The 57671-nt window shown below is 59.5% G+C and carries 50 protein-coding genes and 4 pseudogenes (2 of these 54 cut by a window edge); 31 read left to right on the top strand and 23 right to left on the bottom strand.

Going from position 1 to position 57671, the window contains the following annotated elements:
• A protein-coding gene (locus DDF70_RS13260; protein WP_114945328.1) for an AI-2E family transporter crosses the window boundary here: on the bottom strand, nucleotides 1-833 show its 5' portion. Its footprint begins 277 nt before the window's first position; the window shows 833 of its 1110 coding nt (coding positions 1-833); it begins with the start codon at nucleotides 831-833; the stop codon falls past the left edge of the window.
• 916 nt (nucleotides 834-1749) lie between these two features.
• On the opposite strand from DDF70_RS13260, the pseudogene DDF70_RS13250 reads away from it, so the two are divergent.
• From DDF70_RS13250 to DDF70_RS13240, 3 genes and pseudogenes are all read left to right on the top strand, one after another.
• Nucleotides 1750-1860 (top strand): annotated as a pseudogene (locus tag DDF70_RS13250) (lytic murein transglycosylase); the annotation flags it as partial.
• Between the two features lie 895 nt (nucleotides 1861-2755).
• Nucleotides 2756-3544 (top strand): outer membrane protein, encoded by a 789-nt coding sequence (locus tag DDF70_RS13245; RefSeq protein WP_114945326.1) that lies wholly within the window; start codon nucleotides 2756-2758, stop codon nucleotides 3542-3544.
• Between the two features lie 542 nt (nucleotides 3545-4086).
• A complete protein-coding gene (locus DDF70_RS13240; RefSeq protein ID WP_114945325.1) occupies nucleotides 4087-5673 on the top strand; it encodes a DUF6351 family protein in 1587 nt (528 codons plus the stop codon).
• Between the two features lie 530 nt (nucleotides 5674-6203).
• On the opposite strand, the gene DDF70_RS13235 is transcribed toward DDF70_RS13240, so the two are convergent.
• The 11 genes from DDF70_RS13235 to DDF70_RS13175 form a co-directional block, all read right to left on the bottom strand.
• A complete protein-coding gene (locus tag DDF70_RS13235) occupies nucleotides 6204-7223 on the bottom strand; it encodes a hypothetical protein (RefSeq protein ID WP_114945324.1) in 1020 nt (339 codons plus the stop codon).
• A gap of 157 nt (nucleotides 7224-7380) precedes the next feature.
• Nucleotides 7381-8730, bottom strand: coding sequence for a hypothetical protein (locus DDF70_RS13230; RefSeq protein ID WP_162820386.1), 1350 nt, complete (start codon nucleotides 8728-8730; stop codon nucleotides 7381-7383).
• A complete protein-coding gene (locus DDF70_RS13225) occupies nucleotides 8693-9745 on the bottom strand; it encodes a nucleoid-associated protein (RefSeq protein WP_162820385.1) in 1053 nt (350 codons plus the stop codon). Before DDF70_RS13225 ends, DDF70_RS13230 begins: the two co-directional genes overlap by 38 nt.
• 1873 nt (nucleotides 9746-11618) lie before the next feature.
• Nucleotides 11619-11822, bottom strand: coding sequence for a hypothetical protein (locus DDF70_RS13210; RefSeq protein WP_162820384.1), 204 nt, complete (start codon nucleotides 11820-11822; stop codon nucleotides 11619-11621).
• A 61-nt stretch (nucleotides 11823-11883) separates the two neighbouring features.
• Nucleotides 11884-13221 (bottom strand): gluzincin family metallopeptidase, encoded by a 1338-nt coding sequence (locus DDF70_RS13205; protein WP_205772425.1) that lies wholly within the window; start codon nucleotides 13219-13221, stop codon nucleotides 11884-11886.
• 278 nt (nucleotides 13222-13499) lie between these two features.
• Nucleotides 13500-14846 (bottom strand): adenylate/guanylate cyclase domain-containing protein, encoded by a 1347-nt coding sequence (locus tag DDF70_RS13200; protein WP_114945320.1) that lies wholly within the window; start codon nucleotides 14844-14846, stop codon nucleotides 13500-13502.
• Nucleotides 14847-14914: 68 nt separating this feature from the next.
• Complete coding sequence (locus DDF70_RS13195; RefSeq protein WP_162820383.1) at nucleotides 14915-15124, bottom strand: VENN motif pre-toxin domain-containing protein; 210 nt, start codon at nucleotides 15122-15124, stop codon at nucleotides 14915-14917.
• 119 nt (nucleotides 15125-15243) lie between these two features.
• Entirely contained in the window at nucleotides 15244-15603 is a 360-nt protein-coding gene (locus tag DDF70_RS13190) for a helix-turn-helix domain-containing protein (RefSeq protein WP_114945345.1), read from the bottom strand.
• Nucleotides 15590-17011: an IS4 family transposase gene (locus DDF70_RS13185; protein ID WP_114945318.1), complete on the bottom strand. Its 1422-nt coding sequence runs from the start codon at nucleotides 17009-17011 to the stop codon at nucleotides 15590-15592. The genes DDF70_RS13190 and DDF70_RS13185 overlap by 14 nt, the downstream gene beginning before the upstream one ends.
• A gap of 169 nt (nucleotides 17012-17180) precedes the next feature.
• Entirely contained in the window at nucleotides 17181-17369 is a 189-nt protein-coding gene (locus DDF70_RS13180; RefSeq protein ID WP_114945317.1) for a hypothetical protein, read from the bottom strand.
• A gap of 73 nt (nucleotides 17370-17442) precedes the next feature.
• Nucleotides 17443-19053 carry an IS66 family transposase gene (locus tag DDF70_RS13175; protein WP_114945316.1) on the bottom strand — a complete coding sequence of 537 codons (1611 nt, stop codon included), beginning with the start codon at nucleotides 19051-19053 and terminating at the stop codon, nucleotides 17443-17445.
• 465 nt (nucleotides 19054-19518) lie between these two features.
• Between DDF70_RS13175 and DDF70_RS13170 the strand changes: the two genes are divergently transcribed.
• Genes DDF70_RS13170 through DDF70_RS13160 form a run of 3 tightly spaced genes read left to right on the top strand, consistent with a single transcriptional unit; the run spans nucleotide 19519 to nucleotide 21143 of the window.
• A complete protein-coding gene (locus DDF70_RS13170; RefSeq protein WP_162820382.1) occupies nucleotides 19519-19731 on the top strand; it encodes a hypothetical protein in 213 nt (70 codons plus the stop codon).
• Nucleotides 19728-20159, top strand: a complete 432-nt coding sequence (locus DDF70_RS13165) for a PIN domain-containing protein (protein WP_114945314.1) — start codon at nucleotides 19728-19730, stop codon at nucleotides 20157-20159. The genes DDF70_RS13170 and DDF70_RS13165 overlap by 4 nt, the downstream gene beginning before the upstream one ends.
• 60 nt (nucleotides 20160-20219) lie before the next feature.
• Nucleotides 20220-21143 (top strand): recombinase family protein, encoded by a 924-nt coding sequence (locus DDF70_RS13160; RefSeq protein WP_114945313.1) that lies wholly within the window; start codon nucleotides 20220-20222, stop codon nucleotides 21141-21143.
• Nucleotides 21144-22144: 1001 nt separating this feature from the next.
• Here DDF70_RS13160 and DDF70_RS13150 read toward each other — a convergent pair.
• Nucleotides 22145-22952 (bottom strand): annotated as a pseudogene (locus tag DDF70_RS13150) (aminoglycoside phosphotransferase family protein).
• 998 nt (nucleotides 22953-23950) lie between these two features.
• On the opposite strand from DDF70_RS13150, the gene repA reads away from it, so the two are divergent.
• Both repA and repB read left to right on the top strand, forming a co-directional pair.
• The gene (repA, locus tag DDF70_RS13145; RefSeq protein WP_114945311.1) at nucleotides 23951-25162 is read left to right on the top strand and encodes a plasmid partitioning protein RepA; all 1212 of its coding nucleotides are present in this window, start codon (nucleotides 23951-23953) and stop codon (nucleotides 25160-25162) included.
• Complete coding sequence (repB, locus tag DDF70_RS13140; RefSeq protein ID WP_114945310.1) at nucleotides 25162-26283, top strand: plasmid partitioning protein RepB; 1122 nt, start codon at nucleotides 25162-25164, stop codon at nucleotides 26281-26283. The genes repA and repB overlap by 1 nt, the downstream gene beginning before the upstream one ends.
• Before the next feature lie 608 nt (nucleotides 26284-26891).
• On the opposite strand, the pseudogene DDF70_RS13135 reads toward repB, so the two are convergent.
• A pseudogene (locus DDF70_RS13135) lies at nucleotides 26892-27254 on the bottom strand (IS66 family transposase); the annotation flags it as partial.
• Nucleotides 27255-27390: 136 nt separating this feature from the next.
• On the opposite strand from DDF70_RS13135, the gene DDF70_RS13130 reads away from it, so the two are divergent.
• Complete coding sequence (locus tag DDF70_RS13130) at nucleotides 27391-29010, top strand: hypothetical protein (protein ID WP_162820381.1); 1620 nt, start codon at nucleotides 27391-27393, stop codon at nucleotides 29008-29010.
• Between the two features lie 559 nt (nucleotides 29011-29569).
• Here the strand turns inward: DDF70_RS13130 and DDF70_RS13125 are convergent.
• From DDF70_RS13125 to DDF70_RS13105, 5 genes are all read right to left on the bottom strand, one after another.
• Nucleotides 29570-30403, bottom strand: coding sequence for a shikimate dehydrogenase family protein (locus DDF70_RS13125; protein ID WP_114945308.1), 834 nt, complete (start codon nucleotides 30401-30403; stop codon nucleotides 29570-29572).
• Between the two features lie 95 nt (nucleotides 30404-30498).
• A complete protein-coding gene (locus DDF70_RS13120; protein WP_114945307.1) occupies nucleotides 30499-31230 on the bottom strand; it encodes an ABC transporter substrate-binding protein in 732 nt (243 codons plus the stop codon).
• Between the two features lie 31 nt (nucleotides 31231-31261).
• Nucleotides 31262-32029, bottom strand: a complete 768-nt coding sequence (gene hpaI / locus DDF70_RS13115; protein WP_114945306.1) for a 4-hydroxy-2-oxoheptanedioate aldolase — start codon at nucleotides 32027-32029, stop codon at nucleotides 31262-31264.
• A gap of 7 nt (nucleotides 32030-32036) precedes the next feature.
• Nucleotides 32037-32819 (bottom strand): 2-oxo-hept-4-ene-1,7-dioate hydratase, encoded by a 783-nt coding sequence (gene hpaH / locus DDF70_RS13110; RefSeq protein ID WP_114945305.1) that lies wholly within the window; start codon nucleotides 32817-32819, stop codon nucleotides 32037-32039.
• A 61-nt stretch (nucleotides 32820-32880) separates the two neighbouring features.
• Complete coding sequence (locus DDF70_RS13105; protein WP_114945304.1) at nucleotides 32881-33774, bottom strand: dioxygenase family protein; 894 nt, start codon at nucleotides 33772-33774, stop codon at nucleotides 32881-32883.
• 328 nt (nucleotides 33775-34102) lie between these two features.
• Here DDF70_RS13105 and DDF70_RS13100 point away from each other — a divergent pair, with 328 nt between their 5' ends.
• From DDF70_RS13100 to DDF70_RS13050, 10 genes and pseudogenes are all read left to right on the top strand, one after another.
• Entirely contained in the window at nucleotides 34103-34819 is a 717-nt protein-coding gene (locus DDF70_RS13100) for a GntR family transcriptional regulator (RefSeq protein ID WP_170316071.1), read from the top strand.
• Nucleotides 34820-34846: 27 nt separating this feature from the next.
• Nucleotides 34847-35665: a sugar phosphate isomerase/epimerase family protein gene (locus DDF70_RS13095; protein WP_114945303.1), complete on the top strand. Its 819-nt coding sequence runs from the start codon at nucleotides 34847-34849 to the stop codon at nucleotides 35663-35665.
• 71 nt (nucleotides 35666-35736) lie between these two features.
• Entirely contained in the window at nucleotides 35737-36405 is a 669-nt protein-coding gene (locus tag DDF70_RS13090) for an amino acid ABC transporter permease (RefSeq protein WP_114945302.1), read from the top strand.
• Nucleotides 36406-36417: 12 nt separating this feature from the next.
• Nucleotides 36418-37059, top strand: coding sequence for an amino acid ABC transporter permease (locus tag DDF70_RS13085; RefSeq protein ID WP_114945301.1), 642 nt, complete (start codon nucleotides 36418-36420; stop codon nucleotides 37057-37059).
• A gap of 64 nt (nucleotides 37060-37123) precedes the next feature.
• On the top strand, nucleotides 37124-37957 hold the full coding sequence (locus DDF70_RS13080) for a transporter substrate-binding domain-containing protein (RefSeq protein ID WP_425374073.1): 834 nt from the start codon (nucleotides 37124-37126) through the stop codon (nucleotides 37955-37957).
• A 48-nt stretch (nucleotides 37958-38005) separates the two neighbouring features.
• Nucleotides 38006-38767, top strand: coding sequence for an amino acid ABC transporter ATP-binding protein (locus DDF70_RS13075; RefSeq protein WP_114945299.1), 762 nt, complete (start codon nucleotides 38006-38008; stop codon nucleotides 38765-38767).
• A gap of 42 nt (nucleotides 38768-38809) precedes the next feature.
• On the top strand, nucleotides 38810-39259 hold the full coding sequence (gene aroQ, locus DDF70_RS13070; RefSeq protein ID WP_114945298.1) for a type II 3-dehydroquinate dehydratase: 450 nt from the start codon (nucleotides 38810-38812) through the stop codon (nucleotides 39257-39259).
• Between the two features lie 14 nt (nucleotides 39260-39273).
• Nucleotides 39274-40311 (top strand): Gfo/Idh/MocA family protein, encoded by a 1038-nt coding sequence (locus DDF70_RS13065; RefSeq protein ID WP_114945343.1) that lies wholly within the window; start codon nucleotides 39274-39276, stop codon nucleotides 40309-40311.
• A 541-nt stretch (nucleotides 40312-40852) separates the two neighbouring features.
• Nucleotides 40853-42745 carry a bifunctional sugar phosphate isomerase/epimerase/4-hydroxyphenylpyruvate dioxygenase family protein gene (locus tag DDF70_RS13055; RefSeq protein ID WP_114945297.1) on the top strand — a complete coding sequence of 631 codons (1893 nt, stop codon included), beginning with the start codon at nucleotides 40853-40855 and terminating at the stop codon, nucleotides 42743-42745.
• Between the two features lie 487 nt (nucleotides 42746-43232).
• A pseudogene (locus DDF70_RS13050) lies at nucleotides 43233-43568 on the top strand (PhzF family phenazine biosynthesis protein); the annotation flags it as partial.
• A gap of 54 nt (nucleotides 43569-43622) precedes the next feature.
• Here the strand turns inward: DDF70_RS13050 and DDF70_RS13045 are convergent.
• Nucleotides 43623-44324 (bottom strand): IS6 family transposase, encoded by a 702-nt coding sequence (locus DDF70_RS13045; RefSeq protein WP_114945296.1) that lies wholly within the window; start codon nucleotides 44322-44324, stop codon nucleotides 43623-43625.
• A 69-nt stretch (nucleotides 44325-44393) separates the two neighbouring features.
• Between DDF70_RS13045 and DDF70_RS13040 the strand changes: the two genes are divergently transcribed.
• From DDF70_RS13040 to DDF70_RS13025, 5 genes are all read left to right on the top strand, one after another.
• The gene (locus DDF70_RS13040) at nucleotides 44394-44729 is read left to right on the top strand and encodes a transposase (protein WP_425374072.1); all 336 of its coding nucleotides are present in this window, start codon (nucleotides 44394-44396) and stop codon (nucleotides 44727-44729) included.
• Between the two features lie 305 nt (nucleotides 44730-45034).
• A complete protein-coding gene (locus DDF70_RS36555) occupies nucleotides 45035-45247 on the top strand; it encodes a hypothetical protein (RefSeq protein ID WP_162820371.1) in 213 nt (70 codons plus the stop codon).
• Nucleotides 45248-45419: 172 nt separating this feature from the next.
• Nucleotides 45420-46574: a plasmid replication protein RepC gene (repC, locus tag DDF70_RS13035; protein ID WP_114945342.1), complete on the top strand. Its 1155-nt coding sequence runs from the start codon at nucleotides 45420-45422 to the stop codon at nucleotides 46572-46574.
• 88 nt (nucleotides 46575-46662) lie between these two features.
• Nucleotides 46663-46932, top strand: a complete 270-nt coding sequence (locus DDF70_RS13030) for a hypothetical protein (RefSeq protein WP_114945295.1) — start codon at nucleotides 46663-46665, stop codon at nucleotides 46930-46932.
• A gap of 151 nt (nucleotides 46933-47083) precedes the next feature.
• Nucleotides 47084-47335, top strand: coding sequence for a WGR domain-containing protein (locus DDF70_RS13025; protein WP_114945294.1), 252 nt, complete (start codon nucleotides 47084-47086; stop codon nucleotides 47333-47335).
• 78 nt (nucleotides 47336-47413) lie between these two features.
• On the opposite strand, the gene DDF70_RS13020 is transcribed toward DDF70_RS13025, so the two are convergent.
• Both DDF70_RS13020 and DDF70_RS13015 read right to left on the bottom strand, forming a co-directional pair.
• The gene (locus tag DDF70_RS13020; protein ID WP_114945293.1) at nucleotides 47414-47671 is read right to left on the bottom strand and encodes a hypothetical protein; all 258 of its coding nucleotides are present in this window, start codon (nucleotides 47669-47671) and stop codon (nucleotides 47414-47416) included.
• Nucleotides 47668-48567, bottom strand: coding sequence for a DNA/RNA non-specific endonuclease (locus DDF70_RS13015; protein WP_245435472.1), 900 nt, complete (start codon nucleotides 48565-48567; stop codon nucleotides 47668-47670). Before DDF70_RS13015 ends, DDF70_RS13020 begins: the two co-directional genes overlap by 4 nt.
• Nucleotides 48568-49111: 544 nt before the next feature.
• On the opposite strand from DDF70_RS13015, the gene DDF70_RS13010 reads away from it, so the two are divergent.
• The 5 genes from DDF70_RS13010 (at nucleotide 49112) to dapF (ending at nucleotide 53754) form a co-directional block, all read left to right on the top strand.
• Complete coding sequence (locus DDF70_RS13010; RefSeq protein WP_114945292.1) at nucleotides 49112-50569, top strand: serine protease; 1458 nt, start codon at nucleotides 49112-49114, stop codon at nucleotides 50567-50569.
• A gap of 61 nt (nucleotides 50570-50630) precedes the next feature.
• Nucleotides 50631-51305, top strand: a complete 675-nt coding sequence (locus DDF70_RS13005) for a thermonuclease family protein (RefSeq protein ID WP_245435471.1) — start codon at nucleotides 50631-50633, stop codon at nucleotides 51303-51305.
• A 452-nt stretch (nucleotides 51306-51757) separates the two neighbouring features.
• A complete protein-coding gene (locus DDF70_RS12995; protein ID WP_114945289.1) occupies nucleotides 51758-52339 on the top strand; it encodes a winged helix-turn-helix domain-containing protein in 582 nt (193 codons plus the stop codon).
• Nucleotides 52225-52791: a transposase gene (locus DDF70_RS12990; RefSeq protein WP_245435477.1), complete on the top strand. Its 567-nt coding sequence runs from the start codon at nucleotides 52225-52227 to the stop codon at nucleotides 52789-52791. Before DDF70_RS12995 ends, DDF70_RS12990 begins: the two co-directional genes overlap by 115 nt.
• A 108-nt stretch (nucleotides 52792-52899) precedes the next feature.
• Nucleotides 52900-53754, top strand: coding sequence for a diaminopimelate epimerase (gene dapF / locus DDF70_RS12985; protein WP_162820380.1), 855 nt, complete (start codon nucleotides 52900-52902; stop codon nucleotides 53752-53754).
• 191 nt (nucleotides 53755-53945) lie between these two features.
• Here dapF and DDF70_RS12980 read toward each other — a convergent pair whose 3' ends face one another.
• Nucleotides 53946-54923, bottom strand: a complete 978-nt coding sequence (locus DDF70_RS12980) for a LysR family transcriptional regulator (protein ID WP_114945287.1) — start codon at nucleotides 54921-54923, stop codon at nucleotides 53946-53948.
• Between the two features lie 178 nt (nucleotides 54924-55101).
• Between DDF70_RS12980 and DDF70_RS12975 the strand changes: the two genes are divergently transcribed.
• Both DDF70_RS12975 and DDF70_RS12970 read left to right on the top strand, forming a co-directional pair.
• Complete coding sequence (locus tag DDF70_RS12975) at nucleotides 55102-56568, top strand: M81 family metallopeptidase (protein ID WP_162820378.1); 1467 nt, start codon at nucleotides 55102-55104, stop codon at nucleotides 56566-56568.
• A gap of 120 nt (nucleotides 56569-56688) precedes the next feature.
• Nucleotides 56689-57671: the 5' portion of an amidohydrolase gene (locus tag DDF70_RS12970; RefSeq protein WP_114945339.1), read on the top strand. It continues 661 nt past the right edge of the window; only the first 983 of its 1644 coding nucleotides appear in the window; it begins with the start codon at nucleotides 56689-56691; its stop codon lies beyond the right edge, outside the window.

Here is a 57671-nt window from a genome sequence, read left to right as displayed (position 1 = left end):
GCGAAGACGTAGATGACGACGGGGAGTACCAGCAAGATCAAAGGGACCTGCATGATCCCCAGCAAGAGCGCAACGAGCGTCAAAGGACCGGCGGCCTGAAGCCCGATGACGAAGAAGCCAAGCCCTAAGAGCAGCGACTGGATCAGCGCCACGCCGACCACGCCGAGACCCACGCCGCGGATCGTCGCCGTCGTCAACGTGACCAACTGCACCGCGCGCGCCGTGCTGCCGGTAACACGGGCCAGCAGGCGCCGGGCGAAGTCGGCGGCCCCCTTGCCATAGGCGATGAGCATAGCGGCGATCGCAAAGGACAGGACGAACGACAGTTCGCCAATGGCCAGACCACCGGCGAACGATGCCAGCCACGCCAAGGGCCCGCTCAGCAAGTGGCCATATTGCTTGAGCGCCGCAGGCAGGTTGGTGGCGACGAGGGTCCAGATCTCCGTCAGCTTCTTGCCGACCAGCGGGGTCCCATCGAGCCACAGTGGCGGCGGTGGCACCGTCACATCATGGCTCTGCAAGCTCGGGATCAGCGAATACAGTGATGTTGCGAGCGATGTCACCACGATGACCATCGGCCCCAGCATCACCGCGATGCCAATCAGCCCGATGAGCACGGCCGACCAGCGTTCCCCAAGGTAGGCGGCCAGGCGGCGATGCAGAGGATACAGCATCACAGCCAAGATCGCAGACCACATCAGAATGAAGGCAAACGGCAGCACGATCCGGGCGCAGGCATAAACCAGCAGAGCCACCAACCCGATCCGAAGCGTGGTGTCGAACATGGTCGAGGGCTCAGGCTCGGTTCCAAGGTTCGGCGTGTTCTGGTCCATCGATTTTCCCCCTTGCACCTCCCAGCACGGTCTCGCGTATCCAAGGAGTCGGCCGGACCGCCACGGTTCATGGGTATTCCAGGCCGCATGCCGACGCCCGGGCCTGCCACGGCATTTGCCGAGAGCGGTTTGAGACTCGGTCTCGGTAATCGAACCGAGAGCTACAACTCCTATTGTTTGGTCTTGGTATGACCAGACCTAAAAATGCAGCGCACGGCGTGGAACCGGGCGCTGCTGACACCGAGATGAATGTTGGAACTATTAACTGTAGGTTTCAGGCGCCGGTTTGGGGCGTTTCACTGGTATTGAGCGCAAACGCTCCCATTCCATCGCACGCATCTGCGTTCTTCTCGACGGTTGTGGCGTTTCTCGATTCTGGACTCGCAAACACCATTCACCCTCGTCCTGCCCGGCCCACAACCGGCGACGACTGGCGTGACCATGCTCTCCGACTGAATTGGCGATAGTGGCATTGCCTGCGTCGGTGAAGCGATGGCTAAGGCAAAACCCAAAACAGCGATTATCCTGATCATTGGACGCCTCCCTTTCTAGGGCCTCATTCCAAGTCGAGAACGTCAGCCAACTTTCGAAGCCAGGCACCCATCGACCGTCCCGCAAGGTAGGCTGGCCGACCCGCTCTTGGTCTCTCATTTTGCAAGACCTGTTCGAAACGGTGAAAGCATGACAAAACTTGCGCCTCCAACGGCTCTTTTGGAGCGTTCGCCGACAGATGCACAGCACGAAGCAGGCGGTCATAGGCAGGTCCACTGTAATGCCGCTTGCAGAACATGCTTGATCGTTTAGGCCGAAGACTTGCCATTTTGGGACGACGGGCCCGAGCGCGGACCTTGCATCATCCCCTGCGGCGAAGAATACAGTCATGAGCCCGCGCATGCGGGAGGTCGTCGCAAGAGCCGACGTCGCGGCCAACGCACTCGCCTCGATGGCCAATTTCCTCAAGGCTCATGGCTGGCGTGCGGGCGCAGGCTACCAGCCCGGCGAGCCCAACTTCGGTGCGATCCAGGCTTGAAGCGCCGCATCGAGCCACCGCACTGAGCATTCGGCAGATCGAAAAAGACGAGTCCGCAAGACGTTGATGGTCGCGCCTCGGGGCTTCGGTTCCGCCCGATGAGGGCAGATAATGCATCACGCCGATCCCGTCACACAACGCCGGAAGCGATCCGTGGGGTCAATCGCGCAGGTCTCCGACGCTCCTCCCAGTGGGACCCCAGCCACTGATGCATTCTGGAGCCATGACGTGTCTTGTGGACGTAGTCTTCCTACGGAGCGTGCAACCGAATGAAACCGTCGGCGCTCATCCGACCGTCGGTGCCGAGCCAGGATTCCCGAACAGGTGGTGACCTCACCCCAAGGACACCCGATCAGCACAGGCTCGCTGGACCACATCCGCGGAAGGGCCGCTTTGGGTCAAACATTCACCTTCCGACCGCTGAACGAGCGTCAGCTCTCGAGCGTTGAAGCGGACCCAACGCGTACGCCTCGGGAGTGTCCTTTTGAGACCTTCCTGATGTGGAGACCGCTGCGTCCTATACCCGTCAATGACTTACGGCAAAATGACTTACAGCAAAAATTTCGCGGGAGGCCGTGTGTGGAACTGAACGGTCGTGACCAGTGTGCCATTAAAAACCCTGCCCCGGGGAGGGCAGGGTTTAGTGAGCTCCTCGCCTTCGGGGGTTACGCCGAAGTCAGCCCAGTAGGCCATGGCTCCCGCGGCGTGTCAAATCCGACAAAAGTATTCGCGGCGTATTAGGAGCATTCGCGGGCTATTAGGCGCATATTCATATCAACAATGCTGACGTAATCAGTAGAGTCCAAATACGTGTTGCATATTTGCTATAGATCTTGTTGGCAATTGAGCCATAGTCTGTCCTTGTGAAGCTTCATCCACAAGGGGATTGCTCATGAAGAACTGTATTCTTGGCCTGCTTGCTGCAACAGCTCTCTCAACGGCGGCTGTCTCGTCCGTGTCTGCTGCCGACCTTCGCCAGGCACCGCCTCCGGCTCCGGTCGTGGTGCCGATCTTCACCTGGACCGGGTTCTATATCGGCGGCAACCTCGGCTGGGGTTGGCGTAACAGCAACAATGACCCTGTGTTCCTCGGAGGACCCGGCATTCCTGCCGGCCTGGTCGGGGGCACGCTGATCTTCGACAACAACAACGACGGCGTCTTCAACGGCGGCGGCCAGATCGGCTACAACTACCAGATCGGCTCGTGGGTGATTGGTGCTGAGGCCGACATCCAGGGGATCGACAACAACAACAATAATAATGCGATCTTCATCCCGGGTCCGGGCTTTGCCGGCGGCACCTTTGTGCCGGGTCAGTTCGAGGACTCGGCGGATTGGTGGGGTTCGGTGCGCGTGCGCGCCGGTGTCGCCTTCGACCGCGTCCTGGTCTACGCCACCGGTGGTCTGGCCTACACCGACAACGACACCGGCTGGACCGTCGGCGGTGGCGTCGAGTGGGCCTTGCCGACGAACTTCAACTTGTTCGGCGGCACCAGCGCCGTCACCCTCGGCCTGGAAGGCCTGTGGGTCAGCATCGATCAGGGCAACAACAACAATGGTTCGATCGGGACCTTTACGCCGGTGGGCGGCGCGCCGGTCAATGTGTTCCTGCCGCAGACCAACAACGATCAGGAATTCTTCGTCGCCCGGGCCAAGCTGAACTTCAAGTTCGGCACGTACTGATCGGACGAAACAAACACGGAAAGGCCCGGGAAGCTCCCGGGCCTTTTCATTACCTGGGTGGCAAGAAACAAGGTGACCTCGCGAAATGGGACGTTCTTGAATGTAGAGCCGGACAGGAGAACTGATCCGGGAAGGTTGGAGCGGGTCATCCTCTGTCGATCCCTCGACCTCCAAGAACGTCCGATGTTCCTGGTGAGAGCAGACTCTAGGCCTACTTCCGAGAGGTGCCAGAGATCCCCTGCCCTTGGCCAATGTCTGGTGTTCCTCTCTTCAGCGGACGCTCCTCCTACTTCAGCTCCGTGCCAAGGAATCTCTGTTAGAGACCCCACTTGGATCGGCTTAAGGAAGATTTGAAACATCATTCGGATGATCAGTCCTCTCCGCTTCGCGAGGTAGCGGTGTGGGGTACCCAGCCAAATGTGCGGTTTGTCCAACGCAATGCTTGTTTGATCCATTGAGAAGCATACGCGGCCCTCTACCCTCTTTCCTCCTGAATACGGGCAAGCGGCGATGATGGCCGCAGCCAAGGGAGAGGAACGCTCATGAACGCCTTCGAACGCCCGCTTCTAGCGACCGCTGTCCTTTGGGCTGGCATCATCCCGGTTCACGCACAGAATGCCTCCAGCTTCACCACGGCACCGCCCGATGCCCCCTTTCGCTCGACGCCGGCGTCCCCGCAGATGGCCTGCGCGGCCATCGAGCGACTGGTGCTCCCGGAGGTGATCCACCTCAAAGCGAGACACGCCGAAGCGACTGACCAGCATCCTGCCCATTGCCAGATCACGGGTGTGATCCAACCGGAGATCCAGTTCGAAATCACCCTGCCGGATGGCTGGAACCGGCGGCTCTACATGTTCGGCAATGGCGGCTATGCCGGAGAGAACCTGGCGGAAGCCAGCCGGCAGGACACCCGCAACGCCGCTCTGCGGCAGGGCTTTGCCGTGGTCCAGCAGAACAGCGGACACGATGCGCGGGCCCAACCGCTCGGCAGCTTCGCCGAGAACAACCTCGGCAAGCTCGTGGACTATGCTTCGCGCGGGGTCCACGTCACCGTCACCAGGGCCAAGGACCTGATCCAGGCCTACTATGATCGTCCCCCCTCCTACTCCTACTGGGATGGCTGCTCCACGGGTGGGCGTCAGGGTCTCATGTCGGCTCAGCGCTACCCGGGCGACTTCGACGGCATCCTTGCCGGTGCCCCAGTGCTCGATTTCACCGAAACCCAGCTCTGGGGTGTGTGGAACGCTCAGGCATTGGCAAAGGCGCCGATCTCGATCCGGCAACTCCCTGCGATTGCCAAGGCCGTGCTGGACAAGTGCGATGCAGTCGATGAGGCCAAGGACGGTTTGTTGGCCGACGACCCACGCCAATGCTCCTTCAACCCAGCTCAGGACCTGCCGCAATGCACCGAAGGCCAACCTGGTGATCAGTGCTTCACCCAAGCCCAGGTCGAGACGCTCCAGACCATCTATGGTGGCGTGAAGAGCAAGGGCGAGGTCATCTTCCCGGGCCAGCTTCCGGGTGCGGAGCCGGCGGATGCCAGCGGCGCGAGTGGATGGAAGGAGTGGATCGTCACTGAAGGCGCCAAGAGCCGTCAGCTCGCCTATGGTGAAAGCTTCCTGAAGTACTTTGCCAATACCCCTGCCTCGCAACCCAACCTGGATTGGAAGCAATTCAACTTCGACAAGGATGTCGAGCCGATCACCCGGATCCGGGATATCCTCGATGCGAACAACCCGGATCTATCCGAGTTCGAAAAGCGCGGTGGGCGTCTCATCACCTACTTTGGATGGGCCGACCCTGCCCTGAACCCGATGATGGGTGTGAACTACTACGAGCGGGTCCGCCGAACCATGGGCGAAGAGCGGACAAGTAACTTCTATCGCCTGTTCATGGTGCCTGGCATGTTCCATTGCCGCGGCGGATTTGGGCCGGATCGGTTTGACGCCATGACGCCGCTCATCAACTGGGTCGAGACCGGCAAAGCCCCTGAGTCCATTCAGGCTCGTCAGATGTCAGGCACTGAGGTGCGACGGACCCGCCCGCTGTGCCCGTATCCGCAGGTGGCGAAGTACTCCGGTGCTGGGAATCTGGACGAGGCTACCAGTTTCAGCTGTGCTCAACCATAGGAGACCAAAGCGAGTCACGGAGATCCTGTTGAACCCTCTCGGATGTGAGCATGGTCCGCATCACTAAGCAGCAATGCCCGATAATCCCTACTTATCGGACATTGCCGTATTGCAGCCAAAGCCGTGTCCCGGCGTTCCTGAACTCGTCAGAGGACAACAGTGCTATTACTCTTGATGCTGGGGCGTAGCTGGAAAGGTGGGCTACCTCACCACGCCCGTGGGGAACCCTGCAATGGAGTACTGGGTGCAGCCGCGCTTCTATTGCTAAGAGCTCTGAGACAGAAGCACCAGCCTAGACTAGGGACTCTTCTTAAGGGAGGGCACCCAGCGTCTCCTATAACGGCGTGCTACAGCATCGGACCGTAAAACGGACGCATGGCCGGCATTCGGGCCTCCCTTGTGAGCACCGTATCCAAATTCTGGGATTAGGAGCGATCCCCTGCCCACTATACCAGGGAACTCACAGATAAGCCCAACCCAAAAGCCGGAGGATCCGATTTCCAGTCCGATGCTCTAAATGTACACTTGGATCAACCGGGCAACTCGCGCGCCTTGCTGTCGAAGTAGCTGAAAAGGTCGCTTCGTAAGCGCATGTATCTTTCTTGTACTATGCACACCTGCTTGTAGCGGATAGCATTCTTTTCTTGATCAACCAAGATGTGGGTCGGTGCTTTACGATCCTCACGCTCAAAATCGTAATGCTTAAGATCGAGAAGAGACTGATGCTTTTCCTTCCACCACTGAGTCATCACCCAATCTATCTTGCTGATGCTATGTCCCCAAAGATTGTGATCTTTCGACCATAACACCCCGCTTTCGTAGCTGTCTGCCGCCGTTAGCTTGGGGCCGAGAGTCATAATAAGGGTATCTGCTTCCCGCAATATCGCCTCAGCATCTCGCGCTCGCAACGATGTGACCAAAAGCCAATACTGCTGGTCGTACACGGCTTTCTGTTGGTCTAGCGTATCCTGAAGGCCATCCTTTACAGAACTCGTATAATTCCACGCGTCTTCAAGCTTGGCCTCAAGTTCTTCGAGACGACTTTCAGACTTCCGGTCCAAGCCGCCTGCTAAAATTCCTCCACCTTTGGGGCGAAGGCTAACTTCAATTTTCGTTAATCGGTCGCTCAGACCGACAATGTCGGATCGGATCCGCTCAAATCCTTCATCCCTCGCCCTGTCAGCCGTAATCCAAGCCTGAGCTAGGCCGCTCAATTTCTTCTCAAGATTTCCCAGTTGATCCGGGACTTCAGCGAGCCCTTCAGGCGCCGATGTCACATTGGACAGATTATGAGGAGCAGCCGGAGGGCGCATCAAACGGATGCCAACAGCGATAAGTGGGAGGGATAGTGCGAACAAGAGCCAGGCGGAAAGTCCAGCGGCGGCTACACCAACCCAGCCATAGCTATCCCAGTACCAGGACGTATACGCCGATGCCGCTGCGGTAATCCCGGCCCCTGTCAGACCGATTAACCAGAGAATCCAGCCCCCGAGAGAAAAAAGCGTTTCGACATGAGAGTACAGTTTGTAAAGACGCGCGAGGATCGACATGCTTCCCAACTAACACCATCGTACTCGTCCTATGAAGTCGTAATCCTAGACTCCACAGCTTTGGTCTACATGGTTTGTCAGCCACAGAGGTACTGTGCCACAGTATTGAGTGTCGACAGCTGGCCCGTAAGCCTCCAAAGCGACGCTGATGCAGTGCTCAGGGGGTTTTTTGGGTTTCAGTTGGGGTTGTCTGGTCCCGCGGCGTGCCTTGAAGCGGGCTGAAGAGTGCGGCGCTGAAAAGCGCTACCGTTATAGCTGCACTGATCCAGACCGCAGTCTTGAAACCTTTCTCGGCTCGGGCAATCGGATCCGTTACCATCGTCTGGTATTCAGTGTCGGTGAGAAACGTATAGGATCTATTCCGCCAATCGTTTCTCAAGCTTCTCTGGATCTTCATGAAGCTAAAGCCGCTCCAGGCTACTCCGAAAACATAAAGAGAAAGTATTACGCCAAGAATAATCAATATGTAGCCCGGCGTACTCGTGATCATTCGCGCTGCATACAGGCCAATTCCAGCAAATACAGCGCTCGAAAGCGCCGCTATCAACTGACGTGTACTGTCGAGTAACTTGCCGGTTTCATCCGAGACAGCTTTGCGAAGCTCAACAACTGCTTTCAGAGCATCTCGATTCAACTCGGCGAGGCCAAGCCTGTAGGCTATCTGAGCACTTTCAAGAGCAGCTCTTGTGGCACGCTTGAACACATCAGATGCGTTTCTGCGGCTTCCGGCGACGCGAGCGATCTCGGCAGCGAAAAGCCCATGTCGCATCTCTGTCTCTTTAGGATTCTCGAATACCCATCTGACCGCTCGTTGCACATCTCGGAATATATCGCGCTCAAACGATGAGAACTCAGATACAACTACTTCCATCCGCACCGAAGCAGGGCCTCGAAACAGCAATGAGCCATCTGTGCCGATCTCACTCGCAAGAGAACGTATGCAGACGACGTGGGCTCGTGTCGCCCATACCGTGAAAGATGCATCGTCGAAGGGCGCGGATAAGGGATCCCGTAGGATCAGAACACCGAGGTCTGACGGGATTGTCGGCACATTGCTCTCTCGCACGATCTCACGCGGACTCTTCGGCCTATCGAGTGGCTCGAAGGCCTCATCATCAGACCAATGAGTGTATCTCCGGGTGAGCGTGTCGAAACGCTCTCCCAAACGAGCGATCTTCCAGACAGTCTCTTGCCCATCCCCCTCCAGGTGCGTGCGAAAAGCCGTGTTGGTCAGGAGGCTGAGGGTGCCTTCCGCAACTGGCTTCCCGAAGGTGATTCTGTAGGGCTCGTAAACCTCCGAGATGTGAGCAGCCTCACAGAGGCTCTGCGAGGCATCCTCTATCTCAAGCTCCCACGAGAGTTCATTGGCAAAGGCAACGATCTCAAGCGCACGCGAGGCTGCAAGCTGCGACACGCTAACGTACGCTGCTGACTCAACAATGACCGCCTTTGAATCCGATGCCCAAGCATCAAGAGCTTGAGCGAAACTTCTCAGGGAGGAGTTCATCAGCCAATAGTTTCTGGTGTGTCGTTACGGTAATAGTCAGCCCACCATCAGGCCCATCTACGCGCTTAACTGAGCCATTCTCAAGCTCTCCGGGGTACTCGATCATGACGCCCTCAGCTGTCTTGAGCCGCTTCCGGTTTGACTTCCGAAGAATGGTCGGATCAGGTTTGTATTCAAGACCTTCAAGTTTCCTGGTCCTGAGTCTCCGGCCTGTAGCCTTCTCAAGCTTCGCCTTAACCTTCTCATCTTGGGGGCGTCCAGCGGCAACAAAAACTGCTTCCAATACCGCCTGATCATCAATGGTCTGGCGGTTACGCAGCATGTCCTTAGCCTTGGCCAATGCACCTGGAACGTCTTCGCCAGGAAGTTCGTCCTTGCAATCAGCGAACACCTCCCGAAGAGCTTCGTTCAGTGTCCTATTCAGTTCAGCGTCAGATCTATTCCTAACAACATCAAGGAACCGTCTGAAATAGTCTGTGATGTCAGGCGCCGATGCCATTCTGTCGCGAGCAGAGACGGAATTTTCAGCAACTCCACCTCTTGTGCGAACAAAACAAGATTTTTGAATTGCTTTTCTGTCTGCGATGAACGCTTGTATTATCTGCCGGAGGGCGCTCGTTCCTCCCTGGTCAACTCTCTCGATTGCCTGTCGATAGTCATACTTTACAAGAGCGAAGATTCTGACATCAGCTTCATGGGTCAGAAGCTCAAAGATGAAGAATGCTCCGTCCCGACTTGTACTCCCATGATACGTCCCGAAGTGCCGTGACACTTCTTGGGAAGTACCTTCAAACATCGTAGTTCCCGCCGCAATGCTTTCCAGCATACGCTTCACCAACGAGCCTCTGTCAAACTCGTGGACGCCAGCCGCAGCGGCGTCCATCAATCGAGCCAAAAAGAAGTCAGGGTGGTCAATCGATGTCATCTCCGATTGGGCTTGAAAGGGCTCGTCGCCGCCGACTACGTGGAGGATCATCTTATTGATCCGCAGCGATTGCCTTTCCTCATCCGTCAAGAAACTCACTAAATGCCCCCTAGGCCGATCATTCTTGCTGTCTATGCAGAACCGCGAGCTGAATAGCAGTGAGCATACCTACGGCTAGGCTTGGCACAAGTGGGGCCGTCCATTCTTAAATAGAACATAACAGGAACATATCAATAGAGCAACAAGTCAAGCGTCAGCTTGGCCTGATGCCTTAACCGAGGGGCGAACTGGGGCACAACAACTTGCCGGACGGATCGTGACGGTACACAAAATCAAAGACTTACTGGGAGGGCGAAGAGTCCTCTCCTAGGCACCTTTAGGCGCCAATAAGTACCCTTTCTGGTATCGCTGACCTACTCGATGAATCAGGGTGCCTCTGTTCATCCGTAGCCGGATAGATTTACCGCGAGAACAGATGCCCCGCCTCATCAGGTGTTGCGACTGCCAATCCTAGTGATCTGGCCGCGTCCACAACGCTACGGACCAGAGCAGCATTCCAGAACCCGCTGGATGAAGTCTAGCCTGACAAGTGTCAGAGTTCTCGAAAACTGCCACTGCAGTGGTTCTGAGAGTGAAAAGATGGGGCTGATTGACGCGCCGAATCGGGAGCAGACAGGAAGGATTGTTGTATCAGCGTTGTATCACCGGAATTTACTGACGCAGGTCCAGGTGATGCAATCCTTGTAACTCTTAGATCCCATAAAGGAAAATTGGAGCGGGCGATGGGAATCGAACCCACGACATTCAGCTTGGGAAGCTGATACCGTTTCTGCTTGAGACACCATAGACGAGGTCGCCCTATCTCGGTTGTTCTCGTGTCTTCCTCGTGCTCGTCATCCCTGTCCGACGTGCAACCTCAACGGCGACATCAGACCAGAACCGGCAGCCTGACTCACTCCCTTGGCTGAGACAGTACTCCGCCTGCTCTCGTGCTCGCTGGTAAGCAGCCCTCCCCTCATACGCAATCAGAGACACGGCCTCGTACTCGATTACTGTGAGATCGGCAGCAGGAGGCCGCCGGCGGAACAACTGTCGGATGCGATGAAGGAGTTTGAGCATGAGGAGATCCTCGGTTCAGGCGAGGGTTTTATCAAGCTACGGATTTACCGCCTTGAGTTCGAGCGCCCCCCTGCCCTCCGTCTCGCGAGAATTTCCTAAACCAAATACCTGCTCCAGCGATGGCCAGTGCAGACCTGACTTATGGGCGAGGCAGCTCGGAACCTAGGAGTGCATGGCGCCATAGCCCTGCGTGGGCATACACCTCCCCCGCAATCCTTGTGCTGAGATAGGTCCCTGAAACCGTGGAGAGGGATTAGATCCGAGTTTCTCGATCCCACGGCCCGAATTTAATCGAGATCGTCGACACACCGCGGGAAGATCGGTAAGGGGCCGTTAGACATCAACCCGGGAAGGCAGCGGGAGGTCGCCTCATGGATTAACAGCTTATTCCTTCTCGTCGGATTTCAGCTGCTATGGCCGTCCGAATCCCGTCCGAGCTGAACGAGCCGGCCGATCACGATCATCTAAGTCATTGAAAAGATTGGTAGCGGAGGAGGGATTTGAACCCCCGACACAAGGATTATGATTCCTCTGCTCTGTCTATCGCGTCGCCTAGTCGGTGTGCACGTGGTGAGCACGGGAAAGAACTACTCAAAGGGCAGATGCCGGTAACCCTTTGATAATGTTGGTGAGCGCGCTGGGACTCGAACCCAGGACCCTCTGATTAAAAGTCAGAGGCCCTCACTGCCGACCGCACGGCACTGAAGTCAACGCCGCTTCACGCTGATTGATGAGATGCCCGGGACGATACCTCTCACCGGAAGCACCTCATACCTGATCCAAGACGTCGCCGGGATTGGAACTGTGCTACCGCAATCTGATTCAAGCTCCGTCCGCAAAATCATCAAAACAGCTTCTTCCGGCGCTCGATGACGATCGGAAGACCACTCGGAGCGTGCCCGACGATCTCATGCGTCACTCCGGACGGAAGCTTGCCCTCCCTATCCGTCCAACCCGCCTCGCCTCGATCGACTAAACCGCGCACGAACGACTCCTTCTCGGGAGTATCCGGGACGATCGCATCCTTAGGGATCGGTTTATGGTTCATGGCGCAGCCTTCAGGAGTGGCGGGCGGGTGGATCCGCAAGAACATCATTGTCCTGTGTCTCTCAGGCTCGACACAGACCACAATCACACAATCGGCGTTCGAGCCGGAGCATACGACCTAGATCAACCAGCCTATGGGTTTTCAGTCCAAGAACCGGATCCATTCGGGTCTCGTCCACCCCAGCCCCATCACAATCGACTTTGCCTCTCAGAAAGAGATCCTCCACGAAGCCCCGGGCCGTGGTTTCCGAGGCTGACGGCTCGATCGAGCCGAAGGCGTTCGCCGCGGCTTTGGCCGGAAAGTGCCGTGGCTGGGACGGGGTCTCCACCACCAGCGGGCGATCTCCCAGGCCATAGGCGTTGCCCGCGAGGGCAAGCTGCCCGAGCGACTCGGAGGGAGCCCCTCGACCGGCGGCGGTGCCTGGCGAGGACAGTGCGGCTTGGAACGGCTCGACTGCGGCTGCCGAGGAGAGCGACAGGATATGCCGGCGGATGAAGGCGGATTTCAAGACTCGCGGATAGGCCGGATCGGCCGCGGCGCTTGCCTGAACCATGCCGGCCGCGACTTGGGCATAGAAGTTGGAGACCACCGGAGCCTGCTGGATACCGGCCAGCAGAATGTCGCCCATGCGCTGGCTGACGGTTTCCAGATCTTGCTCAGTGGGCGGGCCGTGATGCCCTGCGGCCACGACCAGCATGCCCGCGAGAGCATCCAGGAAGGCGCCCGTGAACACACGCGAGAACGAGTGCGGCTCCGCACTTAACTGCGCCGCCGGCGCGCTTGAGGGAAGCTGAAGCGGATCCTGGTACGTGAACGAGTTCGCAGCATTCCGGAGGCTGTCCCGGCTCACGGCATCCGGGTGGGTCTCCCGGATGGCCGCCCCAAGTTGCTCGGCCAGCCGGGACAGGCGCGAATTGCGATTGATGTGTCCGCTTGTTTCGCTTAGGACCAACTGCCTCATTATGGGCAGCTGTAGTGCCGCCAGCATCGCGCTCATGTCGCCGAAGGCCTCGTGGAACGCGGCCGCCTCGTGGCTGGCCACATTCCACAGCTGCGGCTTCAGGCCATCCAGAACCGCATGCCCCATCTCATGGCACAGGATGTCCGGGCTCTCACCGGAATACACGATTCCGGTCGAGGTCTGGCCGTGGAAGAAGTTCAAGGCCTGCCGATCATAGTAAGCATTGAAGTCGACACCCTCATCGAGCAGGACATTCAGGATTGATCCTGTCTGCCACTTCAGGGACGGCAGGCGTGCGGTCCAGAAGTCGGCCCCTCGGCGCAAAGCCTCTGCGGCGGTCCAATACCGGAATTCGGCTGTGCCGACCTCATAGAGACCGGGCCGAATGGCCGGACCGCCAAAGCGGTACTTGAGCTTTCCGGCTGTCAGACTGGGCACTGGGCGCTGAATGACAGTCCCGTCGAGAGGATCGTCCTCCCAGGCATTGACGCTGCCGCGGCGGACGGCTCTGCCCGGTGATGAACCCGCTGAGGAAGTTGCGGGAGGCCGGGTTGTCCGTTCCGATCTGGTTTTGGCCCGTGAGGCTTCTGCCTCCGCCAGCGCTCGACTTAATCGCTTCCGTGTGTTTCGAGCCACTTTCGCCTCCCGTCAGCATGCGCAAGAACAAGACTGCCTTCACCGGCATGCTCCCTCGCTTGCGCAGAGCTGGCCTTTGGCTAGGCAGGCGGCCTGTTATGCTCCACCGCAAACAATCGCCATTTCGAGGGCACCCCCTTGAGAGTGCGGGCGCCCCGGTCCTGAAACTGAAGTCCTGAACCCGCGACCAGATCCTTCACCGTACTCGAGACCAGCACCTCGCCAGGGGCGGCGATTGCCGCCACCCGGGCCCCGATGTGGACGGCGATCCCACCCACGTCAGCCCCACCCGCCAGAACCTCGCATTCGCCGGTGTGCAGGCCGGCCCGGATCTCGAGGCCGAGCTGGTGCACCGCATCTCGGATCGCACAGGCGCAACGGATCGCCCGCGCAGGTCCATCAAAGGTCGCCAGCACTCCGTCACCAACCGTGCTGATTTCCCGGCCCTTGAACCGACCAAGTTCCTGCCGCACCGAGTGGTAGTAGCTCTCCAGCTGGTCACGCCAGCGGCGGTCGCCCAGAGCGGCCGCCCGTTCGGTCGAGCCGACCACGTCGATGAACAGAACTGTCGCAAGCACCCGGTCTGGTTCGGGGACATGACGCACGCCGGTGAGAAACTCCTGGATCTCATTGAGCATGGCATCAGCATCACCAATCCAGGGCACGTGATCCCGGCCAGCCAGTTCGATGTATTTCGCCCCTGGGATCTGTTGTGCGATGTGGCGCCCTGCGATCACTGTGATGTTTACGTCGTCCCGGCGATGCAAAACGAGCGTTGGGACATGCACCACCGGCAGCACGGGCCGGACATCAATCTCGCTGTTCATCCGCATCAGGGCCATTGCCGCCCCGGGGCTGGCGCCCAGACGCTCGTGGCGGGCCCACCAGTGCTGGAACCGCTCGTCGTCGGCCACACTCGGAGCGAACCGGGGCAGGCTCGCACCAGTGCCCCAGGAGGCGTCCATGTATGCCAAGATGTGCTCGAGATCCTGCGGCGTTGCCACCCACGAGCTGAATTCGGCAAAGGTGCCGTACAGTACCAGAGCGGCGGTGCGCTCCGGATAGGTCGCGGCGAACAGCACGCTCATTGGGCCACCCTCGGACACACCCAATATGGCAGCCCGCTCAGATCCCGCAGCGTCGAGGACCGCGCGCACGTCATCCATCCGCTGCTCGAGGGTGGGCACATGTGCCACGCGGTCGGAGAGCCCGGTGCCGCGTTTGTCGAACAGGATCAGACGGGCAAAAGAGGCTAGTCGGGCGAAGAACCCAGCGCAGGTGGGTTCTTCCCAGAACCACTCGACGTGGGAGATGAAACCTGGAACGAACACAAGGTCGAGCGGACCGCCGCCGATGATCTGGTAGGCGATATGGATATCGCCGCTCTTGGCGTATCGCGTCTCTGGTGGGGTGCGCGAGCTTTTCATCGAGCTTCCTTACGGCACGGTACCACAAGCCAGATCCGCTGGATGGATCGGGCTTTTACGCCCAGTGGCTAGCGAGGATTGCTGAAGAACGTGTCCTCCGCTGCCAGTTCAGAGATCAGCTGTGCCAGGGCTTGGGCCGCCGACAGCAACTCCTGTCTCTCCTCCTCCGTCAGCTGCCCGACCGGAGCGCTCCAGCGCCGATCCGACGAGGGGGTCTCAACCTCGGCCGTCTGTAACACAGGCCCATTCTCATCCCAGCTCACCGTCAGTTTGGGCATGCGACAGCTCCTGGATTGGTCGGTCCTCCTCGAGACCGCAACCCAGAATACCTGATACGTGTGGATCATGAACCGCCGCTTGGTGTCTCCTTCGGATAGCCCATCATTGAACAGGCATCTCACACGATGCCCCAGGCGCGATAGCGGGTTCGGCCGGAGAGCCCGCGCGGGCGGGCGCCGCCGAGCTGGGCCAGCATGAGATTGAAGGCCCTGGGGGTGACCTTCAACAGCTTGGCCCCGAGCGGCACCGTCACCAGCGGACGCGAGGGAAACAGCTCCGCCAGGTCGGGCAGCTTGGAGTTGCCGCGGCAGGTGCGTGTCACCCGATCTTTCAGCGCGCGGGCGAGGCTCAGCCGGTCGAGATCCTTGTGGCCGATCGCGACCGCCTCTTCCAGGGGATAGGAGATTAGACGGGCTGTCTTCGAAGCCCGAGTAGCCTGAGGTATGGCCCCCCGAAATGCCCTTTCAATTACCCACAAGCCTCATGCGAAGGGAGGCGCCGAGTTCGATGTCGGTGAGGCGCGAGAGGCCGCGCCATAGGACCATGTTGCCGGGCGGCGGATCTTTGGCGCGCGCGAGATAGCCGCCAAGCCGGGCGATCTTGGTCAGATAGTGGGACAGCGTTGGCGCCGGTGACGACGCCTTGTCCTTGGCCAGCTGATCGAGCAGGCGGATCTCGAGCGGGGTGAAGACCAGGCGTGGGGATGCCGTGGGTGCCGTTCGATTGAGCATCGTCAGCCAGAACACCCGCCATGCCAGGATGCTGAACAGCGCCAGCACTTTGACCAGCCGCTCGGCCGACCGGAGTTTCGCCTCCTCAGCCCGGCTGCCCGATTTCAGGATCTTGTGGAACAGCTCGATGTTCCAGCGCAGGGCGTACCAGCTGATCTTCTCGATCGCCTCATCGACGCTGGTGACAGGCAGATCGGTGATGAGGCGCCAGTGGATCGGCTGGCGGTTCTCGGGTGTTTCTTGTTCATCAGCACAGATCACGGTGAGCGCGAGAGCGGGATAGCGCTTCTGCTTGGCGAGGGGCGGCAGCACCTGAAGGCGCTGGTACTTGATGGTGAGATGCGCCTGGCTGTCCTTGCCGTTGTCGTCGCGCACCCCGATCCGGTGCTCGCCTTGGCCAGGCACCTTGTCCAGGGCTGCGATGATCGTCTGGGTGCCGTCATCGGCCCGCCGGTCGACACAGCTGCGGACGAGAAAGTGCGTGCCGAGCTCGTGCGCCGTGACGAACAGCTCATAGATGTCGCTCTCGCGATCGCCGATGTGGATGCACCGTGCCGAATCAGCAACAAGCGCCGAGGACTGGCGCATGTTCTCGAGCCAGCGGAGGCTCTCTTTCTGCTCGATCGGCACGCGCGTCGGGTTGATATGCCGCTTGAGCACGCTCGTGCCCTTGAAGCTGGCGCGCGTCCAGAACTTGATCGCACACAGCCCCAGCGGCAGCCCGTCCGGCGTGACGCCAAGGCTTGAGTGCATCAGAAGACCGCAGACGGTAAACAGCTGGCGCCGATCATAAGTGGGGCTGCGGCAGGGATATTGCCCAGTGACGCCGAGCGGCTCGGGCCGGACCCGGTGATAGACGAACTCGGTGGTGTCATGAAGGATGAGGATCGGCCCCTCGGTCGCGGCCACGCGGCTGGCGGTCGCCGCGAAATGGCCGGCCAGGATCTCAGCCTCGCTGACCCGGTCATTGTCGAAGAAGCGATAAGCGGCCTTGGTGGCGGCCCAGTCCTGGCAGGCCAGCGGCAGGCTCGCTCCCATCGCCCCGCCGAGCTGCTCCAGGAGCCGCCACAGACGCTGGCTCAGCCGTGCATCGGCAAAGGTTGATCCGGCGAGTTCCTCATCGAGCCACGCGGCACCCTCGAGCATCGGATCCATGGCACCCCTCCATCTGAACGGGTGCCCAACAAGGAATCACGCCCGAGTCCTGTTGTGCACGCTGAAGCGGTGCTCGCTCCGGAGATGTGGGTAATTGAAAGTATCTGCCCCGCTTAGTAACCGGGGCAGATTAGGGGGCAAGGGATACCTGCAGACCGGCCTTCGGGCTTCAATCTATGGATGACCGTGCCGACTGGTAGTTCCGACCCTCCACCTGCGCAGACGGGAACCCTCCCGGCCCTGACGTTTCGCCATATCCGTAAGCGATCATCACAAACAGCACGGCGGCCAAGGCAACCACCAGCCCCATGAAGATGAGGACCATCGCGATGCGGGTGTTGGGACTGTCCTCGTGCATGCTATGTCTCCGTGACAGGCTGATGAGCGGATAACGCCTGAACGTCAGCAGAGCAGAGTGTGGGCCGCGGCCCTCAGGCTGCCCGGGTGACGAGGTCGGCCAGCGGCGGGATCTTCGGCTGACCTGTGTTCAATCCCAGCCGGTCTCCGAGATAGGCGAAGAACGACAGCCCAAGCTTGCGGCAGGTCTTCGAGAGCCCCAGCATCACGTCGCGGGCCAGGCGGCCATCCGCACTCATCGTGCCGCCGGAGATCTTGCGCTTGATCACGCAGGCGCGCAGGTCGTTCTCCGACGCATTGGTGTGCAGCGGGATCTCCGGGCGCTCAAGCACCCGCAGCAGCTCGGCTTTCCGCCGGGCCAGGCGGGCGAGCAGTTCGTCGAGTTCCTTGTAGCCCGTGCGCTGGCCAAAGATCCGGTTGAACTGGCGCCGGAATGACGCCTCGGCGTCTGGTGCCGGGCTCTGCTTCCACAGCTTCAGGCTCCGATAGAAGCACCAGATTGCCGCGCGGACCAGCTCAACGGCTTTCGCCTGCTTGGGCGAGGCCGGCATCAGCTTCTCGAGGTGGCGCTCGGCATGAACCCAGCACAAGGCATGCGTGGCAACCCGGAACTGGCCGGCATCGTCAGAGACCACGACCGTGTTGGCCATTAGCCCGTGATGCCGGAGCGCCCCCCAGGTGGCGGCTTCGTCCAGCGCCTGCAGCAGGGGCCTGTCGAAGATGTTGATCGAGCACCGCAGCAGATGCTGCCACCACTCCATCTGCGAGCCGAACACGTGGCCCTGGAGCTGGCTCACCCGGGCGAGCACGGCGGCTTCGACCGGCTGCCGGCGCAGATAGTCCAGCGCGGCTTCGTTGACGACATACTCCTCGCAGCCACCCCGCAGCAGCGTCAGGAAGTTCAGGCGCGATTTCGACCGGCCGGTGCGAAAGACGCAAAAGCGTTCGCCGCCGATCTGCGTGGTGACCCCAGGACGGCGGGCATGGCGCGCACCGGTGTCGTCGACGGTGAGGTATGGCGAGGTGACCAGGCCGGCCTGCAGGACCGCGCGGTCTTCCTGCGCGAACGCCTCCAGATCGGCGGTGAGCAGGCGCACCACCTGCCGTTTGGAGATCGCCAGGCCGATGCCGTTGAGCAGATCGGTGAGGCGTTCGGTGGTCACCTGGCCTTGTGTGTGCAGGGCCAGGCAGAACCGCCGCACACCGGGACCGAACCCGCCCGCGATCCCCGCCGGCAGCGGCGCGATGAGGGTCTGCCCCTCGGGCGTCACCCATCGTTCCCGCTTGTAGCGCACGACCTCGGCGACCAGCACCAGGTCCCGCCGCACCACCGTCTTGTAGCCTTTGAAGCGCGAGCCGGGCGGAGCCTCGACCGGGAGCGTGATCTCGCGGGTGACCCGATCCCGTTTGGCGCCGCGGCCGGGACGCCGGCCTGGACCAGCAGGGCGCGGCTGGGTGGCTTTCTCCATGCCGGAGGGCTTGAAGGGCGGGCGCGGCGGCAGGTGCTTGAGCCGGGCGATCTCGTCCTTCAGAGCCTGATTGCTGGCGTGCAGGTTGCTGTTGTCCAGGCGCAGCCGCTCGACCTCCTCCTCCAGTCTCTCGATCTTGCCGGCCAGATCCGAGACCAGCAGGCGCAGCGCCTTCTGAGACAGGGGCTTAGCGACATCAGAGCGTGGTCCCGTCATCCATGGATTGAATCATGAATGCCGCCCCGGAGGAATCCCTTGCCCCCCAAACTGCCCCACTTACCCCCGCTTACCCAAAAGCTACGCTTCGTCCAAACATTTAACCTATTGATATGATTGGGCGTGACGGCATTAGAGGAAGCGAAGCAGGAACTTACTACGACCTGAGCTTAATAATTTCGTTGGTTTGTCAGAGAGCATTGTAAGCGGCTTCGTGTGGGATCTGATCACGGAGGCTTGTGTCGGCCTCTCTTCAGCAGCCGAACTGCTAAATCCCTTGTTTTCAAAGCATTTTCGCTGGCCGAGGGGAAGCCCTTCCCTCCCCTGCTGGTTAACAAAAGGGCTTGAGATACGTCTTCAAACGATCGTTAGTACGCGTCTTGTGAAATTGTACAAATCGTCTTCACTTCGCTTGAAAATATCGCCCTACACGTTTACATACATAGCATGGCACATGCGATAACGATGAGAGAACTCCAGAAACTGTCGGCGGCTTCGATCGAGCAGTTGCCAGGCGCTGTCCCCGTGCAGAGTGACGGGCGGACAGTCGCACTGCTCGTTCCCCTGCGCCCGGCCTCCGAAGCGGCTCGGGCACGGTTCCGTCAGGCGCTGGCGAAGGCGCAGTCCCAGCGCTCTCCCGAGGAGCAGGCTGCCCTTGACCGCGAGTTCGGTCCTTGAGCCGACCGCGCGGCGTTCCAGCCGCCTTGGTGGTCGACGCCAATATCCTTGTGGCCGCGGTCCTGGGGTCGACGACCGGTGCACATTTGGATCTAATCTCAGGGCGGCGGAGCCTGATCACCAGCGAAGAAGCCTTTGATGAGGCCTATCGGGTAATCGGGCATGTCAGGCCCAGCGATCTCGCCGTTCTGGAAAGCCTGCTTGATCTCGTGACCATTATCGCCCGTGAGGACGTCACCGACGCGGATAGGGCAGCGGCTGAAACAGCGCTTAGGAACGGGCCGGCGTCCCGTAACGGCAGCGTCACCGATGCCCACTTGCTGGCGTTGGCCTGGACCTTGGATGCCGACCTATGGAGCCACGATCGTGATTTCGCGGGGACTGGCTGGCCCTCATGGTCGACCGCCAATCTGTTGTCTGCCGTATAAGCTTCGAACGTCATCTTCTCTATAGTAAGCCCGAGAACCGGACCGAGATCAGCGACTCTGATGGCCCCCTCCCCCGCCCCGAAACGGCGCCTGATCGGCTATGCCCGCGTGTCGACCGAGGACCAGATGACGGACGCCCAGCTCATCGAGCTCAAGGCAGCCGGCTGCCTGATGATCCATCAGGAGCAGGGTTCCGGGGCGTCCCGGGCCCGTCCGGTTCTTGCTCAACTGCTCAAGGAGATCCGGGCTGGTGACGTGCTCGTGGTCGTGCGCCTCGACCGGTTGGCACGGTCAGTGAGCCATCTGCTCGAGGTCATTGAGGGGCTCGAAAAGAAGGGGGCGCATTTCAAATCGCTCCAGGATCCGATTGATACATCGACGCCCCAGGGCATGTTCTCGCTGCAAGTGCTCGGTGCGGTGGCGCAGTTGGAGCGATCTCTGATCTCCGAGCGCACCAAGGCCGGACTACGGGCTGCCAAAGCCCGCGGAAAGATCCTCGGCAGCCCCGGGGTTCGTGAACACCGCCCGGAAACTGTCCGCCGGCTGACACTTGCCCGAGAAAAACGATACCTCGAACCGCTCATTGCCACGGCCGATCGGTGGATGCCCACAGTGAAACGCATGCGGCCGAGGCACTCGTGGACCGACGTCGTTCGGGTTCTGAATGGATGGGGCCAGGACTGGACGGAGGAGCGCCTTCGGCGTGCGGTTCGAAAACTGGTCTCGCAGCGAATGGCTGATCCGGTGCTCCTTGAGAAGTCCCCTCGCCGCTCCTCTGACGATCGTCTCTCGATGCTGATTGCTGGCATCGCCATGGCCGATCCGAATCTGTCACTGCGAGATATAGCGGTGCAACTCGAACGCATGCGAGAGCGAACCCCGCGTGGCGGGACAAAATGGAACGCCTCTTCCGTCAAACAGCAGCTCGATCGAGCACGGAAGGCCGGGATGGCCTTGCCGTCGTCGCTGGAGGGTGTGGTTTAGCACCGCGGATGGTCAGCTTCATCTGTGAAATTGCTCCCCGGTTGAGCCAACAGGCTCGGGTTAACTGCCAAAGACTGGGTCTCAAGCTAGGCTTATATTCACCCCTCACCAATCCGCATCTGACTCTTCGAAGCCTGACAGTTCGGCCGCGAGTTCCTGCAGCGCCCGATCCAATGCGCTTCGCCGCCCGCCGGTTCTAGTGGAGCGACCAGCCCCCTGCCCTCCATGTGTCAATCGCCGCCTGACGGTCCTAACCCCTCTCACGATTAGGTGGGCAAGCTCATCGTCGCCGAGCTCGTTAACCATATCTTCGATCTCGTGGCGGCTTGCCCGCTTTGCCAAAGTCGTAAGCGACACGGCCTCTAAAGGCTGCTCCTCGGGAGTTTTCGTCGGAATGGTGGGCGATGCACGCCTGGCGGCAGCAGGCTTGGGTGGGGAGGCTCCGAATAGGTCCCCTTGCCTCTCGTCCCAGGATTGTCGCCGCCTCGTCGGGCCCTGTCCCAAAGGTTAGCCTCCCCTGCCCTGCTGGACGGTAAGGCAGACAACCCGTCTCTGGATCCACGATCCAACCCGCCCACCTCGCCGATGCTGTCACGCCACGGAGCGGATCGCGGAATTGTAGCAGCACTGCGACTGAGGCGGTTGACAGCTGTCAACCCGTGCCGGCTGCGAAGTTTCATACCGATGCTCGCCGGATTTTAAGCACGAAGCGGCCAACAGCCCGTTGGACTATTTAAGAAATTGCGTCTGCCGCAGTTATTCCATGGCTAGGTTGGCCAGTGAGACCGACTTATCTTTGGGAACACATCCGGCAGAATCGACCTAACCGATGGGGCATATTACCTGCCGGGACCGCCCCACCCCTTCCACGGGCACCCCATTGTTGACATCTGTCAACCGCAGAGAGCCCAGTTCCTGGTGGTACAAACCTGACGCTCGGTGCGCGTGCACAGCTCGGCTGAGGGGCTCAGCGGACATTCGGCCAAGATGGACCGCGCAGATCATCGATCCAGCTCCGCAGCGGCCAACGACGCGACCTCTAGATCAATAGCTGCCAACGGATCACCGTCGCCCAAGAACCACACAGCCGATAGCCCGGTCCAAGCTAGGATCCAGCGCAGTAGCCATCGCCGTTCCAGCCCTGCGGCAGAGGTGACGAGTTCCAGACGACGCGCGAAGCTGCCGGGCATAGTTGCGACCGGGTGTGTAGGATCCGCCAGATAGGGGATCGTAAAGATATTGGCGAAGTCGAAGCCGCGTTCCCCGACCAAGCGCTTTGGATCAATGGCGAGCCAGCCGCGTGCTCCGAAGTCGAGCACGTTGTCGTGGTGCAAGTCACCATGCAGAACCCCGACCTCACGGGGTTCTGCCAGCAGCGTACGGGCCGCCTCAGCGCAATGGATCGGAATGCCCCTATGTGTGGCGGCTGCCGGCTCCAGGTCGCGAAACCAAACCATCAGTGGGGTCAGATCAGGATGCGGCTTCGGCCTGGGGGCGTGGAGCCGGGCAGCGGTAGCACACAGAATGCGGCAGGCTTCGTCATCGCGGCCGGACCGGGCCAGTTCAGCGAGAGAGTCAGAGCCGGTAGCACGCTCCAGCAATAGGGCTTCATTATCCCAAGCCAGAACCCGCGCTGCAGCTTCTCCGTCCCACCACTCCATCAGCACGCCGCCGAAGCGCTCGTCCTCTTCATGGGATATCTTGAGCATGGCGGGCTCGCCATCCTGTGTGCCACAACCGAGCCGCTGGGGTGGGGATAGGGGCGCCGTCGGGAACCAGATTCCAAAGCGTCAGGTAGGCCTCAAACATCGGTCAGACATATCACAGCGTATGGCCGCTTAGGAGACGTGAGCCGCTATGACCATGGATGCTCACGACGGGCTTTGTCCCATAGGGTGTGGCGGCCGACCAAGAATTGAACATCCAAAAGGGCGCTTTGGCCCCATGCTAGTTGACAGCTGTCAACTCTGCTATCCGTCTGAAACTCCCACCCGATGGTGTCCCGGCATGCCGGGATTTGATATGCGGCACCTTCCTAACGAAAGGGCAGGGGAGGCGGATCGGCACACCGCGCTTTCTTAGATTTGGATCAGCCCCGTTAGGCTAGCGGCGCTTCAGTGAGAGTGGACATCTTTCAACTTCAGCCGACAGTCCCCAACCTAGCGAGGATTGGCGCCAGGCATTCAACCTGAAGACTGTGACAGTTGACAGGTGTCAACCGGATCAAACCGTGCGTGCTCCAAAAGTCAGTTTTTTACCTACGCTGAGCGACCGTTGTACTCGCCAGGCAGAATGCTCAATGAGCTTTAGGTCGATAGGAGGACCTTCTAACCAAAGCGGCCTCCATGGGGTGTTGACACCTGTCAACTACAGAATCCGCAACCCGAGGGTACCGGAGGATCGATCTGTGAAATCCTGTGGAAGGTACCACGGTCCTCCATGCCAGTTGACACCTGTCAACTCCTCGCCAATGGGGCAGGGAGCCGGATAGCTTTAGCGCCATTAAGCCGTTCACTTGGGCAGCCCCCAAGGATGGAGAGATCGCTTTACGAGTTGACATCTGTCAACTGCGGGTCCGTCGCTAGATGCAAATCCAATAAACTCGGCTCCGATCAACCGTTGCCACCTGTCAACTTCAAGGGTAGGGCAGGGGCGACGGGCGATCCCGCTCTCTGACAAAACGTTGCGAACATCCCTAATTTTTGCCGCTCGAAAGGGCAATTTTTACCAATTGTAAAGGATTTCGAGCTTCTAGTTACGCAAGCGGCCGCTTTTGCGGCGACACTTCCGTATCTAGGAGGGATCACATGGCCCTTGCACAGCTGAAATCCGACGAACCTCAATGGGTTGATGAGCAGATCTTCCGGGCGCATGCGAAAGGACTTTCTGAGAAGCTCCATTCGCAACGCCTCGCCCTCCATCCTCCGATCGCGCGCAAGACTCTGCGGAAGTTTACGTCCATCGAAGCAGCTAAACTGATTGGCGTCAAAGACGGCTATCTCCGGCAACTCACCTTGGAAGGGAAGGGGCCTCAGCCTGAAGTTCTTCCGAACGGACGTCGTCAATATAGCCTTGAGGATGTTCATGCCTTGCGCGCCTATCTGGATGAAACAGGCAAGGCTGGAAGACAGTACGTAAAGCACCGGGCTGAACATGAGCACCTACAAGTTATCAGCTGTGTAAACTTTAAAGGGGGCAGCGCCAAAACAACAACTGCGGCGCACCTTGCTCAGTACCTAGCCATGAACGGGTATCGAGTCCTCGCTGTCGACCTCGACCCTCAAGCCAGCCTTACAGCATTGCACGGGCTCCAGCCTGAGATGGATGTCAATCGAAACGAAACCATTTATGGCAGCATCCGGTATGACGATCAGGCCCGCCACCCAAGCGAGATCATTCGTACAACCTATATCCCAGGCCTCGATTTGCTTCCGGGCAATCTAGAGCTACAGGATTTTGAGTACGATACGCCAAAGGCGCTGGTGTCCCGGGGTCCAAACGAACCGATGTTCTTCGAGCGGATCAGTTTGGCTCTCTCTGAGGTCAAGGACAATTATGATGTTGTTATCATCGATTGCCCGCCTCAACTCGGCTTCCTCACCCTTTCGGCTCTAAGCGCGTCGACCTCTATGGTCATCACAGTGCATCCTCAGATGCTGGATGTGATGTCCATGTGCCAATTCCTGACCATGGCGTCGGACCTGCTTGAGCACGTGAAAGATGCCGGGGGCCAAATCCGTTTCGACTGGGTCAGGTATCTCGTTACTCGCTTCGAACCTGGCGACGGGCCTCAATCCGACATGGTCAAATTCATGCGCCAGCAGTTCCCGGAGTTCGTGTTCAACAATCCGATGCTCAAGAGCACAGCCATTGCCGATGCTGGGATTACGAAGCAGACCCTCTATGAGGTCCCAAAGGAACAGTTTTCGAAATCTACCTACGATCGAGCGATGGAATCGTTGAACAGCGTAAACTCAGAAATCGAAGATTTGATCAAGCAGGCTTGGGGGAGAAAGTAATGGGACGCAATAGATCCGCGTTTCTCGGCATCGAGAACAACACTCCCATGCCGGCAGAGCCGTCTCTCGCGCTCGTCCAAAACGAGCTGAAGGCCGCACTGGAGCAGCCCGAACCCATTACGACATCCACAACTGAACCGGCGCCTACCCCTGCTGCGCCGCAGACGCGTACGGGAATGGGCTGGAACGTCTCCCAAGCCAAGACTGCAAACGCTGTTGGTGCTGTCGGCTCGGCACTTGGGAATCTGCGGGGACAAACGAACGCTGAGATTGCAGCTCTGAAGAGCCAGCTTGAGTCCGGCGACACCGTCGTGGAGCTAGAGACTGATAAGATCGATGGATCGTTCGTATCTGATCGTATGGAGCGTTCCGACGAAGCTACCGACACGCTCGTCGAGCAGATCAGGAACCGCGGACAACTTGTTCCAATCCTAGTCCGGCCAAATCCAACGGACTCGGGGCGCTACCAAGTTGCATTCGGTCATCGGCGTCTTGCCGCGGCCAAGAAGCTCGGAATTACCGTACGGGCCATCGTTCGTAATTTGACCGATGAAGAGCTTGTGATTGCACAGGGGCAAGAAAACAATGCCCGCCTCGATCTGAGTTACATCGAAAAAGCCATGTTCGCTGTGAAGCTTGAGGAATCAGGCTTCAACCGCAACGTGATCGGTGCCGCACTTGCCGCTTCTAAGAGTGAACTCTCACGCCTTATTGCGGTCGGCACGAAAATTCCGCGCAGCATCATAATGGCTGTCGGTGCCGCTCCCGGCATCGGACGGACACGCTGGAACGATCTGCTTGAGTTGTTCAAGGAAAACAAGTGCCTGGATCGCGCCACGGAAATCGTCACCAAGCCCGACTTCCAGGACCTAAGCTCTGATGATCGCTTCACGGCGTTGGTTGCCAAGCTGTCCAAGAAGGAGCGTGTAGAACCCTCTCAGTCGCAACCGCAGATCTTCCTGAAGGACGCCTATGGCCGACGTGTCGCTCGGATAACAGATTCCGACGATCGTGTTGCCATTCAAATCGACAAAACCGTAAACAGCAAGTTCGGCGCATTTCTTGTCTCGAAGATTGAGCAGCTTTTCCGGGAGTTTGAGGAAGCTAATCCGTCGACATAATCTGCTCAGGGCAGGAGGTTCCCTCCTGCCCTCTGATCTACCTAGCTAAATTTTGTGGTGATCATTCCATCGAGGTTCGACTGTAGCATGATCCTATTGGCCAGGGACTTGATTGGCTGTCAGGGAACATTGCTGAACGCTGCGCCACGATCACAGGCGTTCCTAATCAATACGAGCCAAGGGTACAGGCAAGAGCCAGCAAACGTGGCTAGGGGAGGGGACAAAAGTGCAGGCTTGCTGTCCTCAATCTGGACTCTGTACAAAGTCGGAAGTTGCGTTCAACTGATCGTTTGAAGACGTCTTTCAAGCCAATTTGTTAACTAGGCGGGGAGGGGAGAGCTTCCCCGGAACGATCGAAAATGCTTTGAAAACAAAGGCATTAGCGGCTCGGCTGACGAGAAGAGGCCGACACAAGCCTCCGCGATCGGATTCCAAATGAGGCCGCTCACGATGCCGCCCAACAAAACAACGTGCATCCTACGTACACGCCGTAGCCAGTTCCTGCTTAGCTTCCTCTGCTGCGCCCACACATAATTATATCAAAAGCTTAGGCTTCACGACAAAGCGTAGCTTTCGGGTCATCGGGGCAGTTTGGGGGGCCGGGGGCCTCAGGCTGACCGGACGACGAGGTCGGCAAGGGGCGGAATTCTCGGCTGATCCCCATTCAGGCCGAGTCGGTCGCCAAGATAGTCGAAGAACGACAGTCCAAGCTTGCGGCAGGTCTTCGAAAGCCCCAACATCACATCACGCGCCAGACGCCCATCGGCACTCATCGTGCCGCCGGAGATCTTGCGCTTGATCACCCAGGCGCGCAGGTCGTTCTCGGACGCATTGGTGTGCAGCGGGATCTCCGGCCGCTCGAGCACCCGCAGCAGTTCGTTCTTCCTCCGCGCCAGCCGGGCCAGCAACTCGTCGAGGTCCTTGTAGCCCGTGCGCAGGCCAAAGATCCGGTCAAACTGCCGCCGGTAAGCGCATCACACAAGCCGCAACGGCTCTTATAGAGCCGGGTCGATGTTGGGAGCGGAGAGAGAAACCCGATCAGAGTGCAAACCGCTGATGATGGGGTTAGAATCCATCGATCAGGACAGCAACCGACCGAGCAATTCCATGACAGACCGCACCACACTTGCCCGCCTCGGCAAACTCGTCGCTGTTGATGTCGCCACGGGACACCCGGGGGCGAACAGTTGGGCCGCATCGCAGGTCTTGGAAGCGCAGCCAGCGGCCGTCCTCGATCTAATCGAGATGCTTGTGACCGAAGGGCGCAAGGCCCGGCCCAACGAGCAGTTGGTCGCCGCCTATGTCTACATGATCGGCCAGGTGCTGGAGGTCATCCGGATGAACCTGGAGAACGGACAAGCATCGGCCCGCGAGCTGGCTGAGGCCATCCGGCGAGCCTTGTTGCAGGCGGGAACCTCTGGCCGGGTCGAGCCGACCCTGCTCATGATGATTCTGATGCAGTTTTCGAACGCCAAGCTTGACCCTGGTGCCGAACTCCAGCGCCTCATGGCGGACCTGGTCGAGCAAATCGGCCTGGAGCAAGGAGCTGGCAGGAGCGGCGGCGATTTCGAGGCTTACCTGAAGGATCTCGCGGACGAGGTCGGCGGCGACCCGTTCGCGCTCCACGCCCAGATGCTGGAGATGGCAGGGGCCCTCCCGGCCGACCACCGCACCAGCATGGGCATCTCGCTGCTTCAGACGGGTGAGGCCAGAGCCCGAGAGGCCGTTGTGGGATGGCTGCTCGATCCGTCTGCTGAGGTGCGCCATGCGGTGGCCTCCGCCCTCGCACACGCGGCCCGCCACGGGGCTGTTTCAGGCAGCATGCTCCGGCGCCTGATTGTGCTTCGCAATTGGCTCCCCGAGACCGATCGGCCCGGGTTGGATGGAGCGATTCAGGCCTGTCGGCGCACGGGCGTGGAGTGCGCGTCCTGGCCCCAGTCGCAGGTCTATGATGCCCTGGCCTCCGGGATCGATGGAGCCGGAGCCCAGAGCATCTTTGTTCTCGCCCGAGAAGGTCGTCAAAAGGCGATTGGATGTTTGCTGGTCAAAGCTGGGGTGGGGGTCCGGGACGCCTGGGCGCGCCATGGGCTGACCCACGCAGAGATGGAGGAGTTTTTGGATCAGGTTGCGGGCGGGATGGAGGTGTTTCCGATCAGCTTGGAGTATGTGCGGCTTGCGGCAGCCCACGCCCTCGCCGAGAACCTGGCGTCCGGGACACTGCCGCCGTTTGCGTTATTGGACTTCGTCGAGACGGCGGCCCTGCAAGGGCTACAGCCTGAGGCCCTGCCGCTTGAGCGCCTTCTGGCCATGCTCGCGGCTGAAGCGGATCCGGCCGCGCTTGATTCAACCGCTGAGCTACTAGCGAGGAGCCGTGCCGCGGTCGACCGGTTCGGCTTCCTCGATTCCCGGTTTGAGGACGGCGCGGCAGTCGAGCAGTTGCTGGATGGCAAGCGGATGGCCCGGGCAAAGCGCGTTACCCTCGTGCAAGAGAGCCTGTTGCCTGAGCACACCACCAAATGGGGTGACCGGCTTGCTCGGATCGCGTTGTTGCTGCGCCACTGTGAGGATGAGGAGCCCTGGCAGGAGTTTTTCGTAGCCGCCAAGGAGGTTCTGGCGTGCCGTCCGATGGCGGAAATTCCGTTGATGAGCCGTGTGGCTGAGGTGACAGTGGATGCGTACATCGCGAGCCGTTCAGCGGAGCGTATGACTGGCAGACGTGGCGTGTAACCAGGGCTCACCCATGAGGCTGGCTGACGATGGGAGGGTGAGCAAAGGCCCATGCGCGGGGGAGGGCCCGATCGGCAAAGTTGTGGCGCAGGCTGACGGACTTGTCGCTGTTGCAGGTCGCGCCGAAGGCCGCCGGCCTGATGCGTGCTCAACTGGGCGGCGCCCTCCCACGCGACCTCACCGGCCACACCCGCGGCAGAGCATGGGAAGTTCTGACTTCATGGGAGAGCAAGCGACAATATACGCCTGTCTCTGATCATGACGGCGGAACAATGGATCAGCACTTCCGTGGGTGGATATTACAGGGCCACACAAGCCATTTCGGCCGCAGACGGAAGGGCAGGTCACTGCCAACAAGCGGACCTTCAATGCAAGTCAGGAACCGTCCAGTTTGACCCGCAGCAGACCCTCGCAAGCTATAAACCCAGCACCGGCTAGGCACTTTGTGACTTCTCCGATCTGTATCGCCGAAACCTCGTACTGAAGTTCACTATGCCTTATAGGTGGATCTGGCTAGCTCTGTAGTACCCGAGCGATCCCTATCGCTCCAAGGCATGGATTAGTATGTAATCTGGGCGACAGCCCGTAGTTCTTCCGGTGTCGTGCTGCGGAAGCCGAAGAATTCCAGGTATGCGGGGATTTGCTCGAACAGCATGTCCGTCCCGACCTGGATCGGACATCCCTTATCCTGGGCGGAGCGAAGAAAGGGAGTGATCTCCTGTTTCATTACGACCTCGCCTACAAAGGTCCCCGGAGTAATGCGCGAAACATCCATCGGGAGTGGATCGTCACCTTTCATCCCGAGTGGAGTCGCGTTTACGACAATGTCATAGTCGGCAGGATCGTTGGACCCTGTCGTGACCTGAAGCTGAGGATAATGCTCGCGTAGGCGGCTGCCGAGTGCCTCCGCCGCCGTGGAGTGATTATCGAATAGACCAATCGCGCTGATCCCCGCGGCAGCCAGTGAGGCCGCTATGGCCGACCCAACTCCCCCGCTACCGACAACCAAGACCTTCGCTCCGGTGAGCTTCTGTCCTTTGCGCATGACCCCGCGCACGAACCCTGCGCCGTCAAACATGTCGCCCAGGAGAGAGCCGTCGGAACGCCGCAACACGGCATTGCATGATCCAGCGACCTTCGCCGTTGTGCTCACCTCGTCCAGGAGCGAGATCGTCGTGATCTTGTGCGGCATGGTGATGAGGGCGCCGCGAATATTGGTGAGGCGAAACAGGCTTCGGAAAACATCCGGGTAGTCCTCGGCTTTGACGCCCATAGGCATCACTACGGCATCGATCCCGTGCTTCTCGAAATAGGGATTGTAGATCATCGGTGCCCGAAAGGACTCGGTCGGATATCCGAGATGCGCGATCAAGGTTGTCTTTCCGCTGATCATCTATGTCTCCAATTCTGATCGTTTGCCGGTTTCCTCCCCTGCGAGGAACCAAAGTGTCATAAATTGTCGAAAGACCTGAGTCCCGAATGGCTCTGTCAGGGCCCTGCAATTGGAACGCCGGCTTGGCCGTTCCGATCGAGAACCGCACGCAAAGAACCCGACGTTTTCAGATTCTCGATGAAGTCGTTCAGATACTGCCCTCCGACCTCTCGGCCCTGGGGCGTCGCCAATGCCTGCCTGATCGTCATAAAGGGGTCCGGCAGGACGCGGAAACCCGGCCGTTGAGCCGCAAACGCATCCAGCGCCTGTCGAACGCCGGCCGCGGCTTCCAGCCCTTCAGTCGCAAACATCTCGAGGGCGGCGTCAGGGGTGGGAGTCCGAACGATCTCTGCGTGCTCCAAATGGCGGCTCAGATACAGATCATAAGCCGCATTCAGAGCGACAGCGATCCTTGTTCCTGTGCGGTCGAGATCCGCGACCCTGGTGAAGGCTGCGGCAGAGCGGACGAGGTACGTGCCCTCGATGACCACATAGGGCGACGAGAAGATCACTCGGGTTGCCCGCGCCGGCTCAACGGCGAGGAACGCCAAATCCCATTCGCGCCGGTCGAGTGCGTCGAAGACTCGTCCAGCGGTTTCGTAGGCGATGAGCTGGACGGGGCAGCCGAGGGACCGGCCGAGTTCCTGAGCGATGTCGACCGAGACACCTTGCGGGAGTCCATCAGGACCTTTGCGGGCAAGGACCGGGTTGGCCGTATTGATGGCGGCGCGTACGACGCCCGTTGGTGCAAGGTCGCGAATGACGGCATCCCGCATGCTGGGGGGCATGTCGATCCTCCTCAAAGGTAAGAGTGGCCGCTCACTTAGACTTGAACTGCCCTGCAATCTTTTCCGATGTGCGGGCCAAAATGCCGACATCGATCGCAACGGCCGTAAAGGTGGTGCCAAGCGTGATGCATCGCTCAGCGAAGGTGGTATCCGGCGTCAAAATACCAGCCGGCTTCCCGCAAGCCCGAATGCGACGGATCGCATCCTCGACAGATGCGACGACATCCGGATGTCCAGGCTCGCCGACATGACCAAGGCTTGCGGCTAGATCAGCTGGCCCGATGAAGACTCCGTCGACTCCCTCAACCGCAGCAATTTCCTCCAGACTGGCAAGAGCCTCAACCGTTTCGATTTGCACCAGAAGGCAAAGCTCCTCGGACGCCCGTTTGGCGTAGCCGCCGGCTCGCCCGAACCGGGTCGCACGTGTCAGTCCCGAGACGCCGCGAACCCCGGCGGGCGGATAACGCATAGCCGCAACAGCCTGACGGGCCTCATCTGCATTCTGCACGTAGGGAACGAGCAGCGTTTGCGCCCCGATGTCGAGAAAGCGCTTGATCAATACAGTGTCATTGCTGGCAGGCCGCACGACGGGGGATACGGCATAAGGAGCGACGGCCTGCAGCTGGGTCAGAACAGTGAGGGGATCGCCTGGCGAGTGCTCGGTGTCGAAAAGAAGCCAGTCGAATCCAGATCCTGCAACGACTTCCGCGACATAGCTACCGGGTAGGCTGCACCAGAGACCGATTTGCTGGCGCCCTTCGAGGAGGGCGCGTTTGAAGGAATTTTGCGGGATTGTCATCATGGCCTCAAATAAACGAGACGCCAATGGCACCGAGCGGTCCGTAATCCGCATGGATCACGTCGCCCTTTGCAATATCGACTGGACGGGTGAACGACCCTCCGAGCACAATCTGCCCCCGCTTCAGCCTGGCTCCGACTGCGTGAAGCTTATTGACGAGCCACGCAATTCCGGCCGCCGGATGCCCCATCACTGCCGCCGAGACGCCCGATTCCTCAATGATCCCGTTCTTAGACAGGGTCGCACCAACCCACCGGACATCGATGTCCATGGGTCGGATCGTTCGACCACCGACAACAATCGCGCCAAAGGCTGCGTTGTCTGCAATCGTGTCGACAATGGCACGAGGAACCTCCGTGCGATAGTCGATAATCTCAAGCGCCGGAAGGACGAACTCGGTTGCCCGCAAGACGTCGTAGGTCCGGATCCCAGGACCCTCGAGATCCTCACCCATGATGAAGGCGAGCTCAACTTCGAGGCGCGGCTTCAAGAACAGGTCAGCACGGATCTGGGCACCGTCATTGTACATGGCATCGTCAAGGATGCGTCCGTAGTCCGGCTCGGTTATCTTCGAGGCCATTTGCATGGCGCGCGAGGTCAGGCCGATCTTATGGCCGATCACGCGGGCACCCTTTGCGATCCGAGCCTCAGCCCAGAGATCTTGAACCCTATAGGCGTCCTCAATTTCCATATTCGGAAAGGTGCGGCTCAATTGCTGGATCGGAACTCGCTCACGCTCGGCGCGCAGGATCTCCTCAGCAGCGCGACGGCGCTCGTCTTCAGTCAACATAGGTGTTTCCTCTCGTCCGGTCGGTCAAAATCTTAGTCTGAAAATGCGGATTTCGCGTTCGCTACTTGATTGGGGGGCGCGGGAGGATCGCCTCGCCGGGCTCCATCACGTAAACGTAATCGAGCGAGTACCATGGTGCCGCGACATCAGGACACGTGGGATGCGGTTCATCGTGCCGGATGAAGTCGCCGATAAGCGCCTTTGTGACGCCGAATTGAACGTCGGTGTCGATGTGCGGATCATGCGGGTCGTAGACCTGCGAGATCAGCACTTTGAACCCTGGCTTGTAGATGAGTGCGTGAAGGTGTGCCGGCCGGTACGGGTGGCGATCCTGTGCCTTGAGGAGACGCCCAACGACAGTATCGGTCGGAATGGGGTAGCCAACCATTTTCACGGTGCGGAACCAGAAACGACCGTCCTCGTCGGTCGTGAACTTGCCACGGAGGTTCATCTCTGCCTGCTCGGGATCTTGGTTCTCGTACAGGCCCACGGGGGAGGCATGCCAGACGTCGACTTCAGCGCCAACGACGGGATTTCCGGCAGCATCCTGAACACAGGCATTCACGAGAAGCGGGTCGCCCGGCGTGTCGGAACGGATGATTGTCCCGCCGTTTGGAACGGCTGGAGAGTTCAGCCGCCAGAAGGGACCCAGAAGCGACTGTGATGTCTCAGTGTTACCGTTGTCACCGTTGTTGAGCAGGCAAACCAAGGACGATACGCCTAGTGAGCCAGCCATCAGCACCATCTCGTTATGGGTATCGCTCGCGAGCTTGCCCATCTCGTTCAGAATGGCGGTCGCCTCTCGAAACTCGGCTTCGGTCAGGCTGACGTCGCGAACGAAGCCGTGCAGGTGCTTCACCAAGGACGTCATAATCTCGCGTAGGCGCGGGTCGCGGGTACGCCCCATGACTTCAAGGACGGCTGGCGTAACATCTTCTTGGCGTTCGATGAGCATGGTCGCACCTCCTGCCCCAGATACCTCCATCATAATCGATTATTTGTCAATAAACGATCAACTGGATCGAGCCGCGCAGCACCCGGAAGAGCGAACTATCTAAACAAGTACCTGTTTTAATTAGCCAAATTATACATTTATGTCGAAATTAGCGTGATAATGTCGCCAGTTCCGCCGCAGTTTGACAAGAATAATCGTTTATTCTATCGATTGTCGATGGAATGCGCCTGTCGCTAAGCGCGGCTGATCTGAGGAGGCCGGAGCAGTGCCAAAGCCGAATACTCGCCATCAGAGGCGAGGCGCTCCTATTGCCTCGCCCCCGCCTCCGATCGAGTCAGGGGAGCTTCGCCACGCTCATCGTTCCACAGCTCTGGTTGACGACGGAAAGAATACTATCGCAAGTCAGTTGGTCGATCGTCTCCGTGAGGCAATCGTGTCTGGCCAGCTTGAGGCGGGCAGCAAAATTAACCTAGAGAGAGCGCGTGAGAGCTTCGCGGTCAGCCTGAGCCCGTTGCGCGAAGCCCTCGCCAGGCTGATCTCAGATGGATTGGTCGAATTCGAAGATAATCGCGGTTACCGCGTCTCGCCGATTTCTCTTTCCGATTTGGAAGAACTCACCAAGCTTCGTGAAGAATTCGAGACATATGCACTAAGGCAGGCCATCGCTGTCGGGGATGTCGATTGGGAAGGCGATGTCATGCGCTCGCTCCATCGCCTGAATCGCGCGGTTCGTGATCCGGCTATTCCAGAAACGCTTGAGCAATGGGAAGCCTATCATCGCGAATTCCATCTCACCCTGATTGCAGGCTGCCGAATGCCTCAACTCCTGAGCTTCTGCCGAAGGATGCTCAACCTGAATGACCGCTATCGCCGAACCTTCCTCCGGGCGACATCAGGAGACCGAAACGTGAGCGCCGAACACAATGAAATTGCCCAAGGTGCTGTCGCCAGAGACGTCGAGTTCGCCTGCAAACGATTACGCGATCACATTCATCGAACAGGGACCAACCTTCTCCACCACTTAACCGGCAAAATTGCGCCTTGACGATTGGCATTGAACGGAAGCGCCAGAATGAAGCCACATACGCCTCCACCATTGGGCCTTGCACACTTTACCTGCATCGACGTGGCGCCTCTCGATCTCGTCCCTCTTGCGGCGACCATCGGGTATAAGGCCGTTGGGCTTCGCCTCTACCCAGCGTTTCCAGGTGCACCCTTCTACGCGTTGCCAGCAGGAAGTGACGTTTCTCGAGAGATGTGCCGCCGCCTCGACGGGGACGGCGTCCACGTCTATGACATCGAGTTCGTGCCAATTACCGAAGACTTTGTACCGGCCTCCCTCACTGAAACGCTTGAGGCTGCCGGAGCGCTGGGAGCCAAACGTCTTAGCGTCTGTGGCGATGATCCCGATCGCGGCCGCCTGATTGCGAACTTCGCGGGTCTGTGTGATCTGGCCGGTCAGTTTGGCATGGGTGTTGATCTCGAGGTCATGCCCTGGCGCCAGGTTAGGACGATCCATGACGCTGCGGCTGTCGTGCGGGATGCAGGCCGCCGAAATGGCGGGCTCCTGGTCGATGCCCTTCACCTGTCCCGATCCGGTGGGGACCCTGCGGATGTGAGCGCGCTACCGCCCGAATTCATCATGAGCGCTCAGCTCTGCGACGCACCTGCAATACGGCCAACGAGCACGGAAGCCATCATTCAAGAGGCGCGAGCTGGTCGTCTCCCCCCGGGGCAGGGTGACCTGCCCCTCTCCCGACTGATTGCCGAACTGCCTGACCATACAACGCTTTCCGTCGAAGTTCCTAATGCAGGCCTTCCGGCGGAGGAGCATTTGCGGCGCGTTTTCCAAGCGGCGCAGCAGACAATCACAGCCGCGACGCTCTCCTGAGGATGGCAGAGCGGCAACACCCTCATCGACTGGTCCAATTGAGAAGATCGGCTTGAGACAGAGGAAGCGCTATGGACTATCAGCTCGATTTTGGCCCGGTGATCGAGGGGCTGCCCAACCTGCTGTGGGGCTGCCTTGGCACATTCGGACTTGCGCTCGGTGGAATGGCGCTTGCTATTGTCATCGGGATCGGCGGCGTTGTTCTACGGGACTCTCACATCAAGCCCCTGCGTTGGCTTGTCAGGGCCTTTGTCGAACTGATCCGAAACACGCCTTTCCTCGTCCAGATTTACTTCATCTTCTTTGCACTGCCTCTCGCCGGCGTGCGTCTCAATCCGACGGTAACCGCAATCATTGCACTCGGCATCAATGGCGGAGCCTATGCCATTGAGATCATTCGCGGTGGAGTGCAGTCGATCAACAAAGGGCAGATCGAAGCCGGCCTCGCCCTTGGCCTTCACAAGGCGGACGTGTTCCGCATGATCGTCCTCAAGCCGGCTCTCAGGGCAATCTATCCATCACTGACGAGCCAATTCATCCTGCTGACCCTGACGACCAGCATCACGTCGGCCATTGCCGCATACGAGCTGACCTCCGTCGCGCAGATTATCGAATCCAACTCATTCCGCAGCTTTGAGGTCTACGGGGTCGTTTTGGTCCTTTACTTGATCATGTCTTGGCTGCTGATGAGAATGTTCGGGCTCATCTCAAAGCATTATTTCAACTATCCGGTGAAGTGAGGGGAGAAGAACATGGGTTGGGACGAGTTTCTTTTTCTCCTTAAAGGACTGCAATGGACAGTAGCCTTGTCAGGAATTGCCTTCATCGGTGGTGCGGTCGCAGGCTTGCTTGTTGCGCTCGCCCGTACCTCGGGCATCCGCGTCCTCGAGCGTCTCGCAGCGGGCTATATCGCGGTGTTTCAGGGATCGCCCCTGCTGCTGCAGCTGTTTGTCGTCTACTATGGACTTGTCCTCGTGGGGATTAAGCTCGACGCCTGGGTTGCGGTTGCAATCGGCTTCACCCTGCATGCAAGCGCCTACCTCGGTGAGATATGGCGAGGAGCCATTGAGGCGGTGCCGCGTGGCCAGACCGAGGCGGCCAACGCATTGGCCCTTCGTTACAGGTCACGCATGAAGGACATCATCCTGCCGCAAGCAATCCGGATCTCCCTGCCAGCGACGATTGGATTCCTTGTTCAGCTCATCAAGGGAACCTCGCTTGCGGCGATTGTCGGCTTTACGGAGCTGGCACGTGCGGGAAGCATCATTTCGAATCAGATATTCCAGCCCTTGCTCGTCTTTGGGATCGTGGGCGCCCTGTATTTCATCCTTTGCTGGCCGCTGTCCGTCTACGGCACATGGCTGGAACAACGGTTTGCCGCCGCTGCCCGGTGAAGCAGCCCGGCGACACCCCCTGACATGTAAAAAAATTCACCGGAGGAAAAACGTCATGGATAGCATCAACAAATCGAGATTCAATCGGCGCCATGTTCTGATGGGCGGCGCTGCCCTGCTCGCAGCCCCCGCCTTGATGACCCGGTCGGCCCTGGCCATCACACCCGAGGAAATCAAGAAGAAGGGAAAGATCGTCGTCGGTATCCAAGGCGACAACCCGCCGTGGGGGTTCGTCACGAGCGCCGGCAAACAGGACGGGTTTGACGCTGACATCGCGGAGCTCTTCGGTAAGGAACTCGGCGTGCCTGTGGAGTTCGTTCCGCTCGCCGTGGCAAACCGTATCCCGGCGTTGACGACCGGGCGTGTCGATATCCTGTTCGCGACGATGGCGATGCTGCCGGACCGGGCCAAGTCCGTGCAGTTCAGCAAGCCGTATGTGGCAAACGTGATCTCGCTTGTGGCGGCGAAGACGACCGAGATCAAGACCAATGCCGACATGGGCAAGTACGTGATTGGCGTGCCACGCTCCAGCACTCAGGATACCCAGGTTACCAACAACGCACCCTCTGGCACGACGATCCGTCGTTTCGATGATGACGCCGCGACCATCCAAGCCCTCGTGTCGGGGCAGGTCCAAGCGGTCGGCGCTAACATGTTCTATGTCCAGCGTCTCAACCAAGCGAAGCCCGACACCTTTGAGAATAAACTCGAGTTCTCAAAGCTCTACAACGGGGCCTGCACCCGGCTGGGGGAAAAAGAGATCAACGCGGCCGCCAATGCTTTCATCGACAAGATCAAGGCCAACGGTGAGCTCGCCAAGATCTATCAGAAGTGGATGAAGATGGATCCACCGGAGTTCCCGGCGAGCCTGGATGGCATTCCCTTCACCGTCAGCTGAATCGAACCGCCTCAGCAATAACTGCATCAATAAAAAGTGGAGCCAGCCATGCCATCTTCCAACTCAACCATTGCCCCGCTGATCGCTATGGAAAGCGTCGAGAAGTGGTATGGTGGCTTCCACGCCCTCAAATCCATCAACCTCCAGGTTCGTCCCGGCGAGAAGATCGTGCTCTGCGGCCCTTCCGGTTCGGGGAAATCGACGCTGATCCGGTGCATCAATCACCTGGAGCCAATCCAGGAGGGCCGTATTATCGTCGACGGCACGGCACTCGATAACAGTGCCCGTACCATCGATACGGTACGGCGCGAGGTTGGAATGGTGTTTCAGCAGTTCAATCTCTTTCCGCACATGACAGTGCTGCAAAACTGTACGCTGGCGCCAATGCGCGTTCGAGGAGCCTCAAAAGCGGAAGCCGAGGCAACGGCCCGAAGGTATCTGGATCGGGTCCGCATTCTCAACCAGGCTGAAAAATACCCGGCGCAGCTCTCGGGCGGCCAACAGCAACGTGTGGCCATCGCCCGTGCCCTGTGCATGGAACCCAAGGCCATGTTGTTTGACGAACCGACGTCAGCCCTCGATCCCGAAATGGTCAAGGAGGTGCTCGACACGATGATTGGCCTTGCCCGGGACGGCATGACCATGATCTGCGTCACCCACGAGATGGGTTTCGCCCGCCAGGTCGCAGATCGGGTAATCTTTATGGCGGACGGCGAGATCGTGGAAGAGGCGGAGCCGAACACCTTCTTCCGCGACCCGCAACATCCACGAACACGGGCCTTCCTGGGTGAAATCCTGGCCCACCACTAGGTCGCATTCCTCTCTCAATCGCTGTACTGCAAAGGAACTCTTATGAGCCGCCTCGTTTACGTATTGAACGGACCTAATCTTAATCTCCTGGGCAAACGCCAGCCGCAGATCTATGGCCACGAAACCCTTGCCGATGTCGAAGCCGAGTGCCGGAAAGTCGCCGAAGAACTCCGGCTCGACATCCGGTTTCACCAGAGCAACCGCGAGTACGAGATCATCGACTGGGTCCACGAAGCGCGGGAGGCTGCCGGTGGTATTGCCATCAACCCAGCCGCCTTCACCCACACATCGGTTGCGATCCTGGACGCACTGAACACCTTCGAGGGACCGGTCATCGAGATCCATATCTCGAATGTCCACAAACGTGAGGCGTTCAGGCATCACTCCTTCGTCTCTACCCGTGCCGACGGCGTCATTGCCGGGTTCGGAACGCAGGGCTACACCCTCGCGCTGCGCCGGCTGGCGCGGCTGATCGACGAGAAGGCCGCGTGACCGTCGCGGACAGTCTGTCGAGGCCCGTCAATCTGGCGGTGCTTGGCGCCGGGCTGATTGGCAAACGGCACATCGAGCATGTGCTGTCCCAGCCTGACGCCAACCTGATGGCTATCGTGGATCCCTCGCCCACGGCGCGGGCTCTGGCGGAGGAGAAGGCCGTCGCTTGGTATCCAGACTTTGCGGGGATGTTAGAGATCCAGAGGCCGGAAGGCGTCATCATCGCGACTCCGAACCAATTGCACGTCGAAAATGGGCTGGCATGCATTGCGGCGGGCGTACCCACACTCGTTGAAAAGCCAATTGCCGATGATGTGGCTGGAGCAACGACGCTCGTCGAGGCGGCCGAGCATGCCTGTGTCCCCCTGATGGTCGGCCATCATCGGCGTCACAATCCGTTAATCCAAGAGGCCAAGCGGGCGATCGACGACGGGCGCCTGGGTCAGATCGTTTCCGTTCACGGGACTTGCTGGTTTTTCAAGCCGGACGAGTATTTTGAGGTTCCCTGGCGCCGGGAGAAGGGCGCAGGCCCGGTTTTCCTCAACTTGATCCACGACGTGGATCTCCTCCGCTATCTGTGCGGCGACATAGTTTCAGTCCAGGCGCTCGAGTCTAATGCCCTTCGTGGGAATGCGGTTGAGGAAACTGCCGTCATTCTCCTGCGGTTCGCAAGTGGTGCGATGGGGACGATGAACGTTTCTGACACCATTGCCGCACCGTGGAGTTGGGAGTTCACCAGCGGCGAGAACCCGGCCTACAGCCACACGCAGGAAACCTGCTATTGGATTGGTGGTACCCGAGGTTCTCTCACAGTTCCCTATCTCGACCTGTGGCGCCATGAAACCGAGTCGAACTGGTGGAAGCCAATCGCCCGGGAACGCTTACCCGTGATCTCTAAGGATCCGCTGGGCCTGCAGGTTCGTAACCTCTGCGAGGTCATACGGGGCACCGCGGCTCCCGTTGTTTCAGGCCGGGAGGGACTAAAGACGCTGAAAGTGATCGCCGCCGTAAAAGAGGCCGCGGCATCGGGTCGAGCGATCGAGATACTGTAGGCTGTAACTTTATGCAGATCGGCATCCTCACACTCCGACCTGGAGCACTTGAACATGTAGGGCATGCTTGAAGCCGAGAGGCGGAAATGACACGACGGACTATACTGGAAGCGGGTGCGACGGCATTGCCGCTCTTGCTCAGCGGCTCGCTCGCATGGGCTCAAGGCTCCGTACAGATTGGGATAAATTGGGCTAATTTTGCCGATGACAGGCCCATTCGCCTCAACGAACCGCCAAATCGGGGCTGCGGCTAGGCTGTACCTGCAGCAAAGCGGCGACACCGTTGCGGGTAAATCGATCCACCAACACGTCCGGGTCAACAATCCTGACAGTGTTGGACCGGGAAGAGAAGCCTTGGTCGCCGTGGCAGGGGCCGACTGCCCCCTCCAGTCCTGTTGATCTCGGGGCGTGTTACACCACTTCATGAGTCAGGGTTTGCCAACTGATCGACCCTAAACAAAACTGAACCGAGGTATCGGTGGGGTGGTCCTGTTCGATCAATCCTGGCGGACCGACAAGTGACAGGAAAAGGGAGAGAGCCGTGCAGACTGCCATTGCCACCGTTTGTCTCAGCGGCACCCTTGAAGAAAAGCTCCAAGCCATTGCCGCCGCCCAGTTCAAAGGGGTCGAGATCTTCGAGAACGATCTCCTTTCGTTCAACGGCACCCCGACAGACGTGCGCCGTATGGTCGAGGATCTTGGGCTTGTGACCTCGGTTTTCCAGCCTTTCCGCGATTTCGAAGGCATGCCCGAGCCGCAACGAGCTAAAGTATTCTCGCGCGCTGAACGGAAGTTCGATGTGATGCAGGAGCTTGGCTGCGATTTCCTGATGGTCTGCAGCAATGTGTCGTCTGACAGCCTAGGGGGCATCGATCGAGCGGCGGCCGATTTTCGTGAACTTGGCGAGCGGGCGGCAGCGCGCGGTATGCGGGTTGCCTTTGAGGCGCTGGCCTGGGGAAGGCATGTCAACGACTATCGTGATGCGTGGGAGGTGGTCCGCCGCGCTGATCATCCCGCTGTCGGGCTCGTGCTCGACTCGTTCCATATCTTGGCGCGCGGAACCGACCTGACGGCGATTCGGTCCATCCCGAAGGACAAAATTTTCCTGGTCCAGATGGCCGATGCGCCAGTCCTCAGTATGGACTACCTGTCCTGGAGCCGTCACTACCGCTGCTTTCCGGGACAGGGGGAACTCGCCGTCGACGCCTTCATGGATGCCCTGCAGGCCACGGGCTTCGACGGCCTGCTTTCGCTTGAGATCTTCAATGACCGTTTTCGAGCCGGCTCCGCTCGCAGTGTCGCGGTTGATGGACAGCGATCGCTGCTCTTCATGCTCGATCAACTCCAGAAGCGTACCGCCGTCCCCGTGACGGGCCTACCCGTCCTTCCGCCCCGGGCAACCTGCCAGGGTGTGGAGTTTGTCGAGTTCGCCATGGATGAGCGCAGCGCGAGCGCATTTGAGCATGTGCTCACAGGGCTAGGCTTCGTTAAGGCTGGCACGCACCGCTCGAAAGAAGTCACCCGCTGGCGCCAGGGAAATATCAATATCGTGGTGAACTGCGACAAGGAGGGCTTTGCCCACTCCTTCAACATTACCCATGGGCCCGCCGTATGTGCCCTTGCCTTGCGAGTTGACGATGCTCCGGCAACGGTCGAACGAGCATTAGGGCTTCTCGATCAGCCCTTCCAACAGGCTGTGGGACCAGGGGAGTTAGATATCCCGGCCGTCCGGGGCCTTGGAGGCAGTCTGATTTACTTCATCGACCGCAAAAGCGGTCTCGACCGTCTCTGGGACCGTGACTTCGAACCCATTGAGTACAGCAATGGTGATTCTGCGGAAGCCGGGCTCACGACTTTCGATCACTTGTCGCAGTCAATGTTCTATGAGGAAATGCTGACGTGGCTTCTCTTCTACGTCTCTCTTCTCGATGTGAAGAAGACCCCGGTCCAAGCCGTGATTGACCCAGGAGGAGTCGTGCAGAGCCAAGTGGTCGAGACGCAGGATGGATCTTTTCGCCTTGTTCTCAATGCCTCCCAAAGCCGGCACACGCAATCCTCGCGCTTTCTGACCGATATGTTCGGTTCAGGTGTTCAGCACATTGCGCTCGCGACAACAGATATCTTCGCAACTGTCGAACAGCTCAAAGTAAATGGCGTTGAGATTTTGCCTATACCGGAGAACTATTACGAAGACTTGGAAGCTCGGACCGATCTGTCGGAGGAGGAGTTGTCACGACTGCAGGCCGGCGACATCCTCTATGATCGGGACGGTGCAGCGGAGTTCTTCCAGGTCTATACGAAGACACTGGAGAATGGCTTTTTCTTCGAGATCGTCGAGCGTCGCGACTATCAGGGCTTCGGTGCCGCCAACGCACCGATACGTCTGGCCGCCCAGACCCGGTTGGCGCCGCATCCAGGGATGCCGAGGCTTTGATCGGCCCCCGGAGCCTTCGAATGTATGGCGAGAGCTTCTCAGGCGAAGGCGCCTACCTGTGCCACACCCGCGCTGAATGAGACGCGCTGGATCAAGACGCCGGGGACGATGCATGGCTGAAGATGCGGTGGACCTGAGTGAGCTCTAAGGAAATTTCAATGAGTGCTTGCATCGCGGGCGAGTAGTAATCCTGAGGCAAGAATCCGGAACGCCCGCTTTTGGCACGGAGCTGAAGAAAACCGAACTTCCGTAGTCATAGGGTAAGCTGACCCTCATAAGGCAAAGCCCAACGGCCCAGTTTGACCCAGCGCAGACTCTCGGGCGAACGTCTGGTGGCTCGAGGCGTTGCAATGCCAAAGAAAGAAAGCCGATCAGGCCAGCTCCGACAATCAGGAAAGGTGATCAGTCACATTCCGTCGCTGAATTAGTTTTCAGCCGGCTTGGCTGGTAGGAAATGGTTGAATCCGCTTGGTCTTTGGAGCCTGCCATGCCCCGCTTTCCGTATGAGACTGTAGACGTCTTCACCGACCGCCCCTTCGGTGGCAATCCGCTGGCTGTCTTCACCGATGCGCGTGGGCTATCCGACGGGCAGATGCAGGCGCTGGCGGCGGAGATGAACTACAGCGAGACAACGTTCGTTCTGCCCGCCGACGATCCAGCCAATGATGCCCGTGTGCGCATCTTCCATCGCACGGCTGAGATGCCCTTTGCCGGCCATCCCAATGTCGGCACGGCTTATGTGCTGGCGCGCCATGGCCGCGACCGCGACGGCGTGCTGCGCTTCGAGCAGAAGGCTGGCCTCGTCGAGATCGCTGTGGGGCGTTGTCACGTTAACTGCCGCCAAGCGCGTTAAGGCCGATTTGGCCGCCAGACAGGCTCAAGCAGCAATGTTGGCCGCAGACTTCCATTCCGCCATGGCGGTGAGGCGGTGAAGATGGGTGGCATGGGCGGAGCGGCGGGAACGTGGCGGAACGAAGAGGTTGCGGACCGCAGAGAACACGCTGACAAATCGCTGTAGGTCTCCCGGCGATCGAAAGCCCTGCATCACCCGCTCTCGCTTACGCAACGGAACATGCGAATTCTCGGCCCTGTTATTCAAGCCCTTATGCGACCGGTGATCGACTCTTGGCATAACCTCTCGCTTGGCGGCTCCGTACGAGGCGAGTTTATCGGTGATGATGCGCTTGGGTGCCACGCCCTGCTTCTTCAGGAGACGCTTCAGCAAGCGCTTGGCCGCCTTAGTGTCACGGCGTGTCTGGACGACCTCGTCGAGCACATAGCCGTCCTGATCGACGGCCCGCCAGAGCCAATGCTTCTGGCCCGCGATCGTGACCACGACCTCATCCAAGTGCCAGATGTCGCGGCAGCTCGGCCTCTTGCGCCGGAGGCGGCGCGCATAGTCGGGCCCAAACTTCAGCGCCCAGCGCCGGACGGTCTCGTAGGAGACGAGGATGCCGCGCTCGAGCAGCATCTCCTCGACCAGCCGCAGGCTCAGCGGAAACCGGAAGTACAACCAGACCGCATGGGCGATGATCTCAGGCGGAAAGCGGTGGCGCTTGTAGCTGACAGGCTTGCTCATGCCGGCCCGTCTACACGGCCGCGTGTCAAACCCAAGTTAACGTGACAACACCCGCTCAAGGCCCCGAGCCTGATCCGCTTTCTCGGGCGGCTGATCCAGGAGGCCCGCGGCAAGTTGTTCCTGATCTGGGACAACCTGCCGGTCCATCGGGCCAAGGCGGTGCAGGACTGGTTGGTCGGGCACCAAGAGCAGATCGAGGTCTTCTCCCTGCCCTCCTATAGCCCGGAGCTGAACCCGGACGAGGGGCTGAACGCTGACTTGAAGCACGCCGTGACGCGGAGACCACCCGCCCGCAGCAAGCCCGCCCTCAAGCGCGCCGTCATCAGCCACATGCGTCGGCTCGCCAAGTCGCCCGGCCGAATCCGTAGCTACTTTGGGCATCCGTCATTCCGCTATGCCGCATAGTTCAAGTTCACCCAAGCCGGATCAATAAGACACAATACTGTGTCTTCGAGAGAAGAACGTTGGGGTGGGCCTTGAGGTACCGGTTCAATGACTGGGGGCACAGAATCAAGTGCGTAATGCTGGGTCAAGCGGAACCAGCCTTTTACTTGCGAATTGATTCGGCTTTTGAGCTAATTGATTCTGCCTAAAGGAGTTTTCCAACGGAGAATCCAATTATTGTGAATGGATTCTTGCGCTCCGACTCCACAGCCAACTCAGAATCGGGCAACACTCGAAACGCTATCGGGTGAATAGGGTGGCTTTCCATGGCTGACTTATCCAGAAGCCTTCGGGTCAAACGTCTGCGCAACCTCCGCAGGGAGCGGGGAGACCGTGAGATGAATGTCTGGATTTCCAAGCCAGCGGGGGACGCGATCGATGAGGCTGTCGAGAGAGGACGCTTCAAATCACGTCAAGAAGCCATCGCCTGTGCTCTCGAAGCAGCCTTCGTTCGTAAGGAGCTGAAGACAGTGACGTAAACCAGGCAAAGCAAAAGGCCCACGAAGCGGGAACTTCGAGGGCCTTTGGAGACCACCGCGAGGGGTGGGCAAAGATTGTTTCGCACCTTTCTTATGCCATCCCGACGAACTGACTGTCAAGAGCATCGGTTTCGGTGAGCGCTCCCGCTTTGCCCTCAACATGGAGGGTACGATGCAGCTTGCATCGTCAGGAGGCCGGCGGCTGAGACATGCCGCTCTGGTCGCAAGGAAGCTTGCGCTCGAAGCCGAGCGCACGGTGACGCGCAAAGAACTCTCGGCCGCCGCCCGGGACGCGAGCAAGGCTCTCGACCTCAGGCCAGCTCAGCGGACGGTCCTGTCCGAGCTCGTCGCCTGCTGGGGCGAGCAGGAGTGGGAGCGGCTGCTGGTCTGGCCGTCCAACGACTACCTCATGAGCCGCACCGGCCTGACCGAGCGGGCGATCCGGCGCATCCTGCGCCAGCTGATCGACCTGCAACTGATTGCGCCCAAGGACTCACCCAACGGCAAGCGCTATGCCGTCAAGGACCTGGCCGGGCAGGTGGTCGACGCCTTTGGCTTCGACCTCACCCCGATCTATGCCCGCCGGGGCGATTGGGCCGTGATGCTCATGGAGCAGAAGCAGCTGCGCGAGGTGCAGAAGCGGACCTTTGACGAGGTCACCATCTGCCGACGGGCGGCGGAAGAAGCGCTGAGCGCCCTGGCGGAGCACTTCCCAGAGCTGGACCGCACCGGGTTCGAGGATGAACTGAAGTTCCTGCAGGCGCGCACGCCCGCCCGGTCCAGGGTGACGCTGGCGGCGGACCTGTTGGAGGCCTGGCAGCTGTTGAGAAGCCAGGTTGAAGATGCCTTCTATAAAGCGGGCAATGCCGGACTCAGAGTCCCTCACACTGATAACAACAACGGATCTCCTAGTGAGCCTTGTAACAAAGGCTTTCCAAAGAAAGCTGAGGCGGTTCGTTCAACCGAACAACCCGCCGAGCACGTATCACCGGAATTGATCCTTGAGGCCTGCCCCACGCTCAGCGACTACGGCCAGCCGGTGCGGGATCTGGCCGACATCGTCTCTGCCGGCCGCTACCTGCGGGCTTCCCTCGGGGCGCATGAGAGCGCCTGGGCCGAGGCCGTGGAGGAGATCGGTACCGTCAGGGCCGCGATCGCGGTGATCTACACGCTGCAGCTCTACGAGGATGATGTGGCTAAGAACGGCGGGGAGAGCCGGATCAAGAACCCGGGCGGCTACTTCCGCGCGCTCACCCGCATGGTCAAAGCCGGCAAAATCGACCTCGCCATTGAGCTCCTGGCCATGAGGAGGCGCAGAATGGCATGAGGTTAGGGATAGCGTGCGCCCGAGAGGGCGATGGGCCAGCGTGCCGGGTGTCAGAGAGGGCCGGAATGGAGAACCAGGAGTGAAAAGTATGGTGTTGATTTCAACCGTCGTGGGCGGGCTCTTCCTCTACGTGATCTTCGAGCGGTATCTGAAAAAGGTTCTGCGTCGCACGCATGACCAGCGCAAAGCCATCGAGATTGGCACGCTGGTAGCCGCGATTGCTGCCGTGGTGCTGGCGGCGGGCAGCCTAGCCTACTCGCTGACGGCGATCGACGCTCTTGAGGGACGTGTCATGGCACTCGAGAAGGCGACGCAAAGTCTCCCTCAGGGAAGACAATGGCTGACGCTGTCAGCGTAAGGGAGAAGCAAAGTCCAGGCGAGCGTTAACGCCTGTGAGTTGCTACGCTGACAGTTCGAAGGCAGGGTGCATCACTGTTGTGAATCATTGCGTCTTAACTGATTCAGGACTTTGATTGGACCTCAGCACATGGCTTGCACAACATGGAGGCATGTCCCAAGACACGATCCAGTACCTGGTCCTCGACAGGTTCGATCCGAGTTGCAACATGGCTCGCTACTATGTGCTGTCGATCGAACCCAGCTTGTTCGGTGATGCGACACTGATCCGCGAGTGGGGCCGCATCGGTCAACCGGGGCAGAGGAGGATCGAACTCTACGAAAACCGGTCATGTGCAATGGAAGCCCTCGAAACTTGGCTCCAGCGAAAGCGTCGCCGCGGCTATCTGCTGAGAGGCGGGTAGGGACAAGAGCAACCTCGGAGACGTTCAGTTCATCGATCTTCGTCCAAATTGAAGCCCTTCTTTGCCGGTTTGATTGATCTATGTGAACGGGTTTTTGACCTGCTGAGGTGCCTCTGCGGGACCACTTTCATCAGGCAGGGCATTATCCTTCTCCAAGGCCTTCACGATAGCGTCGACAGCCGCCTTCAGTGCCTTCGCTTGCTTGAGGCCGTTCTTATCCCGCATCACGTCGAGCGAGCCATAAAGAGCTACTTTGTCGGTACCGTTCTCAATGGTGAACTCGCCAATGCTGAGAGAGGCGCTGTCGTCTGAGAATGGCTGAAACTTCTTTGTCATGGGCGGCGTCCAAACTGATCAATGGCATCGAGGATGCCCCCAATGAACCCGTCCTGTGATGGGACAGGGCTCTGTTCTCGAATGTCTGCTTGAGGCGGAGGTCTACGGGTATTCCTTCCAGGACCTTTCGATCTCCGGAGTTGGGGAGCAGGCAAGTTCAGGATGTTTTGCTTGATGTCCGGTGGCAGCTGAGGGAACGGGTCAATGCCCGATAACTGCTGCAACTCGGCAAGCGAGATAATCCTGTACTCGTCTCCCTCCTGGTTGGGCGTAAGATAAGCCGCTCCAGCATTTAGCCTCGGGTCATAGACGGCCTTCGCGATGTGGGTTGGCACCAGCACACGCCCCTTGAGAGCCTGAAGGTTCTCTCCTTGGAAGAGAGGGCCGGTGACCACGTAGATTTCCTGCCGCTCTGAGTAATCGCGCACGGCGCGTTCTATGCTCTCCCATAAATTGCGATTGTTGTCGGAGTTCTGCGGCACCATGTTGGCTAAGGAGAAGGACTCGTCCATACCCTGGGGGGTGGTCATGTCACCGGCTGGGGCCATGTGGCCGCGATCGAAGCCGCTGCGGACATAGTCGGACAGTTCCGCCCTCTCATCGGGCGGAAGGTTGGGGTCGGCGTGGAAGTTGTTGACTCTATTCAGAGCACGAGCGCCGCTTGCTCGCCTGGGGGTGAGATGCTCAGCCACCCAAAGAGGGGTCCGGGTCAGCCCGGAGTGGAGCAGCACAAACTCCGTGTAACAGATCTGCCGGGTCTTGGGCGTAAGCTTCGGATTGGTAAGAGTAGGAGCCGTGCTGTTGAAGAAGTGCTGGGGGCAAGCTGCCGCTGCGGCGTCGGAGGCGGCGAGAAGCACCACCAAAACAAGGGCACGAATGGGGTGGGGCAGTCTCACAGTGGCCTCATGAGATGAGCGAGTCTGGACAGGAGCGTCGCTGGCCCATTCCAAACCAGCAGACCGCACCTCTTGAGGTCAATGCTGTTTCCACCCCCAATCTTCCGGGGAGTGTCCCGGCTCAAAGTAGAGATCCGGCGAAGCCCAAAGCGCTGTAACTCAGCCTCGCTGAGGATCCGCTTAGGGCTCCGGCGTGAGCGCGGCCTCAGCGGATTGTCCTTGCTCATCGAGGCACCTCTCTCGCAGGTGAATACCGTCTTCTTAGGTTCTCGATGCTCCACTTCAATGAGCGCAACCCGATTGATGATCGGCTCTGGGCTGAATTAAGCCCAAAGCGGCAATCAAAACAAAATAACATAAGAGAGGTGGTGCCGCATCCTCGGTGAGCACAACTCCAACTGCTGCGGTGCCTAAGTTAACCAGGAGTCTCCAAATCGGGCTCCGACTGCAAGCTAACATACGAGTGTGCCACCAAAGCTATAGCGCCCCGAAGCCGAAATATGGCAATCTGGTGGCAAGTTATGCTGCGCGAGGATGGTTTGTGATGCGTTGGGTTCTTCTGGTGATCGCCTTCTTTACCATGGCGGAACCAGCGGTTGCTCAGCGCCGCCCTCCTGGATACCAGCAGGCAGAGCAGAACTTCTCTCAGCTGACCGTAGACGAGCGGATCAAGCTTCAGGTCCTGCTGACGGCCAACGGCTACTGGCCGGCCGTTCCGAACGTGAACTTCAGCAATCGCCTCTTCGAGGCTGTCTCGAAGTACCAGCGGGACTACGGGCGGATCCCGAACGGAGCCGTTGATGCTGACCTGTTCGGGCAGGTGCTCAACAGCGCAATGCCCCTTTTGCAGACATGGAATTTCCGTGCCATCCCACATCCGACCCGGGGCCATCCGATCTGGGTCCCGCTCGGCCTCGGACTGGTTGCCAAGAGAGACGAGAACGGCATTGCCTGGTCGGACCCTCAGGGCAGGGCATCCTTGGCCTATTCATATTTCGGTGGCACAACTCTCGTCGCAAACTACCAGAGCGTCCTCAACAAAGTTCTGTCCGAGGGTGGCAGGGTTCACTACAAGATCCTGAAGCCGGACTTCTTCGTCGTCTCAATGTCAACGGCCAATGGGCTTGATGCCTATATCCGGTTCCATGAGGATGGACGCGGGGTGTTGGGCTTCTTCCTGTTCTGGAAGGGCAGCGAAACCCACCTTCACATGGAGCGGGTAGCAACCCTCATCTCCGGTTCCTTCTGGGCTAGCATGTCAGGGTCTCCCTTCACAGAGGCCCCGACGATGACTCCACCTCAAGAGACGGTCGCGGTCGCTCGCCCCGCAGAGCCCAAAACTCCCGCACCAACTCCAAAGTCGGAAGCTGACGAAAAGGGGCCATCCTCCGGTACCGGCTTCTTCGTGTCACGAGAAGGGCATGTGCTGACAAATGCCCACGTCGTGGATCGCTGCTCATCCATTGATGTGAAGGCTGATAACGGTGATGTGGTCTCCGGGAGGGTTCTGGCCAAAGACACCACTAATGACCTTGCTCTCCTCAGAACAGCTTTGAGGCCCAGCAAGGTAGCAGGTGTTCGGTTGGGCATCCGGCTCGGGGAAGGAGTAGCCGCCTTTGGCTTCCCACTGACCGCACTTCTGTCCAGTTCAGGCAACTTCACCCTTGGCAATGTCACGGCCCTCTCCGGGCTCAAGGACGACAGCCGATACCTTCAGGTCTCTGCCCCGGTGCAGCCAGGAAACTCGGGTGGTCCGCTCTTTGATCAGAACGGCAATGTCGTGGGTATCGTCTCGGCAAAACTCAATGCTCTCAATGTGATGGTCGCAACGAACGGGGACATTCCTCAGAACGTCAACTTCGCCATCAAGGGATCACTGGCCGCTAGCTTCCTGGAGAGCAATCAGGTTGTCGTTGAGCAGGGCACAGCGAGCCAGGCCTTGGCCCCAGCCGATCTCGCTGACCAAGCCAAGCAAGTGAGTGTGCTGATACGATGCGAATAACCAGAAGAAGATCAGCCGACCCATTCCTGACAATTCAATGGTGCCATCTGGAGAAATAAGTTTGCGTTCCGCTGTCGTCGCTCTTGCATTGATCGCGTTAACATCGCCGGTGGTGGCTCAGTCCCTCTCGGGCCAAGCTGACGTCGTCGACGTGGACACCATTGCTATGCAAGGGGAGAAAACCCGCATCCGCCTGTATGGTGTTGACGGCCCGGAAAGCCAGCAGACCTGCAACGATGCTTCTGGAGTTCGGTATCTCTGCGGCTCAAAAGCAGCCGACGCGCTCGCGTCGATCATCGACCGCAACGGGCGGGTAAGTTGCAAGGAGCAGGACCGGGATCGTTACGGCCGAATCGTTGCCACCTGCGAGGCCAATGGCCGGGACATTGCCGGTGAGCTCATCCGGCAGGGCTGGGCGGTTGAGTACACCCAGTACTCCGATGGCCGCTATTCCGACGAGGAGAAGGAAGCCCAGCGCGCCAAGCGCGGTCTGTGGGCTGGTACCTTTGTCAAGCCATGGGACTGGCGCCGTGGCGAAAGGCTGCCCAACGAGGCCTCAACAGGCTCGGACCGCAAGTGCGCCATCAAGGGAAACATCTCCGGCTCGGAGCGGATCTACCATCTGCCGAGTAGCCGCCACTATGCCCGCACGACCATCGATGAAGCCAAGGGCGAGCGCTGGTTCTGCTCTGAGGATGAAGCCAAAGCCGCCGGTTGGCGGGCACCAAGAGGGTAGGGGGAGAACTCTATGCTGAAATCACTTGTCGTTGGACTGTTGTTGGCAGGAAGCCAACTCGGACCCGCGCTCGCCTTCGAGCAACCTGGCTCGTCACCTCTTCTCGACCGGCTGGAGAGCCTGCGACCCTTCCAGGTCGCCCAGGCCAGATCCTGCAAGGCAGCAAGCACATGCCGGGAAGCAGTCCAGATGTGGTGCGGCGGCTACCGACGGGCCGATGGCGACAATGATGGCATCCCTTGCGAGAATGTGTGTAGTTCACGCTCGGAGGTCCAGAGGATCAAAAGCGAGATCGGCTGCTAGAGTCCTCGTTCCAGTTCAGACTAGGTCGGAAGATTGAAGTCTAACCTGTTTACAATCTGATGATTTTTTCTCATCGTTGTAGACAACTAATGATCTTCACGAAGGTGGTGTAACATAGGGCGGTGTCGATCCTCGTGAGGAGGAGCACGATGGAGGACAACAGTTGGCGTCCGGCGCATCTGACGCCGGAGCAGATGGAGGAGCGCCGTCTGGCGGCCGCGAGACTGTTGCGGCAGGGGCGGCTCTCCCAGGCAGACATCGCCCGCCGGCTTGGCGTCAGTCGCGCCAGTGTCTGCCGCTGGGCCGCCACCCTGGCTCAGCAGGGCCGACGCGGATTAGCCACCCGCGTCCGAACAGGACGAGAGCCCCGCCTCGACGAGAAGGCCTGGGCTCATCTGGGCCGGCTCCTGGATCGGGGCGCGATAGCAGCGGGCTTTGCCACCGCGCGCTGGACCCTCCGGCGCATTGCCGCCCTGATCGAGCGCGAGTTTGGGGTTCACTACCATCCGCGTTATCTAGAGCAGCCGCTGAAGGACCATGGCTTCAGTGTGCCGCGCCCGGCGACACGGGCCAAGGAGCGCGACGAACTCGTGATCGCGGTCTGGCCCAAGCGCGACTGGGTTGTTTTAAAAAGAAGGCCCAGCGGGAAGGCCGCACGCTCCTTCTTTGGGACGAGACGGGTCACAGCTTCCGGGCCCGGCCAGGCACCACCTGGGCGCGGCGTGGGCTGACCCCGGTGCTGCGGCGCCTGAGCAAGCGGCGGGAGGTGTCGAGCATCGTGGCGATCACCCCGGACGGGCGGCTGTATGCCCGCCACGTCCGCACCAGCGTCACGCGCCCGACCGTGATCTCAGCGTTGCGGTATTTCCAGCGCAAAGTCGGCACGCCGCTGCTGGTGGTCTGGGATCGGCTCAATGCCCATCGATCACAGCTCACCACCGCCTTCATCGCAGCCCATGCGCAGGACTTCGCGGTTGCTTATCTGCCAGCCTATGCCCCCGAGCTCAACCCGGAGGAGCAGTGCAATGCGTTTGTCAAGCGAGCTATGGAGAATGCGCTACCCGAATCCGTCGACGACCTGCACCGTCTGGTGCGTCTTGAGTTCGCCCGCCTGCAGCGACGACCCAAGATGATCGTCAGCTTCTTTCAACACGCAGGCCTCTCCGTCACAGGACATTCGTGAAGATCATTAGTATAGAACCGCAGCTTGACTTGCCGGAGATCGGAATTCAATGTTCAACTTCCGATGAGAGATCGGCCGACGCAACTCCTTCTTGTGTAGCATAGTCCCTTGCCAGCGTTTCACCCCAGCGGACGTTCGTTCTTGAAAATGCATGGTCTTGGCAACGACTTTGTCGTTGTCGATGCCCGCAACGAGCCGTTTCGACCGTCGCCCGAGGAAATTCGCTGGATCTGCGATCGTCATGTTGGAGTGGGCGGAGATCAGTTGCTGGTAGTCGAACCACCGCAGGCATCCGGTGCAGGCGCTCGAATGCGGATATACAACGTGGACGGCGCCGAGGCCCAGACATGTCTGAATGCAACCCGCTGCGTCGCATGGCTCCTGTTGTCCGGCAGCGACAATAATACTCTGATTTTGGAAACCCTCGGAGGGCTGATAGATGCAGCGCGTGCTGGCGACAGTCACATCGCGTTGCGTTTGGCTGCTCCCAGATGGGACTGGCGCAGCATTCCCCTTGCGTCAGAGGCCGACACCCTCCTCCTCGATCTCGGCTCGGGTCCCCTCTCGCATCCCACGGCAGTGAACGTCGGCAATCCGCATCTCGTCTGCTTTGTTGCAAGTCGGGACGAGATCGATGTGCCCCGCTGGGCTCCTGCAATCCAGAATGACCCTATGCTACCGGAGGGAGGCAACGTGGGAGTTGCGGAGATAGTGGCTCCGGATCTAATCCGCCTCGTGGTGTGGGAGCGTCCTGGAATCCTGACCCGTGCCTGCGGCAGCGGAGCCTGTGCCGCCGTGCTCGCGGCTCGGCGTCGCGGGCTCACACAGGAAAACCGGATTACGGTTGATATGCCCGGAGGGCAATTGCATATCGAGGTCCATAAGGATGAGAGCCTCACCCTTATTGGGCCAGCCGCTATCGCCTTCTCAGGGCGATTGCCGGTCGATCTAAAGGACCCTTGATTGCAGTAAGCTCTGTGTCCTCACCCAGACAGAACCAAGTCATTATTCATGGCACATGGGCTGGTAAGTGCAATTCGTAATTGCACTCAGTCATAGAGCGCCGGTTTCCAGGTCCAGGCAGTCGCCTACAGTATCGGACATGAATTCGAATTCACGTCCGGTGCCGTAGGCCTTTGTTTCTGAGCATCTTTTCACGCAAAACTGGTTCCTACTTTCGCGTTCGCTGCTCGAGTGCCTTGAGTTGCGATATCTCTCCCAAGAATCTCTTCGACTTTCTGCCTGATGCTGACAATGGAAGCGACGCAACTTTCAGCGAAATCATTGAGGACGGCCGGGTTGCTCGCGTTCTGATTTTTGTGCAGCCGTACTGTGTAGGGAATTGAGAATGAGAGGCGGCGCATCTCTACTCCCAGATGCAGACAGTGCATTGCACTGATTGGGTTGATGATCGATACGCCGACTCCTTGAGATACGAGGGAGCATACGGATGCCGCCGTGGATGCCTCCATTCTTAGGCGCCGCATCACCCCATGTTCCCGAAATATGTTATCCAAGCTACGCCGATACATATCGTCGGCCGAAAAATAGATGAAGTCGCGACCTTCGAAATCGGAAGGAGAGAGGGCTTTCTTGCCCGCGAGCGAATGCCCCTTGGGTATAATGCAGACTTGCTCGCCGGCACTGATGCTAGCGGATTCCCAACCCGCGAAGCCGAGATCAGCTTCTACCATGCAGAGATCGTAATGATGCGCCGAAATACCGGTGGCAGCCACTGCATTGCCGAGTGCGTAGAGGCTCAGGCGTATGGTTTCGTTCTTCCGGAGAAAGTCTTGGCATAGAGGAGGCAGGAGGGTCGTGCTGTAGGCGGGCATGCATACGATCTTGATGTGAGCGGAGGCGTTCGCACGGATGGCCTCGGCTGTCCTTTCAATCTCCTCCAGGCCGATAAAGGATCGACGAACCTCGCCGTGCAACGAGACGGCGGCCTCTGTCGGAACGAGGGACCTGCCCTTCCGGGCAAAGAGCGTAAAGCCGAGGCATCGCTCAAACTCCTTGAGTTCTCGGCTCACCGTCGGCTGTGAGGTGCGCAGAGCGATGGCCGCTTGGGTCACGCTGCCTGACGACATGACCGCGTGGAAAATCTCGACATGCCGGGGAGATATTGTCACGCTTTGTCGACTTCCATATCAAAAATGAATGCATTGAGCAGAAGTTGATATTTGAAGAAATTTTTCGCCTTTGTCACCATCCAGACTCAATAGGGTGAGGCAGCCCCTCTGAAGAGGAGGCCAACCGGCCCTGGCAGGCAAAGACCGCCGGGTCTGTGGGGAGTGAAACGAGATGGTGATGCGCGTTCTTGTGGCCGAATTCATGCATGAGACGAATACGTTCAGCGTCCAGGCCACCGACGAAAGCGCCTTCCGAAACAGTTGCTACTATCTCGACAACGATATTCCCGGCGCGTTCGCCGACACGCGCACCTCTATGGGCGCCGCCTTCGAAGCCGCTGAGAAGTTCGGTTGGAGTGTGATTCACCCTATCGTGACCTCCGCCAATCCGTCTGGCCGTGTCACGGATGCTTTCTTCGACGCCGTCTCAGAGAGGATTTTGAACGTCTGCGACGGCGTCGATGGCGTTCTGCTGCATCTACACGGGTCCATGTCGACGCAGTCCTATGATGACGGTGAGGGGGAGCTTCTCGCCCGCATCCGTTCACGGATCGGGATCGAGACGCCGATGGTCGCGGTGCTCGATTTGCACGCGACGCTGACCCAGAAGATGGCCGACAACGCCAGCTCGCTCATCTCCTACAGGACCTATCCGCACATCGACCAATACGAGCGGACCTGGCAGGCTGCAGAATTGCTCGAAAAGGCCATGTTGAAACAGGTCACGCCGCAAGTCGCAGTAGCCCGGCGCCCTATCCTGTACGCCTTGGATGGTGGCCGCACCACATCGCCGCCCATGGTGGAGCTTTTGCGCCGAGCCGACCAGATCGAAGCCTCACGCCAGGCCCTGGTGGTCAGCATTCAGGCGGGTTTTTCATCCGCTGACGTCCATGACATCGGGCCTTCCATCGCCGTGACGGGCAACGACCGTGGGGCCGCCCAGGCCATTGCCGAAGAGCTGATGGATTACGTGTGGGAGCAGCGGACTTTCTCTTCCATCCAATTCACCCCTCTGGACGAGGCCATCGCCACGGCGAAGGCCGGCGAGGCCAGTGCGACCAAGCCTCTGATCATTGCCGACTATTCCGACAATCCCGGCTCCGGCGCCTATGGGGATGCCACCAATCTTCTCGAAGCGGTGCTGGCGGCTGATCTTAAAAACGTCGGGTTTCATGCAATCTGCGATCCTGAGGCCGTCCTGCAGGCGCAGGCGGCGGGGGTTGGCAACCGCGTGACGCTCCAGCTCGGGGGAAAAACGGATCCGACCATGGGAGGCGGACCTCTCGAGGTGACCGGTCATGTGGTCGCGATCACGGACGGCTCGTTCATTGCCTACGGTCCGATGGGCGGCGGCGCCCGGCGCAATTATGGCCTGAGTCTTCTCCTACGGGTCGGCGGCGTGGAAATTATCGTGATCAGCCATAACGGACAGGCAACCGATCTTGGGCAATTCACGTCATTGGGTGTCGACCCGACCCGGAAGTCGACCCTCATCGTCAAGTCCATGCAGCACTTCCGCGCAGCCTTTGAACCGATCGCGCGCCAGATTCTCGAGGTCGACACCGGCGCTTTGTCGACGCGCAACTTCAAGGAGCGCCCCTATAAGAGCGTCAGGCGGCCGATATGGCCTCTGGATGCCATCTGAGGATCGTGGTTTGATCGCCAGGGACACGCTCCCGAGGACCGGGAAGGCGCCCGGGATATAGGAAAATGACAGGGGTCGAGAATGAACAATGCTGCTGGTCGGGCGCTCGCCTCTGGCTCGATGGGGCGGAGCACGGCTTCGCCCATCGCGGATATCGTTTTGCGGAACGGTCCAATCTGGTGCGGCCGGGACGAGGGCGTCGTCGAGGCAGTCGCGATCTGGAAGGATCGGATCCTGGCCACGGGTCGTGACGCCCACATCTCATCGCTTATCGGCCCATCAACGCAAATCATCGATCTCAAAGGACGGCTCGCGACGCCCGGCCTCAACGACTCGCACCTGCACCTGATCTCCCTCGGGCTCATGATGGACTGGGTCGATGCCAAGCCATCCTCGGCCCCGACTCTTGGTGCTCTTCTTGGAGCAATCGGCGAGCGGGCAGCAAAGGCGAAGCCCGGCGAATGGATCCTGGCGCGCGGCTATGACCAAACCAAGCTCGACGTGAGGCGGCATCCTCATCGAGACGAGCTCGACCAGGCGGCCCCGGACAATCCCGTGATGCTGGTACGGACCTGCGGGCACGTCTCCATCTGCAACTCCCGCGCCCTGAAACTAGCCGGGATCGATGAGGCCTCAGCCACCCCGCCCGGCGGGCTCATCGAACAGCGGGACGGGCGCCTGACAGGGCTTCTGGCTGAGAATGCCCGTGCGCCGGTTTGGGCGGTTGTCCCGCCGCCCACGGAGGACGACCTCGTCAATGCCATCGAGCGCGGCGGGCGTCACCTGCTCTCCTATGGCATCACCAGCTGCATGGATGCCGCCGTCGGACAACGCGGCGGCTTCCGGGAGATCGCGGCCTATCATCGGGCCAAGCGCGAGGGCCGATTGCCGGTGCGAACCTGGCTCGCCCTCCTGGGCGATCCGGACCGGTCCATCGTGCCCAAATGCTATGAGGCTGGTCTGATTTCCGGCACTGGCGACGACATGCTCATGATCGGAGGAGTCAAGTATTTCCTCGATGGTTCGGCAGGAGGGCGCACCGCCTGGATGTCCGAACCCTATCTCGGGGACGACGGCACGACCGGCGTGCAGATGATGTCCGA

Source organism: Microvirga calopogonii (assembly GCF_003347665.1).
GTDB classification, from domain to species: domain Bacteria; phylum Pseudomonadota; class Alphaproteobacteria; order Rhizobiales; family Beijerinckiaceae; genus Microvirga; species Microvirga calopogonii.
This window is presented reverse-complemented; position numbering and strand designations above follow the sequence as displayed.

What these genes read in the sequence shown, in the direction of transcription:
- DDF70_RS13200 (WP_114945320.1), bottom strand. Translation starts at nt 14,846, where the DNA reads ATGAAAAGCTCGCGCACCCCACCAGAGACGCGATACGCCAAGAGCGGC.
- DDF70_RS13045 (WP_114945296.1), bottom strand. Translation starts at nt 44,324, where the DNA reads ATGAGCAAGCCTGTCAGCTACAAGCGCCACCGCTTTCCGCCTGAGATC.
- DDF70_RS13160 (WP_114945313.1), top strand. Translation starts at nt 20,220, where the DNA reads ATGGCCCCCTCCCCCGCCCCGAAACGGCGCCTGATCGGCTATGCCCGC.
- DDF70_RS12995 (WP_114945289.1), top strand. Translation starts at nt 51,758, where the DNA reads ATGGAGGACAACAGTTGGCGTCCGGCGCATCTGACGCCGGAGCAGATG.
- DDF70_RS13025 (WP_114945294.1), top strand. Translation starts at nt 47,084, where the DNA reads ATGTCCCAAGACACGATCCAGTACCTGGTCCTCGACAGGTTCGATCCG.
- hpaH (WP_114945305.1), bottom strand. Translation starts at nt 32,819, where the DNA reads ATGTTGACTGAAGACGAGCGCCGTCGCGCTGCTGAGGAGATCCTGCGC.
- repA (WP_114945311.1), top strand. Translation starts at nt 23,951, where the DNA reads ATGGCCCTTGCACAGCTGAAATCCGACGAACCTCAATGGGTTGATGAG.
- DDF70_RS13195 (WP_162820383.1), bottom strand. Translation starts at nt 15,124, where the DNA reads ATGCCCAAACTGACGGTGAGCTGGGATGAGAATGGGCCTGTGTTACAG.
- DDF70_RS13210 (WP_162820384.1), bottom strand. Translation starts at nt 11,822, where the DNA reads ATGAACCATAAACCGATCCCTAAGGATGCGATCGTCCCGGATACTCCC.
- DDF70_RS13245 (WP_114945326.1), top strand. Translation starts at nt 2,756, where the DNA reads ATGAAGAACTGTATTCTTGGCCTGCTTGCTGCAACAGCTCTCTCAACG.
- DDF70_RS13230 (WP_162820386.1), bottom strand. Translation starts at nt 8,730, where the DNA reads ATGAACTCCTCCCTGAGAAGTTTCGCTCAAGCTCTTGATGCTTGGGCA.
- DDF70_RS13090 (WP_114945302.1), top strand. Translation starts at nt 35,737, where the DNA reads ATGGACTATCAGCTCGATTTTGGCCCGGTGATCGAGGGGCTGCCCAAC.
- DDF70_RS13085 (WP_114945301.1), top strand. Translation starts at nt 36,418, where the DNA reads ATGGGTTGGGACGAGTTTCTTTTTCTCCTTAAAGGACTGCAATGGACA.
- DDF70_RS13235 (WP_114945324.1), bottom strand. Translation starts at nt 7,223, where the DNA reads ATGTCGATCCTCGCGCGTCTTTACAAACTGTACTCTCATGTCGAAACG.
- DDF70_RS13185 (WP_114945318.1), bottom strand. Translation starts at nt 17,011, where the DNA reads ATGGATCCGATGCTCGAGGGTGCCGCGTGGCTCGATGAGGAACTCGCC.
- hpaI (WP_114945306.1), bottom strand. Translation starts at nt 32,029, where the DNA reads ATGACAATCCCGCAAAATTCCTTCAAACGCGCCCTCCTCGAAGGGCGC.
- DDF70_RS13120 (WP_114945307.1), bottom strand. Translation starts at nt 31,230, where the DNA reads ATGCCCCCCAGCATGCGGGATGCCGTCATTCGCGACCTTGCACCAACG.
- DDF70_RS13105 (WP_114945304.1), bottom strand. Translation starts at nt 33,774, where the DNA reads ATGCTCATCGAACGCCAAGAAGATGTTACGCCAGCCGTCCTTGAAGTC.
- repC (WP_114945342.1), top strand. Translation starts at nt 45,420, where the DNA reads ATGCAGCTTGCATCGTCAGGAGGCCGGCGGCTGAGACATGCCGCTCTG.
- DDF70_RS13020 (WP_114945293.1), bottom strand. Translation starts at nt 47,671, where the DNA reads ATGACAAAGAAGTTTCAGCCATTCTCAGACGACAGCGCCTCTCTCAGC.
- aroQ (WP_114945298.1), top strand. Translation starts at nt 38,810, where the DNA reads ATGAGCCGCCTCGTTTACGTATTGAACGGACCTAATCTTAATCTCCTG.
- DDF70_RS13175 (WP_114945316.1), bottom strand. Translation starts at nt 19,053, where the DNA reads ATGACGGGACCACGCTCTGATGTCGCTAAGCCCCTGTCTCAGAAGGCG.
- DDF70_RS13030 (WP_114945295.1), top strand. Translation starts at nt 46,663, where the DNA reads ATGGTGTTGATTTCAACCGTCGTGGGCGGGCTCTTCCTCTACGTGATC.
- repB (WP_114945310.1), top strand. Translation starts at nt 25,162, where the DNA reads ATGGGACGCAATAGATCCGCGTTTCTCGGCATCGAGAACAACACTCCC.
- DDF70_RS13130 (WP_162820381.1), top strand. Translation starts at nt 27,391, where the DNA reads ATGACAGACCGCACCACACTTGCCCGCCTCGGCAAACTCGTCGCTGTT.
- DDF70_RS13010 (WP_114945292.1), top strand. Translation starts at nt 49,112, where the DNA reads ATGCGTTGGGTTCTTCTGGTGATCGCCTTCTTTACCATGGCGGAACCA.
- DDF70_RS13170 (WP_162820382.1), top strand. Translation starts at nt 19,519, where the DNA reads ATGAGAGAACTCCAGAAACTGTCGGCGGCTTCGATCGAGCAGTTGCCA.
- DDF70_RS12975 (WP_162820378.1), top strand. Translation starts at nt 55,102, where the DNA reads ATGCGCGTTCTTGTGGCCGAATTCATGCATGAGACGAATACGTTCAGC.
- DDF70_RS36555 (WP_162820371.1), top strand. Translation starts at nt 45,035, where the DNA reads ATGGCTGACTTATCCAGAAGCCTTCGGGTCAAACGTCTGCGCAACCTC.
- DDF70_RS13095 (WP_114945303.1), top strand. Translation starts at nt 34,847, where the DNA reads ATGAAGCCACATACGCCTCCACCATTGGGCCTTGCACACTTTACCTGC.
- DDF70_RS13180 (WP_114945317.1), bottom strand. Translation starts at nt 17,369, where the DNA reads ATGCACGAGGACAGTCCCAACACCCGCATCGCGATGGTCCTCATCTTC.
- DDF70_RS13075 (WP_114945299.1), top strand. Translation starts at nt 38,006, where the DNA reads ATGCCATCTTCCAACTCAACCATTGCCCCGCTGATCGCTATGGAAAGC.
- DDF70_RS13125 (WP_114945308.1), bottom strand. Translation starts at nt 30,403, where the DNA reads ATGATCAGCGGAAAGACAACCTTGATCGCGCATCTCGGATATCCGACC.
- DDF70_RS13240 (WP_114945325.1), top strand. Translation starts at nt 4,087, where the DNA reads ATGAACGCCTTCGAACGCCCGCTTCTAGCGACCGCTGTCCTTTGGGCT.